We start from the raw sequence: 56,545 nt of genomic DNA, 5'->3' as shown, positions 1-56,545 counted from the left end.
AACCCGTCACCGCACGTGCCGATGCATCGGTGCAAACACCGGTCGAAGATCCGGGATTCGCTTCAAACCTCACTGAGCTGCCTGATGTGCAGGAGATTCCGGATGATCGTTTTCTTAGCGATTTCCCTGAGGAAGATGGGGTTGTCGAGTCTAACAACGACGCTCTGGACGACACGTTCCTTGACGGATTCATGGATGAATCAGGTGAGTTTGACTTGCTTGATCTCGAAGAAGTCCCGCTAAGTAAAGTCAATCAGGCCCAGGTGCTGATCGATGACGGGGACATTGAAGGCGCTCGTGAGCTGTTGTTGCAGGTGATTGAAGAGTCCGACGAAGAACATCAACAGACGGCTCGTGCCCTGTTGGCTGGTCTTTAGGCCCGCATCACATCCCCATCGCGACCGTCGTAAACTCCGATGGCTCCTACAGATTGCTCTGAACCTGCACTGTAGGAGTTGTCGGAGGTTACGACGGCGCCGTTGCGGTTTGCCTGATATACCGTCATCGCAGCCTTCGGCAGCTCCTACAGGTCCAATGTTTGTCGCGAGACAGCGTCATGTCAGGGACATTGAGCGACGCCCTGCGGGAAATCATCTGTTCTTATCCTGGAGACTCTTTTCATGTCTGCCGCAAAACCCGAAATAACCATTATCTACTGCACGCAATGCCAATGGTTGTTGCGGGCGGCATGGTTGGCTCAGGAGTTACTCAGTACGTTTTCCGATGATCTGGGCAAGGTCTCTCTGCAACCTGGCACTGGCGGCGTATTCGTCATCACGTGTGATGGCGTGCAACTCTGGGAGCGCAAGGCCGACGGCGGATTCCCCGAGGCGAAGGTGCTCAAGCAGCGCGTCCGCGACCAGATTGATCCACAGCGCGATCTGGGGCACAACGACAAGACCAGGCCTGATCAGTGAGTCGTCGCTGCCTGAGGTGCTTTTTTACCGTTCATCAGGCCTGAAACGATGATGGCGATGATGATCAGCGCGCCGCCCAGCAACATGCTCACGGTTGGGATTTCGGCGAACAGTAGCCAGGCGAATGTGATGCCGTAAACCGGTTCCATGGCGAATACCACCGCAGCGGTCCGGGCTTTTATCACGGCCAGACTCGCAACGAACAGGCTGTGAGCCAGGCCGGTGCAGAACACTCCGAGCAAGCCGATCCACAGCCAGTCCAGGGCTGGAACGGTACTTAACTCAGGCGCCGCCATCGGCAATAGACACAGCCCCACAATCAGGTTTTGATACAGCGCAGCTTGCACTGCAGGAACGTTTTTCGAACTGACGCGATTGACCAGCGATAACAGCGAAAATGTCAGCCCGGAAAATACCGCCCACAGCAGCCCGCTGGTGGCCTCGCTGGCCAGATTGAACTCGGGTGTCACCAGCACCAGTCCGATACTGACCAGTACCACTAGAACCACTTCATTGCTGCGGATTCGTTCGCGAAACAGCAGCCCTTCGAGTATCACGGTAAAAGCCGGAAAACTGGCAAAGCCCAGGGTTGCGACAGCCACACCGGCAACTTTGACGGCGATGAAAAAACTCACCCAGTGTGCTGCGAGCAGGATGCCTGCGAGTATCAGCCGTGCCCAATCGGCTCGTCGCAGGGTCTTCCACGGGGTATTGCTGGCAAAGCGGGCGAAGAAGGCCAGCGCTGCAACGGCGAATATTCCGCGACCGAACACAATGACTGAGGGCGATGCGCTGGCCAGCTTGCCGAAGACACCGGTAAGGCCAAACATCAGTGCGCCCATATGCAGGGCGCCGAGGGCGGAGCGGGGAGTCATGGTGTTCCTTACTGGGCAGCTCTTATCAAACATGAAATGGCTATCTGACACCGAGCACCGCGAGGCCCGGTGTATCAGGCAGAACGCTATCGCGGCCTCGCGGTGCTCGTGCGCTCCTACAGGTCGATCCTTGCAACGAGACAGCGTGGTGTCAGGGGGCACGAGGGCAGTCTACCAGCGTCCGCCCTGAAGCATTCAGTCCAACTCTTCTTGTGCATTGTCACGGCATTGCCACACTCCGGTCACATTCGATTAACCGGCACCGGGCACTCTCATGCAAACCCAGCAGGAGATGGTTCATGACCAGTGCTCAGCTTGCCAGACCCAGCCGTAAGCAACGCGTTCGCACCTTGTGGATTTCTGATGTGCATCTGGGCACGCGGGATTGCCAGGCCGAACACTTGTCACATTTCCTCAAGGGCTATCAGGCTGACAAGGTCTATCTGGTGGGGGATATCATTGATGGCTGGAAGCTGCGCAGTGGTATGTACTGGCCTCAGGCCCATACCAACGTGATACGCCGCCTGTTGACGATGAGTAAGCGCGGCACCGAGGTGATCTACGTCACCGGTAATCACGATGAGTTTCTACGCCGCTATTCGAAACTGATTCTGGGCAATATCCAGTTGGTGGATGAAGCCGAGCACGTCACAGCAGACGGACGCCGTCTGTTGGTCATCCACGGCGATCAGTTCGACGTGATCACACGCTACCACCGCTGGCTGGCCTTTCTCGGCGACTCGGCGTACGAATTCACTCTAACCCTCAACCGTTGGCTGAATCATTGGCGAGCCAGGTACGGCTACGGTTACTGGTCGTTATCGGCGTATCTCAAGCACAAGGTCAAGACGGCGGTCAGTTTCATCAGTGACTTTGAAGAAGCCATCGCCCATGAGTGCGTCAAGCGCGGGCTGGATGGTGTGGTGTGCGGTCATATCCACCATGCCGAGATGCGCATGGTCGGCGAAGTGGAATACCTCAACTGCGGTGACTGGGTGGAGTCCTGTACCGCATTGATTGAGCATCTGGATGGCACGATTGAGCTGTTTCGGCTCGCGGATGCTCATCTCAAGCACAAGGAACTGCTTGCCGAGGAAAAGCTTGAGGCCAGCGAGCCGGTAGTCTGAAACGCTGGCGGTTGATGTGCCGTCGGCTAAAACGGAACCTTGCCAGTCAGCATGTCGCGGTACATGACGAAATCGCCCAGCAAGCTATAGAACGGATGCTGGAAAGTAGCAGGGCGATTCTTTTCGAAGAAAAAATGACCGACCCAGGCGAAGCCATATCCTGCCACTGGTACTAGCCAGATCAGGCTCCAACTGCCGCTGCCAATCACAAAGGCCAGCAGAAAGATCACCAGACTGGTGCCGACGAAGTGCAGACGACGGCAAGCGCTGTTTCGGTGTTCTTGCAGGTAGTAAGGATAGAAATCGGCGAAGCGGGTAAACGATTTGGTGGTTTCCATGGCTGGAGTTCCTGATCGTTGGCGCTGTTGGTTTAATGTCAGCTGGCTTTTTGCGTCAACTGACATTAAACGCCATTACGATCACTGACGCCAGAATGCCGGAATGCACAGCACCAGCACCGTGATGATCTCAAGACGCCCCAGCAGCATGCCACCCGACAGAATCCATTTGGCGGCGTCGGGCAGCGTGGCGAAGTTACCGGCCGGGCCGATGGTTTCGCCCAGCCCTGGGCCTACGCCGGACACCGTGCTCGCTGCGCCGGTTAGCGCCGTCATCCAGTCCAGTCCGAGTAGCGACAGCAACAGGGCGATGCCGCAAATCGTGATGGTGAAAAAGAACGAGAACGTCAGGATGGACCGCACGATTTCGTCGTCCAGCCGGTGGCCGTTATAGGTCTGTTTGAGCACCGCACGCGGGTGGATCAACTGATTAAGGTTGGCCTTGAGCAGAATGTAGGCGACCTGAAAGCGAAAAATCTTCACTCCACCGGCAGTCGAGCCGGAACAGCCACCTATAAAGCCAAGATAGAAGAAGAACATCAGCGCGAAGTTGCCCCACAGGCTGTAATCGCCGAGGGCGAAACCGGTGGTGGTCACCACAGAGGTCACGTTCAGGGCCACATGACGTAGCGCGTCGTACCATGGCAGGTCGGTGGTCGCCCAGTACCATGCGCCGAGTACCAGCCAGGTAACCAGCAATAAGCCCAACAGCCCCCGAACCTGTTCATCCCTGATCAAAGCTCCACGGTTGCCGCGCAAGGTTGCGACATACAGGGTAAACGGCAGGCTACCCAGGATCATCACCACAATCGCGACCCAATGCACCGCAGGTTGCGGCCACTTGGCCAGAGACAGATCGGAGGTGGAAAAACCGCCTGTCGAGATGGCGGACATGGCGTGGTTAATTGCATCGAACAGGCTCATGCCGGCCGCCCAGAAAGCCAGACTGCCCAGCGCCGTAATGCTGACGTACGCCAGCACGATGAACTTGGCCACCATATGCGAGCGGGGCATGACTTTTTCGGAGCGGTCGGACGATTCGGTCTGGAACAGACGCATGCCACCGATACGCAGCAGGGGCAGAATGGCTACTGCCATACCGATAAAGCCGATCCCGCCCAGCCAGTGGAGCATCGAGCGCCAGATGAGGATACCTGGCGACATGGTATCCAGGCCGCTGAGCACTGTTGAACCCGTCGCGGTAATGCCAGACATGCTTTCGAAGAAGGAGTCGGTGTAGCTGATGTGCTGGGTCAATAGAAACGGCAGTGCGGCGAAGACGCACACAACGATCCAACTGGAGACTGTCAGCAGATACATGTCTCGCGGACGCAAATGCACGTGTTCAGGTCGACCGGGAATGATCAATGCCAGCCCGGCGATGAACGTCAGCAAGCTTGCCCACAGAAAGGAGCGCAGGTCTTCGAAGCGGTCGTAAATGACCAGCGTCACCATGGGCACGATCATGGCGATGGCCAAGGTGATCAGGAATATGCCGATAATGAAACCGATGATGCGAAGGGTCGGCAACGCCATGCAGTCACTCTGACTAGGTTCGGGGAAAGGCGCCATTCTACCTGCGGCCCACGGCAAGTAAACCGTGGCCTGTGCGTCGCAGCCTGTAAGTAATTGCCTCGCAGGTTCGTTATCCGTGTGCACAGGCTCTAGAATGATCCAACATTTCTCAAGGAGGTAGCCCATGGAGGCGCTCGACGTATTGCTCAATCGTGTCTCGGTCCCACGATTGATCGACCCGGCCCCGGATGCAGCCCAGCGTGAAATCCTGTTCAGTGCAGCCATGCGCGCCCCGGATCATGGACAGTTGCGCCCGTTCCGGTTTATCACGGTGGAAGGCGCAGCCCGTGAGCGCATGGGGGATTTACTCGCAGAGGCGTTGCAGGCCAGTGGATCGGAAGTGACACCGCAAGCCTTGGACAAAGCACGCCTCGGCCCGCTACGCGCGCCACTGGTTGTGGTTGTAGTTGCCCGTCTGCAGGATCACTACAAAGTGCCAAAAGCCGAGCAGTTGATTACCGCAGGGTGTGCGGCGCACAGTGTATTGCTGGCGTCTTATGCGCTGGGCGTTGGCGCGGTATGGCGCACCGGTGAGCTGTCTTATTCGCCGCTAGTCGCCAAAGGTTTTGGCCTGGCGGATGACGAGGAGGTGATCGCCTTTCTGTATCTGGGCACGCCACAGAACCCGCCACGTGTTGCTGCGAAAGTGGATGTGGTGGATTTTGTGAGTGAGTGGCAGGGCTGAGGGGCTGGAATGCTGAAGTTCTTCTGTAGGAGCTGCCGAAGGCTGCGAAGCGGAGTGTCAGAAAAATCGTTTTCGCAGCCTTCGGCAGCTCCTACAGCGGAATGTGTATTTGCCGCAAAATGGATTAGGCCACCGAACTCTTCGGCTCCGCCGGCAAATCAATAATCGCCAGAAACCCGCCCTCGGGATGATTGCCCAGAATCAATTCCCCGCCATGACGTTGAGCTGCACGGCGAGCAATTGCCAGGCCCAGGCCATGACCCGCTGCGGTCTGGCCGGGAGCGCGGTAAAACGGCTCGCCCAATTGCGTCAGGTGCTCAGCCGCCACGCCAGGGCCATGGTCACGCACGCTTAACTGCAGCCTGTCACCGACCCGCTTTGCCTGCACTTCGACGGTTTCACCGGGCGGATTGAAGCGCAACGCATTGCGCAGCAGGTTATCGGTTGCTCGCTCAATCATGTCGGGCCAGCCATGCAGATGCAGGTTCTGCTCGACGTGCACGGCAATTTGCTGGTCGCCACCGTCCAGATTTGCATCATTCCTGAGGCGCAGTAGCAGCGCGTTGAGATCAATGGGCTCAGCGCTGCTCAGTTGCGCATCAAGCCGCGCCAGCGCAAGGATCTCGCTGATCAGTGCCTCCAGTCGATCACATTCGCGGCTTAACCTCGGCCAGAGCTTTTCCCGTTCGGCCGGTTCCGCGCGTTCTGCCAGCGCCAGCGCAATACGCAAGCGCGCCAAGGGGGAGCGCAGCTCATGGGATACATCGCGCAGCAACTGACGCTGGCTGCCGATCAGGCTCTGCAGTCGCGCGCCCATACGGTTGAAGTCGGTTGCCAGCACGCCGAATTCATCCCGGCGGTTCGCCAGTTGCGCGAGACTGTTTTGTTGATAAGTGGTTTGCCCAAGATCATGCACCGCACCGCGCAGGCGGCTGAGGGGGCGAGTGATCGACAAAGTCACCAGCAAACTGAACAGGGTCAGCACCACCAGCGCAATTCCCAGCGCGCTGAGCGGCCACATCAAACTGTCGCGGTGCCACGCATCCAGCTCCGGGTGAGGGATACGGTAAATGAACAGGTAGGTTTCCCCGGTTTTTTCACTCGTGTACTCACTGGTCAGGCGACGCCACGGAAGCTGTCGGGGGTCATCGCCCTGACGAGCCTCAAGGGCGGCAGCGCGGGGCGAAAAGGTGCCGCGCACGACCGGGTCGCCATTGTCGTTGAGGACCTGAACGTCCATGTGATTCTTGCGTTTGAGGCTTTGCAGGTAATCCTGCGCGGCATCTGCGCCCTGGTTTTCGTATTGCTCGGTCCAGGTCTGCGGCAAATGACTCAGCAGCGGATGACGGCTGAGGATCCATGCGTCTTGATTAAGCATGTGGCCGAGCAGAATGGACAGGCCTGCAACCAGGGCAATGGCCAGCCAGAAGCTAGCCAGGATTCGCCAGAACAATGAACGCACGGGACAACCTCAAAATAGAGAAACCCGGCACGCTTGGGGAGTGCCGGGTTCAGGTGGACCAGTAGCTTACTGGGCTTTTTGCGCTTTTTGCGCCTTCCACGCTTCGAATTCAGCGCGTTCGGCCATCTTTGCTGCGCGCTCTTTCTTCATTTCGTCGAATTCCTTCTGCTGCTCAGGCTTGAGCAGCGCACGGATATCGCTGTCAGTCTTGGTGCGCTTGGCGTCCAGTTCGTCTTTCATGGCTTTCTGGTCCGCGGGTGACAGCTTGGCCAGATACTTTTCAGTGATGTCCTTGCGGTCGTGCATTCGCTCGCCCATCAGTTTGCCGATCTGTTGACGCTGTTCGCGGCTCAGGTCCAGCTTTTCGAAAGGACCGCGGTCATGGTGCATGCCAGCACGTGGACCTTCAGGACCTGGACCAAAACCAGGGCCATCTCCAGGAGCAGCCATTGCAACGGTAGGCAGTGCAGCAGCGAACATCAAAGCGATAAGAGTCTTGCGCATGGTGTATCTCCTTGTCTCGAATCCGGCTCGTTGCCGGTTGAGGCCAGTTTAGGGAGATCAAGGTCAAGAGCCGTCAGGCTACTGTAAAGCTTGGGTAAAGAGGGGGAGAGAGTGGGCTGACATATAGAATTTAACGTGGGGGAATTGTGGGAGCAGAGCTCTGCTCCCGCACAAGCACTGTTCCTGCTTGGATGCAGCGCCAAAGCGACTACACGCTGTAGTAATAACCGCGGCTACGCAGCGCAACGATGCGCGGGCGGCCGTCAGGGTGCGGGCCGATTTTCTTGCGCAGGTTGCTCACGTGCATGTCCAGGCTGCGATCGTAAAGGGTCAGCTTGCGGCCCAGTGCCAATTGCGCCAGTTCCTGCTTGTCCAGCGGTTCACCAGGCTGGCGCAACAGGGCTTCGAGCAATCGGCTTTCAGAGACGGTCAGAACCAGCTCCTGATCGTTGATGATTACCACGCCGCGCACCGGGCTGAAGCTCAGGTCGCCCAGTTCCAGCTGTGTCGATACGGCCGTCGGGTGGCTACGACGCAACACCGCACGAAGGCGGGCGGTCAGTTCGCGAGGGTCGCAGGGTTTGGCCAGGTAATCATCGGCACCCAGTTCCAGACCCAGAATCCGGTCCAGAGGCTCACCGCGTGCAGACAGCATCAATACCGGCAGGTCCGGATGATCGCTGCGCAACTGCTTGAGCAGTTCCAGACCGCTGCCGTCGGGGAGCATGACATCCAGAACGACCGCAGCAGGTGCGGATTCGGCAAGGGCGCGACGGGCACTGTTGCCGTCGTGACAGGCGCGGACCAGAAAGCCTTCCTGGCTCAGCCAGCTACTCAGGAGCTCGCAGAGCTCCTGGTCATCATCAATAAGTAACAGCTCGCTCATTTCTCACTCAATTTAGCCACTGTCGACGCTGCTTACGTCCACCGCGGGCAAAGATACCGCACAGGAGGGCTATCAGCGCAACACCCCCTCCGGTGACGAACCATTGTTGCTGTTCGGTCAGGATACGTTGCGGTTCGGCCGATTGTGCTTCTTTGAGCTGTAACTTGAGCCTTTGGTTCTCTTGGCGCAGGCGACTGAGTTGGGCGCTCTCGCGTGCGGCGTCAGCGTTCTGCACCTGCTTGAGGAGTTCTTCGCGCTGGCGCTCGCTTTCTTTCAGGCGTTGCTGAAGATCGCTGATCTGAGCAGCAGTGGTCGGCAGCGGCAACGCATAGGAGGTACCGGAACCACTCGTTTCCTCGGCCTGGACGGTAGTCGCACCCATTGCCAACACAACAACCAGTAGACATGCCCGCATCTGAACTCCTGTTTCAGCGTCCGTGTGTTCAACGGCCGCACTTTTAGACGGCAGTGTTCTTATAGAACGGTTTTTATAGAACATTCAGCAGGTTGTCGGCAGGGCGTTGAGAATGATTAGCGTCAGAGCGGGAGATTTTGTCATCGCTGCCTTGAGCGGCAGCGATTACAGGGTGTATCGCAAGAGTAAATTTAAGGCAGGACTTTCTTGAAAGGCTTCACAACGACGTTGGCGTAGACGCCCGCCTTGACGAACGGATCAGCTTCGGCCCAGGTCTTTGCTGCGCTCAGCGACTCGAACTCGGCCACGATCAGGCTGCCCGAGAACCCGGCGGCGCCAGGCTCATTGCTGTCTACGGCCGGATTAGGTCCGGCCAGGATCAAGCGCCCCTCGTCTTTGAGCGCATTGAGGCGGTCCAGATGAGCCGGGCGCACGCTCAGGCGTTTTTCCAGGGAATTTTCGACGTCTGTTGCAATGATTGCGTAGAGCATGTCAGTCCTCGGTTTTTGTTGGGGGCGGTGCGGAAGCAGGGTCATGCATGTGTTTGGCAAGGTATAGACCCTGAGCGATCAGGAATACCAGAGTCATGCCCAGGCTGCCGAATACTTTGAAATCGACCCAGAATTCCTGATAAGTGAAAGCCACATAAAGATTGGCCGCGCCGCAGAACAGGAAGAAGATGATCCAGGCAATGTTCAGCTTGGTCCAGATTGGTTTCGGCAAGCTCAGTGCGTGCCCCATGATGCGTTGAATCAGCGGGCGGTCGCCAATGAAATGGCTTCCGGCAAAGGCCAGCGCAAACAGCCAGTTCACCACGGGCGCTTTCCACTTGAGGAAAGTTTCGCTGTGAAAGGCCAGGGTCAGGCTACCGAACACCAGACAGGCAACCAGCGTCAGCCACTGGCTTTTTTCCAGTTTGCCCTGTTTGACGAACAGAATGCCGTAGACCACCACTGAACTGACGATCAGCATGGCGGTCGCACTGAAAATACCGCCCAGTGTGTAGCTGTTGCCCAGGAACTCGACGGCACGAGGTTCGATTTTGTAAACGATGAAAAACAGCAGCAGCGGGATGAAGTCGATGAATTGTTTCACAATGGCAGCCAGAAGCAGGATGTGGCGGCATAATAACAAACATCAATGACAGCGAAAGCGCCACCTATGAATGTTGACCTGCACTGCCACAGCACAGCCTCCGACGGCGCTCTTGCGCCCACGGCATTGGTTGCGCGTGCTTACGAGAATGGCGTGCGCGTCCTTTCCCTGACGGATCACGACACCCTCGAAGGTCTCGAAGAAGCCCGGACTGCGGCGCTTTCACTGGGTATGCAACTGGTTAACGGTGTCGAGCTTTCGTGCACCTGGGGTGGGGCAACCATCCATATTCTCGGGTACGGTTTTGCCATGGATGCACCCCCTCTGCTCGCTGCAATAGCCCGTTTGCACGATGGACGCTGGTTGCGCGCCGAAGAAATCAGTCGCAAATTGGCGATCAAAGGTATGCCTGGAGCGCTGGAAGGTGCTCGCGCCATTCAGCAAGAGCTGGGCGACAGTGGCAATGCTCCGGCTCGTCCGCATTTCGCAGACTTCATGGTGCGGGCAGGTTTCGTCAAGGATCGCGCTGAAGCTTTCCGTAAGTGGCTGGGAGCGGGCAAGCTGGGCGATGTGAAACAACATTGGCCTACGCTGGAAGAAACCGTCGGCACCTTGCGTGAATCGGGGGCCTGGGTCAGTCTTGCGCACCCCTCGCATTATGATTTCACCCGTAGCAAGCGTCGTAAGCTGGTCGCAGCTTTTCTTGAAGCGGGTGGCCATGCGATTGAAGTAGTCAATGGCCTGCAACCTGCAGAGCAGGTTGGAACCCTGGCCATTCTGGCGCGTGAATTTGGCCTGCTGGTAACCGCTGGCAGTGATTTCCATGCTCCTGGTGGCTGGTCCGAGATAGGCGTCTATCGTCCGGTGCCGGAAGACCTGCCGCCCCTTTGGTCCCGGTTCAAACATGATCAGTCTACTGCTGCCTTCTGAACAGGAAGATACCGTGAGTCAATTTTTCCAGGTCCACCCGGAGAACCCGCAACCGCGCCTGATCAAACAGGCCGTGGAAATTATTAAAGCGGGCGGTTTGGTGATCTACCCAACAGATTCCTCCTACGCCCTGGGCTGTCAGCTCGGTGATAAAAGCGCCATCGAGCGCATTCGCCGTCTGCGCCAGCTGGACGACAAGCACAACTTCACGTTGATGTGCTGCGACCTGTCTCAATTGGGGCTGTTCGCCAAGGTCGATACCGGTGCGTTTCGTGCACTCAAGGCCCACACGCCCGGGCCTTACACCTTTATTCTGAATGCCACGCGGGAAGTGCCACGGCTGATTTTGCATCCCAAGCGCCGGACAATCGGCTTGCGGGTGCCTAAGCATCCTATCGCCCAGGCTTTGCTTGAGGAATTGGGCGAGCCACTCATGAGCGTCAGTCTTATCCTGCCGGGGGAAAGCGTGCCGCTGAGTGACCCCTATGAGATGCGCCAGACCCTCGAGCGTCAGGTCGACCTGATCATTGATGGCGGCATGGGCGGGATTTCCGCCTCGACAGTGATCAACCTGACCGGCGATGAGCCTGAGGTCGTTCGTGTCGGTTGCGGCGATCCGTCACCATTTGGTGTTGAGGCTTGATGGCTACGGTAGAAACCGTTGACAGTCAGGCCGACGCTCAACAAGAACTGCCGTTCGCCATGGTCTACGGCCAGGCGGTTACGCAGATGCCAATGGATCTGTATATCCCGCCGGATGCGCTGGAAGTCTTTCTTGAGGCTTTTGAAGGCCCGTTGGACCTGTTGCTCTATCTGATCCGTAAGCAGAACATCGACATCCTCGACATCCCGGTGGCGGAGATCACCAAGCAGTACATGGGCTATGTCGAACTGATGAAAACGGTGCGTCTGGAACTTGCTGCAGAGTACCTGGTGATGGCCGCCATGCTGGCGGAAATCAAGTCGCGCATGCTGCTGCCGCGTTCCGCCGAAGCCGAAGAAGAGGAAGACGACCCTCGTGCCGAGCTGATCCGCCGGTTGCAGGAGTACGAGCGCTTCAAGGTGGCCGCCGAAGGTATCGACCAGTTGAGCCGTGTCGGGCGTGATGTAGTGGTTCCCAAGCTGGACGCTCCCGAAGCCCGGGCGCGCAAGTTGTTGCCGGAGGTCAGCCTTGAAGAGTTGTTGATGTCCATGGCGGAAGTGCTGCGCCGTGGCGACATGTTTGAAAGCCATCAGGTCAGCCGTGAGGCCTTGTCGACCCGTGAGCGCATGAGTGATGTGCTGGAGCGGCTGAAAGGCGGCGGATTTGTGCCATTTGCCGAACTCTTTACCGCCGAAGAGGGGCGCCTCGGCGTAGTCGTGACGTTCATGGCCGTGCTTGAGCTGGTCAAGGAGTCACTGGTGGAATTGGTACAGAACGAGCCCTTTGCGGTCATCCATGTGCGGGCGCGAGCCGAATAAGAGCTGAACAATGAATCTCAACGAACCTCGCGAGCTGGCTCCGCTGCTCGAAGCTTTCCTGTTGGCCTCGGGCAAGCCGCAATCGCTGGAGCGCCTTTACGAACTGTTCGAAGAAGGCGAGCGTCCTGAGCCGCCGGTCTTCAAGAAAGCGCTGCAGTTACTGGGTAAGTCCTGCGAAGGCAGGGCATTCGAGCTCAAGGAAGTGGCTTCCGGTTATCGCCTGCAGATTCGTGAAAAGTTTTCCCCTTGGGTCGGTCGTCTCTGGGAAGAGCGTCCGCAGCGCTATTCTCGGGCCATGCTTGAAACCATGGCATTGATCGCTTATCGCCAACCGATAACCCGGGGCGAAATCGAAGATGTGCGCGGTGTTGCGGTTAACAGCCATATCGTGAAAACCCTGCTGGAACGTGAGTGGATCAGGGTCGTGGGCTACCGTGAAGTGCCGGGCAAGCCTGCGATGTTTGCGACCACCAAAGTGTTTCTCGACCACTTCAACCTGAAGAACCTCGATGACTTGCCGCCACTGGCAGACCTGCGTGAACTGGAACCAGATCCGGTTCTGGATTTCGAAGACGCTCCGGTGCCTGCGCATCTGCAGGCGATGGCCGACGCGAGCATCGATCCGGACGCAGAGCCAGAACCGCCAAGAGACGAGACGAGCTTCCGCAGCCTGTTGGTCGAACTCGACTCGATGGAGCAGGGTCTGAAGATCGACTTCGATGATTTGCTGCCGGATGAGCCTGATGAAAAATCAGAGGACGGTAGCGATCCCTTGTAGGAGCTGCCGAAGGCTGCGAAGCAGTGGGTCAGACAAAGCGCTTTCGCAGCCTTCGGCAGCTCCTACAGGGCAAACAGCGTTAATTCAGGCGGCGCACCACTCATGAGCGACACTAAGAACCCCTGCATCAGCCTCTGCAAATTCGACGCCGACATCTGCATCGGCTGTGGCCGCAGCAAGAAAGAAATCAAGGCCTGGAAGAAGATGGACAAGGACGAGCGCCGCGATGTGCTGAAGGACGCCGCTGTTCGCATGAAAGGTTTCAAGGGTGCCGGTCGGCGGAAAAAGAAGTAAGCCGCAAATTTTCGACTAGCCTCTGATGCGCAATGCGTTATGTGAGCGTATGATTCGCGACCTTTTGGCGATTCTGCTCGTGATGAGTTTAGCGTCAGAAGTTTTCAGTATTACGCCTCGCGGCTATCCACAGCCCCAGGCAACAGGTTGCGCCGGTCCTCGGCGTCCCCTGAATCGACACACCGGGAGGTGCCCAGATGAGTGAACAAGACAAGCAGGACAGCCAGGAAATCGGACCCGCAGGTGAAAAACTGCAGAAGGTTCTGGCACGTATTGGCGTAGGTTCGCGTCGCGACGTTGAAGCCTGGATCAGCCAGGGCCGTATCAAGGTCAATGGCAAGGACGCGACCTTGGGTCAACGCGTTGATCTGCATGATGCGATCAGCGTTGATGGCCGCGTCATCAAGCGCGAAGAGGCCGCCGAAACGGTGCGCCGCGTGATCATGTACAACAAGCCGGACGGCGAAATCTGTACCCGTGACGACCCTGAAGGTCGCCCGACGGTGTTCGATCGCCTGCCGCGTCCAAAAGAAGGCCGTTGGGTCAATATCGGTCGTCTGGACATCAATACCACCGGCTTGCTGATGTTCACCACCGATGGTGAGCTGGCCAACCGTCTGATGCACCCGTCTTTCGAAATGGACCGTGAATACGCTGTGCGCGTCCGCGGTGAAGTCGATGACGACATGCTGCTGCGCCTGAAGAACGGGGTGATCCTCGAAGACGGTCCGGCACGTTTCACCGACATCCAGCAAGCGCCGGGTGGTGAAGGTTTCAACCACTGGTATCACTGCGTGGTGATGGAAGGCCGTAACCGCGAAGTGCGACGCCTGTGGGAATCCCAGGGCCTGGTGGTCAGCCGCCTGAAGCGCGTGCGTTACGGACCGGTGTTCCTCAACTCCGACCTGCCGATGGGCCGCTGGCGCGAAATGAGCCAGTACGAGGTGGATATCCTCAGCGCTGAAGTAGGCCTGACACCTGTGGCTCAGCCGCAGATGAACGCCAAGACCAAGGACAAGATGGAGCGCTTGCAGCGTCAATCCTCCCGTCCATTGGGCAAAAGCGAGCGTGTGCGCACCCTTCGCCCGGCCAAGGATGCTGCTCCGACTGGCGAGCGTGCTCCACGTCAGCCGCAAGTGACCGGCAGTGATCGTGATCGTGCCCAGCGTCCTGCTGCACCGCGCTCGGATTCCGGTCGTGGTCAGCGCAACGACCCTAACAAGTCGGCGCCACGCACGCCGCGCCCAGCCAATGGCCGCAGCGACACTCGCACAGATAACAGCCGTGGCACACCAGTGGCTGAGCGTCCGAGCGACATGAACAAACGTCCGGCCAAACCGTCGCCAAAGCGGCCAGGTATCAATCTGGTCGATGACGCGCCGTCCGGCAAGCGCCGTGGCCCCGCATCGGGCTCGGGCCAGCGCCCGGGTTTCGGTCGTCGCAAGCCGCAGTAAACGCTTGGCGACTGGCTTGAGCGAATGAAAAACGCCCATCGAAAGATGGGCGTTTTTTTTGGTCACTGATTTACCCCGCACAAGACCTTGTGACACTTGATCCCGACGCTTTTGCCCGGCTGAGCTAAGCCGTAAGGGTGTCTTCGACGTTATCGGGATGGGCGCTATGCGTACAGGGATGTTCGCGCTGGCCTTGGGGTTACTGGCGCTACGCTTTTTACCGGTTTTGCCACCATTGTGGCTGTTGCTCGTTATGCCGGTGCTGGCTTTGATGCTGTTGCCGTTCCGCACATACCCCATCGCTTTGTTTTTATTCGGTTTCAGTTGGGCGTGCCTCTCGGCGCAATGGGCGCTGGATGATCGCCTGTCGCCGAAGCTGGACGGTCAGACTGTCTGGTTGCAAGGCAAGGTCGTCGGTTTGCCTGCGTCAACTGAAGGTGTGGTGCGCTTTGAGCTGGAAGGGCTGCAATCCAGACGCTTCAGATTGCCGGAGCGCATGCGGGTAGCCTGGCATGGCGGTCCACAGGTGCGCAGTGGTGAACACTGGCGTCTGGCAGTCAAGCTCAAGCGCCCGGGCGGACTGGCCAACCCGCATGCCTTTGATTACGAAGCCTGGCTGCTCGCCCAGCGTATCGGTGCCACTGGAACTGTCTCTGATGGGCAATTGCTGAAGTCCGCTGCGTCCGGCTGGCGATACGCTATACGCCAGCGCTTGTTGGCGGTGGACGCGCAAGGGCGTGAAGGCGGTCTGGCTGCATTGGTCCTGGGTGATGGCTCGGGCTTGAGCACGGTTGACTGGCAGATCCTGCAGGACACCGGCACCGTGCATTTGCTGGTGATTTCCGGGCAGCATGTGGGCTTGTTGGCGGGTGTGATGTACGCGTTTATCGCCGGGCTGGCACGTTGGGGGCTGTGGCCGCGGGCCTTGCCGTGGTTGCCATGGGCGTGCGGGTTGGCGTTCAGTGCAGCGCTCGGTTATGGCTTGCTGGCAGGTTTTGAAGTGCCGGTGCGTCGGGCCTGCGTCATGGTGGGCATGGTCCTGCTCTGGCGTCTGCGCTTTCGTCATCTGGGGGCGGTCGGGCCGCTACTGGTGTCGCTGAATGTGGTGCTGGTGTTTGAGCCACTGGCCAGTTTGCAGCCGGGCTTCTGGCTGTCATTTATCGCCGTGGCGATTCTGATTCTGATATTCGGTGGGCGGCTGGGTGCCTGGAGCTGGCTGCAAAGCTGGACCCGCGCCCAGTGGTTGATCGCCATTGGTCTGTTACCTGTGTTGCTGGCTCTGAACCTGCCCATCAGTCTGAGTGGTCCGTTTGCCAATCTCGTCGCGGTGCCGTGGGTCAGCTTCCTGATCCTGCCGCCTGCGCTGCTCGGGACCTTGCTCCTGCCTGTTCCGTATTTGGGAGAAGGGTTGCTCTGGCTGGCAGGCGGCGCGCTGGAGTGGTTGTTCAGGTTTCTCGGCTGGGTTGCCGGGTGGTTGCCTGCCTGGGTGCCGAGCGCCATTCCGTTCTGGGCCTGGTTGCTGAGTCTGCTGGGAGGCGTGTTGTTGCTCTTGCCCGGTGGTGTGCCCCTGCGCGGGCTGGGTTGGCCACTGTTGTTGCTTTGCGTGTTCCCGCCTCTGAAAAGCGTGCCGCACGGGCAAGTAGAAGTTCTGCAACTGGACGTCGGCCAAGGGCTGGCGATTCTTTTGCGTACTCGACACCACGCACTGCTCTATGACGCGGGGCCACGTTTCGGTGAATTCGATATCGGCCAGCGCGTCGTGCTGCCCGCCATACGCAAGACCGGTGCACGCCAGCTTAATCTGATGTTGATCAGCCACGCCGACGCGGATCATGCCGGTGGCGCGCAGGCGGTCCATCAAGGCTTGCCGGTCAAGCGGGTGCTGGGCGGTGAGCTGGAAAGGCTGCCGCCGTTGCTAAACGCGCAACTGTGTACCAATGACGAGCGCTGGGAATGGGACGGTGTGGTGTTTTCGACCTGGCGCTGGAGTGATGCCAGAGAGGGGAATCAGGCCTCGTGTGTGCTGATGATCGATGCTCAAGGCGAGCGCTTGTTGTTGACCGGGGATATCGATGCCGAGGCCGAACAAGCGCTGATCGACAGTGGCCGCGATGTCCGCGCCGACTGGCTGCAAGCGCCGCACCACGGCAGTCGTACTTCTTCATCGAAAAGCTTTCTGCGTTCGGTTGCCCCTCGCGGCGTGTTGATTTCCCGAGGCCGCAATAATGCCTTCGGGCACCCGCATCCGTTGATTATGGCGCGCTATCACTGGTTCGGCATTCCCACCTGGGACAGCGCCGAACTGGGTGCGATCAGCCTGCACCTCGGGACCTTCGACAAGCCGCGGTCGCAGCGGGCAGAGAGGCGTTTCTGGCGTGACTGATACAAGGATATTGCTCGCAGGCTTCGGCGAGTCGCTGACCCTATGATAGAGTGGCGCCAATTTTTCGAGGGAGTCGTCACTGTGTGGGAACTGGTCAAATCTGGCGGCTGGATGATGCTGCCGATCATTCTGAGTTCCATTGCTGCGGTCGGCATTATCATCGAGCGCCTCTGGACCCTTCGTGCTAGCCGCATTACCCCGCCACACCTGGTAGGGCAAGTCTGGCAGTGGATTCAGGACAAAAAGCTCGACAAGGAAAAGCTCAAGCAACTGCGTGCCGATTCCCCGCTGGGCGAGATTCTTGCCGCAGGCCTGGCCAATTCACGGCATGGCCGCGAAATCATGAAAGAGTGCATTGAAGAGGCTGCGGCCCGGGTCATTCATGATCTGGAGCGTTATCTCAGTGCGCTGGGCTCCATCGCTGCCATGGCACCTCTGTTGGGATTGCTTGGTACGGTATTGGGTATGATCGACATTTTCGGGTCGTTCAATGCCACCGGCAATACAGCCAATGCCTCGGTTCTGGCAGGCGGTATCTCCAAAGCGCTGATCTGTACGGCGTCTGGCCTGATCGTCGCGATTCCTGCGATCTTCTTTCACCGTTACCTGCAAAGCCGGGTCGACGAATTGGTGGTCGGCATGGAACAGGAAGCCATCAAGCTTGTAGAGGTTGTGCAGGGTGATCGCGAAGTTGATCTGAACGATCCGAAAATCGACCTCAAGTCGCAGGCTCGGGGCGAGGGTCGTAAAAAGTGAAGTTTCGTCGTCGCAAGGTCAGGGAGAACATCGACATCAACCTTGTTTCGTTGATTGATGTGGTGTTCATCCTGCTGCTGTTCTTTATCGTGACCACGACCTTTACTCGCGAAACCCAATTGCGCGTTGACTTGCCGCAGGCGGTGACCGGCGCTCCGGAAACGGATGCCGATCTCAAGCATCTGGACATCACTATCAACGCTGACGGCGTCTTTTCGGTGAACAATCAATTGCTGCCGAAAAACGATCTGCAAACCCTGATCGATGCGCTTCAGCGTGAGTCTGCCGGTGATACCAGTCTGCCGCTGTCGATCAGTGCCGATGGTAAAACTCCGCATCAATCGGTGATCACTGCCATGGACGCTGCAGGCAAGCTGGGTTTCAGCCACCTGCGCATGACCACGGTCGAAGCCGCACCGGCTAACTAATGGCACTTTCTGACCGCTTGCTTGACGCCTGGTACAACGGCCATCCGGCGCTGATGCTGCTGCGTCCGCTGGAGAGCCTCTATCGGCGAGTCGTGCAGGGCAAGCGTGAGCGTTTTCTGGCGGGGCAGGGCGATATCTACAAGGCTCCTGTGCCGGTTATTGTCGTCGGTAATATCACCATTGGTGGCACCGGCAAGACACCGTTGATCCTGTGGATGATCGAACACTGCCGCCGAAAAGGCCTGCGCGTCGGGGTAGTCAGCCGTGGTTACGGCGCTAAACCTCCGAGTCTGCCGTGGCGTGTGACCGGCGAGCAGAGCGCCGCTCAGGCGGGCGATGAACCCTTGCTGATCGTACAGCGCAGCGGTGTGCCGTTGATGATTGACCCTGATCGCAGCCGTGCCGTGCAAGCGCTGCTCGACAGTGAGTCGCTGGATCTGATTCTTTCCGATGATGGCCTGCAGCATTACCGGCTGGCGCGAGACCTGGAATTAGTTCTGATCGATGCTGCTCGTGGGCTGGGTAATCGCCGTTGTCTACCTGCAGGCCCGCTGCGCGAACCTGTCGAGCGTCTCGAAAGTGTTGATGCGTTGCTCTACAACGGAGCCAGCGCTGATCGGGACGACGGCTATGCCTTTCAGTTGCAACCTTCGGCGCTGGTCAATCTGCGCAGCGGCGAGCGTCAGGCGCTGGAGTTCTTCCCGGCCGGGCAGGCGCTTCACGCCGTGGCCGGTATCGGTAATCCTCAGCGTTTCTTCAATACCCTCGAAGGGCTACACTGGCGACCGGTCACCCATGCGTTCGCCGACCATGCTGTTTTCAGTGCTCAAGCGCTGACCTTTTCTCCGGCGCTGCCTGTTGTCATGACCGAAAAGGATGCCGTGAAATGCCGGCCCTTCGCGGCGGATGACTGGTGGTACCTGGCTGTGGATGCGGTGCCATCCGATGCTTTTATCAGTTGGTTCGATTCGCAGTTGTTACGTCTTTTGCCATGATTCGCTCAGGATTTCTTATGGACACCAAATTACTCGACATCCTCGCTTGCCCGATCTGCAAGGGGCCGCTGAAGCTCAGCGCCGATAAAACCGAGCTGATCAGCAAAGGCGCAGGCCTGGCTTACCCGATTCGCGATGGCATCCCGGTGATGCTCGAAAGCGAAGCGCGCACGCTGAGCACTGACGAGCGTCTGGACAAATGACAGCAGCATTTACGGTCGTTATCCCGGCGCGTTACGGCTCCAGTCGTTTTCCGGGCAAACCGCTCAAAGAGATTGCTGGCAAGCCGATGATCCAGCATGTCTGGGAACAGGCACGCAAGAGCAGCGCGGCACGGGTTGTGGTCGCCACCGACGATGCGCGCATCGTTGAGGCCTGCAAGGCCTTTGGTGCTGAAGTGCTGCTGACGCGTGACGATCACAACTCCGGTACTGACCGGCTCGCCGAGGTCGCTACACAGTTGGGGCTGGAAGCCGACGCTATCGTGGTCAACGTGCAAGGCGACGAGCCCATGATCCCGCCTGCGGTGATCGATCAGGTGGCCGACAACCTTGCTGCCCACCCTGAAGCCCGTATGTCGACGCTGGCCGAGCCCATTGATGACGTGGCAGCGTTGTTCAACCCGAACGTGGTCAAGGTCGTGTCTGATATCAACGGCCTGGCCCTGACGTTCAGTCGCGCGCCATTGCCTTGGGCCCGGGACGCACTGGCCAGCGATCGCGAGCAATTGCCTGCGGGCGTGCCTTATCGTCGACATATCGGAATCTACGCTTATCGCGCAGGATTCCTGCATGACTTCGTGAGCTGGGGGCCATGCTGGCTGGAGAATACTGAAAGTCTGGAGCAGTTGCGTGCACTCTGGCATGGCATCCGGATTCATGTCGCTGATGCGCTGGAAGCACCACCCGCTGGCGTCGATACGCCAGAAGACCTTGAGCGCGTTCGTCGCTTGCTGGAGATTTGACGTTGCAACCGCAGTTCGCTGTTTCGCTCCGTCCGTTCAACACGTTCGGCGTTGATGTAAAAGCACAGATGTTTGCCGAAGCGCATAACGACGACGATGTGCGCGATGCGCTGGCTTACAGCGCGGAGCATGATCTGCCGCTGATGGTGATCGGCGGAGGCAGCAACTTACTGCTGACAGGTGATGTGCAGGCGTTGGTGTTGCGCATGGCCAGTCGCGGCATACGTATCCTGCGGGAAGATTGCCTGCAGGCAGTTGTCGAGGCTGAGGCGGGCGAACCGTGGCATCCGTTCGTGTTGTCATGCCTTGAGTTGGGGCTCGCCGGGCTGGAAAACCTGAGCCTGATTCCCGGTACCGTTGGCGCTGCGCCCATGCAGAACATCGGTGCCTACGGGGTGGAAATCAAAGACGTGTTTCACGGCCTGACAGCGCTTGACCGACAGACGGGCGAACTGCGTGATTTCTCTCTGGAGGAGTGTGCTTTCGGTTATCGCGACAGCCTGTTCAAGCATGAGATCGGCCGCTGGGTGATTTTACGGGTGCGCTTCCTTCTCACTCGTGATCCTCATTTGCACCTTGAATATGGTCCTGTGCGTCAGCGTCTGGAAGAGCAGGGTATCAAGCAGCCGACGCCGCGTGATGTCAGTGCGGCGATCTGTGCGATACGCAGTGAAAAGCTTCCGGACCCGGCAGTGCTAGGCAATGCCGGCAGCTTCTTCAAGAATCCTCTGGTATCTGCCGAGCTGGCCGAGCAGATCCGCCAAACGTATCCCGCGCTGGTGGGTTATCCACAGCCTGACGGTCAGGTGAAACTTGCCGCGGGCTGGCTCATTGAGCAGGCTGGCTGGAAGGGCTATCGCGAAGGCGATGCCGGTGTTCACCGGCTGCAATCATTGGTTCTGGTCAATTACGGGCAGGCGACGGGCTTGCAACTGCACGCTTTGGCGCAACGCATCCAGGCTGACATCGCCAAACGCTTTGGTGTTGCGCTGGAAATGGAACCCAATCTGTATTGAGTTGAATTAAAAAAGATTCTTGTAGGAGCGCACGAGCAACGCGAGGCCGCGATGGCGGTGTGTCAGGTAGACCGCCTCGCGTTGCTCGTGCGCTTCCACAGAATTAAGTGTTGTGTAGTCACCTATGCCCAGAAAGGGAGTAACCATGACCAACACTGTGTGCGCCATCGTCCTCGCTGCCGGAGAAGGTCGTCGGTTTCAAGCCATTGCCGGGCAGGGGCAGAGCAAGTTGCTTGCTTCATGCGTGGGGCGTGATGGTATAGAGCGTCCGGTACTGGAGCAGACGCTCGTCAACCTGCAAGGGGTTGTCGACAAGGTTCTGGTGATTACCCGGCCCGACTGTCCGCAAATCATAGCGCTTGCTCACCACTATGGTTGTGAGCTGGTCATGCTGTCTTCAGCGGGCATGGGCGACAGTATCGCCGCTGCCGTGGCTGCCGAACCGGATCATCGTGCCTGGCTGATCGTTCTGGGCGACATGCCTTTTATCCTGCCTCAGACCCTGCATCAGGTTGTTGCTTCGTTGGAAGACGGACGAATCTCTGTGCCAGCCTTGAAGACCGAGTTTGGCCATCCAGTAGGGTTCGGTCGCCAATACGGTCCTGCATTGAAGGGGTTGAGCGGTGATCAGGGCGCGCGACGGTTGTTTAAAGAGGGCTGCGTTCAGCAGATAGAGGTAGATGATCCGGGAGTCCTTTGGGATGTGGATGTACCGGATCGGTTGGTGTTTGTTCCTTGATAAGGCATTTACGTCCATCTGTACACTGATTTATGTCCGTAGCATCGCCATCGCGAGCAAGCTCACTCCTACAGTTGCAACCCGATCCATGTAGGAGTGAGCTTGCTCGCGATGGCGTCAATGTAGGCGAAGGTTGATTCCATCATTACTGCAGATTCCCAAGGCTCATAAAAAAGCCCCACCTGCTTTCACAGGTGGGGCTTTTTAATTCAGTCAAGGATCAGGCGAGGGGTTTAGGCTCGGTGCTCTCTTCCTTGGCTTCATGGTGCTGGACGGCTTCGTCAGTCGACTGCAGGTTCTGCTCGGCAACCGGAGCAGGTTCTACTGCTTCAATTGCGGGTTGAACTGCTTCGACTTCGGCTGCCACAGGAGCTGCAACGGTATTCGCTGCGGCTTCTTCAGCTTCCTTTTGCAGGCGCTCGGCTTCACGCTTGCGACGACGCACTTCACGTGGATCGTTAGGCGCGCGGCCGTTGGTGCTGACCGGCAGAGCTGGAGCTTCAGGGGCAACCGCCACTGCTGCTTCTGCGGTAGGCGGAGTCGCAACAACTTCAGGTGCGGCGTACGGAGCAGGTTCCTCGGCGACCACTGGCGCTGGAGTTGGCAGTTCAGCCGAGTGAGTGGCTGCAGCCTCCTCGCGAGCCGGTGCTACTTCCTCAACCTGCGTGGCTGGTGTTGTCGGCTCTGGCGTTGGCTTGAAAGGAACAACACGTTCTGCGTGTGGTGCTTCGAACAGCTCGGTCTGTGCAGCCAGAGCCGGGGCTTCAGCGATGACCTGAGGAGCCGCTTCGACAACCGCTGGCACTTCAGCAGACTGCACTTCAACGTCCGGAGCTTTTTCGGCTTTCGGTGCGTCTTGAGCAATTGGAGCCTCAACAGCAGGCGTTTCTACTGCCGGAGCTTCAGCCGGAGTTTCGAACGCTGGAGTCTGGATCGAAGGGGTTTCGATAACAGCCTGCGGTACGAAAGACGAGTCGGTAGAGTCCACGGTAGCAGTTGCGCGCTCGGCCTGGCGGTTGGCTTCGGCTTCGGCTGGTGCACTGATAACGCTGCTGGCAACGGCTGCGGTAGCGGCTGTAATAGCCAGGCCTGCTGCCTGATCGGAGTTGCCGGATTCGCTGCCTTCTTCTTCAGCGCTTTCGGAACCTTCGATCACGTTGCCGTTTGCGTCACGCTGACGCTCGCGACGGTTGCTGCGACGACGCTGACCACGGGAGCGGCGGCGAGGGCGATCGCCTTCTGCACCGTCCTGATGATCTTCAGTCGTCAGTTCTTCGTTCGGCAGCACTTCGTCTTCGCTGACCGCAGCTGCGGCCTGCTCAGCGCGAGGTGCACGTTCTTCACGCGGCGCACGTGGTTGGCGCTCTTCACGTGGAGCGCGCTCCTCGCGAGGTGCACGCTCTTCACGCGGAGCATCGGCTGCCGGAGCGGCATCCAGAGGTTCGCGCAGTTCACGTACACGCTCTTCACGCGGTTTGCGGTCTTCACGTGGCGCGCGTGGTGCACGAGGTGCGCGCTCTTCACGAGGTGCGCGGGCCGGGCGCTCTTCACGCGGTGCTGCATTATTTTCGTCGATGGCCTCACGTGGAGCACGCGGTGCACGTTCTTCACGAGGTGCGCGTTCCTCACGTGGAGCACGCTCTTCGCGTGGCGCACGTTCGGCGCGTTCTTCACGCGGCTTGCGCTCTTCGTCCCGACGGTTGTTGCGGCCACGGCTTTGTTGACGGCCGTTGCGGCGTTCTTCGTTGCGCGCAGGGCGTTCGGAGGCAGGCTTTTCAACCACAACCGGTGCGGCTGGCTCTTCCTTGGTGGCGAACAGGCTCACCAGAGACTTGACCAGACCTTTGAACAGGCTTGGCTCATGAGCGACTGGCGCTGGAGCAGCAGCGGCGGCCTCAACCGGAATCGGAGCGTTGGCGCGCGGTGGAGCAGTTTTGACTGCAGCTTCCTGACGAACCAGGGTTCGGGTGGCGGCAGCTGGCTGAACTTCTTCCACTTCAGCGGCGGCGGCAGCGATTTCATAGCTGGACTGCAGAGTGTGGGCTTCCGGGCTGTCATCACGCAGACGCTGAACTTCGAAATGCGGCGTTTCGAGGTGATCGTTCGGCAGGATGATGATGCGGGCGCGGGTGCGCAGTTCGATCTTGGTGATCGAGTTGCGTTTTTCGTTGAGCAGGAAAGCAGCAACCGGAATCGGCACTTGAGCGCGGACTTCGGCAGTGCGGTCTTTCAGGGCTTCTTCTTCGATCAGGCGCAGGATAGCCAGCGACAGCGATTCAACATCACGGATGATGCCGGTGCCGTTGCAGCGTGGGCAGACGATACCGCTGCTTTCGCCCAGCGATGGACGCAGGCGCTGACGGGACATTTCCAGCAGGCCAAAACGCGAGATGCGACCGACTTGAACGCGAGCGCGGTCAGCTTCGAGGCTTTCGCGGACTTTTTCTTCCACGGCGCGCTGGTTCTTGGCCGGCGTCATGTCAATGAAGTCGATGACGATCAGGCCGCCGATGTCACGCAGGCGCAGCTGACGGGCGATTTCTTCAGCCGCTTCCAGGTTGGTCTGCAGAGCGGTTTCTTCGATGTCGCTGCCTTTGGTGGCGCGCGCCGAGTTGATGTCGATGGACACCAGGGCTTCGGTTGGGTCGATAACGATGGAGCCGCCGGAAGGCAGTTCAACGACGCGCTGGAAAGCGGTCTCGATCTGGCTTTCGATCTGGAAACGGTTGAACAGCGGGACGCTGTCTTCGTACAGTTTGATCTTGCTGGCGTACTGCGGCATCACCTGACGGATGAAGGTCAGTGCTTCTTCCTGGGCTTCGATGCTGTCGATGAGCACTTCGCCGATGTCCTGGCGCAGGTAGTCGCGGATGGCGCGGATGATGACGTTGCTTTCCTGGTAGATCAGGAAAGGAGCGGCGCGGTCCAGCGAAGCTTCTTTGATGGCGGTCCAGAGTTGCAGCAGGTAGTCGAGGTCCCACTGCATTTCTTCGCTGCTGCGGCCCAGGCCGGCAGTACGAACGATCAGACCCATGTCGGCTGGAGCAATCAGGCCGTTCAGCGCTTCGCGCAGTTCGTTACGCTCTTCGCCTTCGATGCGACGGGAAATACCGCCTGCACGCGGGTTGTTCGGCATCAGGACCAGATAACGACCGGCCAGACTGATGAAGGTCGTCAGGGCTGCGCCTTTGTTGCCGCGCTCTTCTTTTTCGACCTGAACGATAACTTCCTGGCCTTCGGTCAGGACGTCCTTGATGTTGACGCGGCCTTCGGGGGCTTTCTTGAAGTACTCGCGGGAGATTTCTTTGAGAGGCAGGAAGCCGTGGCGCTCAGAGCCGAAATCGACAAAGGCAGCCTCAAGGCTGGGTTCGATGCGAGTGATCCGGCCTTTATAGATATTGGCCTTTTTCTGCTCGCGGGCACCGGACTCGATGTCCAGGTCATATAAGCGCTGGCCGTCTACCAGTGCAACGCGCAACTCTTCGGGTTGAGTTGCATTAATCAGCATTCTTTTCATGTAGTACCGTCGGTTTCCGGGCTGCCGGAAACGGCGTTCGGCACACACGACTTCTCACGGTCGGTGTCAGGGCACGTCAGGAGTGGTTGGACACTCCAGTGTCTAGCGAGATTACGGCCAACGGGGCCGGAGTCGCGACGACGTTTCCTGCTTGCTGTGGTGACAAAAGACACCCTTTCAGCAAAAGCTTTGTCAGGAGGAGGAATCGACCATCGGTAGCGGACGAGATGAAGCGTCTAAAACAAGCCTTGTGCTACACAGTCCGATGGTTGTGCGTCTCCACCCTACACGTATCCCTGATAATTCGGGTGCTGCCGTGCGCAGAATCCGCAACGGGTTGGCATTTACCGCGGCCTTCCAGAGGGAGGGTCGCGCATCATGGCTTAAGGCGTTTGTTTCCGAAACATTCGCTCGGAGCGTCTGTAAACGACTGCACTTTGTGAACTGGCCGTGATTTTTTAGCTCTGAAGGCGAGTGATAACTCTGCGATCTGGCGTCTATCAGGCCTCATGTCACCTGCGCTTGTTACGTTTGCAGCCAATCCGTTGTCACCGAAAGCCCCGTAGGACGGCCTCGCGTCCTCGTGAATTGCGTAGGGCAGGGCCGGTCATAAACCGTTTGTCCGCTGTCCAGGCCGCTTTTGGCGGCGTTCGCGACTATAGCAGCAATCATTAAGTGCTTCAAATCCATAAAAAATTGTTATGATTTGCGCCATGACGAATATCACCCCTCCAACCCCCGGCGTCCAGCTGGTAGAGGTTGCGCCGGAATATGCCGGTCAACGTATCGATAACTTTCTTGTCACTTTCCTCAAAGGCGTGCCCAAGACCTTGATCTACCGCATCTTGCGCAAAGGCGAAGTGCGGGTGAACAAGGGGCGGATCAAGCCCGAGTACAAGTTGCAGGCAGGCGACATCATCCGGGTTCCGCCGGTGCGCGTGCCTGAGCGGGATGAACCTGTGCCTGTTGCTCAGGGGCTTCTGCAGCGCCTTGAAGCGGCGATTGTCTACGAGGACAAGGCGCTGATCGTGCTTAACAAGCCCGCAGGTATTGCAGTACATGGCGGCAGCGGCCTGAACTTCGGTGTTATCGAGGCGTTCCGGCAGATGCGTCCGGATGCCAAGGAGCTGGAGCTGGTGCACCGCCTGGATCGCGACACTTCCGGGCTGCTGATGATTGCCAAGAAGCGCAGCATGTTGCGCCACCTGCACGAGGCCTTGCGCGGCGACGGCGTCGACAAGCGCTACATGGCGTTGGTGCGCGGTCGTTGGGATACCGCCCAGAAGCGCGTCAGTGCTCCGTTGCTCAAAAGTAATCTGCGTTCCGGCGAGCGCATGGTCGAGGTCAATGATGAAGGCAAGGAGGCACTGACGATTTTCAAAGTGCTGCGCCGCTTCGGTGACTTCGCCACTATGGTCGAGGCCAAGCCGGTGACCGGCCGTACTCACCAGATTCGCGTGCACACGCTGCATGCGGGGCACGCAATTGCAGGTGATACCAAATACGGCGACGAAGACTTCAGTCGCGAGATTCGTGACCTGGGCGGCAAGCGCTTGTTCTTGCATGCTTACATGCTGACCGTGCCACTGCAGGATGGTGGCGAGCTTAAATTGCAGGCACCCGTGGATGAGATGTGGGCCAAGACCGTGGAGCGTTTGAGTGCGACCTGATTTTGAATCATCGAAGTACGATTTGTTGATTTTCGACTGGGACGGCACGCTGGCCGACTCCATTGGTCGTATCGTCGCCGCCATGCGCGCCGCAGCTGTAGAAAGCGGCAGGCCGGAGCGTGATGAGCTGGCCATCAAAGGCATTATCGGTCTGGGGCTGCCCGAAGCGATTCGAACGCTTTATCCGGATATCACGGCCAATGACCTGATCGACTTCCGTCAGCATTACGCCGACAGCTATATGGCCATGGATAACGACGTCGCTTCGCCTTTGTTCGAGGCAGTGCGCGAATCCATTGAAGGCTGGCGCGCCGAGGGTTACAAGATGGCCGTAGCGACGGGCAAGGCGCGTCGCGGCCTTGATCGCGTACTCAAGGCGCATGACTGGCTCGATTATTTCGACATCACCCGCGCTGCGGATGAAACCGCCAGCAAGCCTGATCCGCTAATGCTCAATGAAATCCTGCAGCATTGCGGGGTTGAGCCGGGGCGGGCGTTGATGGTGGGTGATTCTTCTTTCGATCTGTTGATGGCGCGTAATGCAGGTATGGATTCAGTGGCTGTCGGCTACGGCGCGCAGTCACTGGATTCGTTGCGTACTTACGAGCCGCGTCTGGCTATCGAGCATTTTTGCGAGTTGCGCACCTGGCTGGGTGATCGCAGTCGTCAGTCTTCATTGTTGGGGTCGTAAATAAATGTCGGACGAATGGAAAGCACCGGTTTCGCAGGACAAGGATGAGCTCGCAGACAGCAAGGCTGATGCGAAGAGCTGGAAGTTGCTGGAAAAAACCTTGTTGGCAGGCATCCAGGAGCAGCGTCGCTCGCGTCGCTGGGGGATTTTCTTCAAGTGCCTGACCTTCCTTTATCTGATCACGGCATTATTCCTGTTCACGCCGTTGGGCGATTTCGAGAAGAGTGCTTCTGGCAGTGCGCATCACACCGCGCTGATCCAGATCGAAGGTATGATCGCCGACAAGGAGCCTGCCAGCGCCGATAACATCGTTGGCAGCCTGCGTGCGGCGTTCGAAGACCCGAAAACCAAAGGCGTGATCCTGCGCATCAACAGCCCGGGCGGTAGCCCTGTGCAGTCGGGCTACGTTGCCGATGAGATTCGTCGCTTGCGTGCCGAAAAGCCGGAGATCAAGGTCTACGCCGTGATCACCGACCTTGGAGCTTCGGGCGCCTATTACATTGCCAGCGCCGCTGACCAGATCTACGCCGACAAGGCCAGTCTGGTGGGATCCATCGGCGTCACCGCGGCAGGCTTCGGCTTTGTCGGTGCAATGGAAAAGCTGGGTGTGGATCGTCGAACCTACACGTCGGGCGAGCACAAGTCGTTCCTCGATCCGTTTCAGCCGCAGAAAGAAGACGAAACCGCCTTCTGGCAGAGCGTGCTGGACACGACTCATCGTCAGTTCATCGCCAGCGTGAAACAGGGTCGCGGCGACCGTCTGAAGGATAAAGATCATCCTGAACTGTTCTCCGGGCTGGTCTGGACGGGCGAACAAGCCCTGCCGCTGGGCCTGATCGACGGCCTGGGCAGCTCCAGCTACGTCGCACGTGAAGTAATCGGCGAAAAAGAAATGGTCGACTTCACCGTTCAGGAATCCCCGTTTGATCGCTTCTCGAAAAAACTGGGCGCCAGCGTAGCTGACCAAATCGCAATGTGGGCCGGCTTCAAAGGGCCGACGCTTCGCTGATTGCGAGGCGTAGCCGACAAAACCCGACCATTGGTCGGGTTTTTTATTGGGTCGTAGGTCGTGTCGGCTATCTGCAACACCTCAAACTCAAGCAAGCAGGTCGGCTATCAGGTCGCCACGCTTTTGATTTTGATCTGACGCGCCCCGTTAAACCACGCTGGCCGAACGCAGATTCTGAGCCGTGGGTAGCCCGGCAGGACGCCGGGTTAGCCGCATTGGGCCATGGATGGCCCGTTGCGGCGGCCCACGGTTCAGGATCTGTGTTCGGGTATGCCGAGCGACAGCGAGGCGCCAAGTGGTGGGGCAAGAGCCTTTTGGTTACTTTTGGGCCCCAACAGTGACGCGCCGTAAGGGCGCAACCAATATCAGCCACGCCCGCGGTAAAGGATATGTACACAGCAATCACTAGGCGCGCGAGATTCGACGCCTGATCAAGGCACCTGCACACCTTCCTTTATAAGCATATCCACCAACCGAATCAGCGGCAGACCGACCAAACTCGTAGCATCACTCCCCTCAGTACTCCGAAACAGACTGACACCCAACCCCTCAGCCTTGAAACTACCCGCGCAGTCATACGGCTGCTCCGCGTGCAAATAACGCTCGATACTGGCCTGGTCCAGAGTGCGCATATGAACCGTGAACGGCACATGATCAACCTGACACCGCCCTGTCGAACTATTAAAAAGCGCCAGACCAGTCAGGAAGGTCACGCTAGACCCACTGGCATTGCTCAACTGATCTCGCGCACGTTCGAACGTATGAGGCTTGCCAAGAATCTCGCCATCCAGCACAGCGACCTGGTCAGAGCCAATGATCAAATATCCGGGATACTCGATTGCAAGCGCGCGGGCTTTCTCTTCAGCGAGGCGGCGGACCAGCTCCACTGCGCCCTCGTCAGGTCGGTGGCTTTCATCGATATCAGGCGAAGCGCAGACGAACGGCAGGCGCAGTCTGGCGAGCAATTCCCGGCGATAAGGTGAGCTGGAAGCGAGGAGTAAAGGCAACATGCGGTTCTCCGGAAAGTGAAAACTGATTCTAATCAGTCTTGTGCAGGATTATTGGCCTGAATTTCCTTTGACATGCCTTGGGGTCGTCCCTAGAATGCTGCGCCTATGTTGAATGACCCGATTCCACCTCACGTTGACCCGCGCAAATTGGCTGATCGTGGCACTACCCTTCAAGGTGAAGTGCTGCTGGCTGATTTGGAGAGACTCTGCGACCCGCTTTCCGACACCGTCGGTACGGTGCAGGCCAAATTCATTTTTGAGCGTGACGAACGTCGCTCCGTGGTTATCCACAGTGTGATCGACGTCGAAGTCAAAATGGTTTGCCAGCGTTGTCTTGAGCTGGTCACCCTGCCGATCCACAGCGAGTGCAGTTACGCCGTGGTGAAGGAGGGTGCGAATACCCAGTCGTTACCGAAAGGTTATGACGTGCTGGAACTGGGCGAAGATCCATTGGATCTGCTGGCATTGATCGAGGAGGAGCTTTTGCTCGCCTTGCCCATTGTGCCTGCTCATCATCCGGAAGAATGCCAGCAGCCGGCGGGTCTCGATGAGCCCGAACCGAGCGTGGACGAGGTAACGCGGTCCAACCCGTTCAGTGTATTGGCGCAGTTAAAGCGTGACCCAAACGTTTAGGAGTTAATCAATTATGGCTGTTCAGCAGAACAAAAAATCCCGCTCTGCCCGTGACATGCGTCGTTCGCACGACGCTCTTGAGGCAAGCACTCTGTCGGTAGAAAAGACCACTGGTGAAATTCACCTGCGTCACCACGTTTCGCCGGAAGGTGTTTATCGTGGTCGTAAAGTGATCGACAAGGGCGCTGACGAGTAATTTCTTGTCCGCTCCGATCATCGCGATCGACGCAATGGGCGGGGACTTCGGTCCCCGCAACATTGTTCAGGCTAGCCTCGCGTGCCTGACTGCTACGCCCTCGCTTCATCTGATCCTTGTGGGTCAAGCCCCCCTTATTGAAGAACTGATCTCCCGCCATTCAGGTGTGGATCGCTCACGTCTGCGCGTTGTGAACGCCAGCGAAGTGATTGCCATGGACGAGCGGCCTTCTCAGGCATTGCGTGGCAAGCCTGACTCTTCGATGCGTGTGGCGCTTGATATGGTGGCGAGTGGTCAGGCTCAAGCCTGCGTCAGTGCCGGTAACACGGGAGCCTTGATGGCGCTCTCGCGTTTTGTGCTGAAAACCCTCCCGGGGATTGATCGGCCAGCCATGGTTGCAGCCATTCCAACCCAGCGCGGTTACTGCCAGTTGCTGGATTTGGGGGCGAACGTCGATTGCAGTGCCGAAAATCTCTATCAGTTTGCAGTGATGGGATCGGTGGCGGCTGAGGCGCTGGGTGTGGTGCGGCCAAAGGTCGCGCTGCTCAACGTCGGGACCGAGGACATCAAGGGCAATCAGCAGGTCAAACTGGCGGCGAGCCTTTTGCAGGCTGCTCCGGGCTTGAACTACACAGGCTTTGTCGAAGGTGACGGATTGTATCGCGGTGAGGCAGATGTCGTCGTTTGTGACGGCTTTGTCGGCAATATCGTGCTGAAGTCCAGCGAAGGGTTGGCGAGCATGATCTCTGCGCGAATTGAAACCTTGTTCAGGCAAAATGTGTTGTCCAGGGCGGTTGGCGCACTGGCGATGCCCTTGCTAAAGCGTTTACAGGCAGATCTGGCGCCTGCCCGGCACAACGGTGCGAGTTTTCTTGGGTTGCAAGGCATTGTGGTAAAGAGTCACGGCTCTGCCAGTATGCAAGGCTTTCAAAGTGCGATTCAGCGGGCGCTGATCGAGATTCAGGAAAACCTGCCGCAACGCTTGCATGGGCGCCTTGGAGAGTTGTTATAGGCTTTCTCTGGCGACGTTTGCGGTTCATCTCCGCTAGAATGTGACGCTGCTGACTGACCGGTCATCAAAATCGGCAAGTGGCTGTAATTAGAATTTCTCGCGCTCGGCCAAGGCCGGGCGTTTATTTCGACGACAATAATCAGGGGCTTGTTTAATGTCTGCATCCCTCGCATTCGTCTTTCCGGGTCAAGGATCGCAATCGCTCGGCATGCTTGCCGATCAGGGCGCACAGCATCCTTTGATCCTCGATACTTTCGCGCAGGCATCCGATGCCTTGGGTTATGACCTCTGGGCGCTGACTCAGGAAGGTCCGGTGGAGTCGCTCAATCAGACCGACAAGACCCAGCCGGCCATTCTTACCGCTTCTGTTGCCCTGTGGCATGTATGGCTGGCTGAGGGCGGCGCTGTTCCTGCTTTTGTTGCCGGTCACAGTCTGGGTGAGTACAGCGCGCTGGTTGCGGCACAGAGTCTGAGCCTGGCTGACGCAGTCAAGCTGGTAGAGCGTCGGGGGCAGTTGATGCAGGAAGCCGTTCCGGCCGGTCAGGGCGGCATGGCTGCCATTCTTGGCCTGGATGATGCCGATGTTATCGCTGCCTGCGCCGAAGCGGCTCAGGGCGAAGTGGTCAGCGCGGTCAATTTCAACTCGCCGGGCCAGGTCGTCATCGCCGGTTCCGCCGAAGCGGTGAAGCGTGCCATGGAGCTGTGCAAGGCGCGTGGCGCAAAACGTGCCCTGCCATTGCCGGTCAGCGTTCCGTCGCACTGTGAGTTGATGCGTCCTGCGGCCGAGCGTTTTGCTGAATCGATCGAAGCGATCGAGTGGCAGGCGCCGCAAATTCCATTGGTGCAGAACGTCAGCGCCAGTGTCGTGACTGATCTGGCCACGTTGAAAACCGATTTGCTGCAACAGTTGTACAAGCCGGTCCGTTGGGTCGAGTCGATCCAGGCTTTGGCTGCAAATGGCGCTACCCAGTTGATTGAGTGTGGCCCGGGCAAAGTCCTGGCTGGTCTGAACAAGCGTTGCGCCGAAGGCGTGACGACCTACAACCTGGATACCCCAGACGCCTACGCCGCCGCCCGTGCGGCACTGGCCTGATTAGGAGAGCTTGCATGAGCCTGCAAGGTAAAGTTGCACTGGTGACCGGTGCCAGTCGTGGTATCGGTCAAGCCATTGCCCTGGAATTGGGTCGTAATGGCGCCGTTGTTGTCGGGACCGCGACTTCCGAGTCCGGTGCCGAGCGCATCAGCGCGACGTTCAAGGAAAACGGCATCGAAGGCTTTGGCCTTATGCTGGATGTCTGCAACGCCGAATCCGTGGATTCCGTGCTGTCGCAGATTCAGGAGCGCGTGGGTGCGCCACTGATTCTGGTCAACAATGCCGGCATCACCCGTGACAACCTGATGATGCGCATGAAAGACGACGAGTGGAATGATGTCGTCAACACCAACCTGAACAGCCTTTTCCGTCTGTCCAAGGGCGTTTTGCGCGGCATGACCAAGGCGCGTTGGGGTCGAATCATCAGTATTGGTTCTGTTGTGGGTGCCATGGGCAACGCAGGCCAAGTAAACTATGCCGCCGCAAAAGCGGGTCTGGAAGGTTTCAGTCGCGCCCTGGCGCGTGAAGTGGGTTCGCGTGCGGTAACCGTGAACTCGGTAACTCCCGGCTTTATCGACACCGATATGACCCGTGAGCTACCCCAGGCGCAACGAGATTCCCTGACGGCACAGATTCCTCTGGGTCGCCTGGGGCAGGCAGAAGAGATTGCGCATGTTGTCGCTTTTCTTGCCTCGGAAGGTGCAGGCTACGTTACCGGGGCTACAATCCCCGTTAACGGCGGCATGTATATGTGATCGCCCGTTTCAAAAAAATGTAATACGGGCTGTCTAAAATCCGTTATAAAGCTGAAATCTTTTAATGGGCAGAGGGTGATGGGCGTATCGGAAATTGCGTTTAGCTTGAAATACGCAAATCCTCTTCTATACACTTACCCATCGGCCAGCTGCCTGAATTTGTCCACTAGGAGTTAAAACACGGTATGAGCACCATCGAAGAGCGCGTCAAGAAAATCGTTGCCGAGCAACTTGGCGTCAAACAAGAGGAAGTGGTTAACACTGCTTCCTTCGTTGAAGACCTGGGTGCCGACTCCCTTGACACCGTTGAGCTGGTAATGGCTCTGGAAGAGGAATTCGAGACCGAAATCCCTGACGAAGAAGCCGAGAAGATCACCACTGTTCAAGCTGCTATCGATTACGTTACTGCCCACCAGGCGTAACATTTAGTAATCGTTGCTGGGTCATGGGAAAAACCGCACTGCCTTACCGGCGTGCGGTTTTTTCTTTAAAACGATGTCCTGTGTAGTCAATGAGAGAAAAGGAGAGTCCTGTGTCGCGTAGACGCGTCGTGGTCACCGGTATGGGTATGCTGTCGCCATTGGGTACGGATGTGCCGAGCAGTTGGCAGGGTATTCTGGCTGGTCGCAGTGGCATTAACCTTATCGAACACACAGACCTTTCGGCTTACACGACCCGCTTTGGCGGTTCGATCAAGGGCTTCAACGTCGAAGAGTATCTGGCGCCCAAAGAGGCTCGCAGGCTCGATCTATTCATCCAGTACGGTCTCGCTGCCAGCTTTCAGGCTGTGCGTAATTCCGGCCTGGAAGTCACCGATGCAAACCGTGAGCGCATTGGCGTTGCCATGGGTTCTGGAATCGGAGGCCTGACCAATATCGAAAACAACAGCCGTTCTCTGCATGAGCAGGGGCCTGGGCGTATTTCGCCGTTTTTCGTACCTGGTTCGATTATCAACATGATTTCCGGTTTCCTGTCGATCCATCTGGGCGCACAGGGGCCTAACTATGCCATTGCAACGGCTTGCACCACCGGCACGCATTGCATTGGCATGGCTGCACGCAATATTGCCTACGGCGAAGCCGATGTGATGATCGCTGGCGGTGCCGAAATGGCAGCCTGTGGGCTGGGTATGGGCGGCTTTGGTGCTTCCCGGGCGCTGTCGACCCGCAATGACGATCCGACCCGCGCCAGTCGTCCCTGGGACAAAGGCCGTGATGGTTTTGTACTGTCTGACGGTTCCGGTGCCCTTGTTCTTGAAGAACTGGAGCATGCCAAGGCACGTGGCGCGACGATTTATGCCGAGCTGATCGGCTTTGGTATGAGCGGCGACGCTTACCACATGACTTCGCCGCCAGACGATGGCGCCGGTGCTGCGCGCTGCATTCGTAATGCGCTGAAGGATGCTCAGGTCAACACTGATCAGGTTCAGTACATCAATGCCCACGGCACCTCGACCATGGCGGGCGACCTTGCTGAAGCCAATGCAATCAAGAGTGTATTTGGCGACCACGCTTACAAGCTGGCGGTCAGTTCCACCAAATCCATGACCGGTCACCTATTGGGTGCGGCCGGTGCCGTTGAAGCTATTTTCAGCGTGCTGGCCATTAACGGTCAGGTGGCGCCACCGACCATCAACCTGGATGAGCCAGGTGAAGGTTGCGATCTGGACTTCGTGCCACATGAGGCGCGCAACATGCCAATCGACGTGGTGATCTCCAACTCCTTCGGTTTTGGCGGAACCAACGGCTCACTGGTGTTCCGCCGGTTCGCCGAGTGATGTCAGGCTGGATAGATGGACGTCCGGCCGACACGCTTTCTGTCAGGAATAGAGGCCTTGCTTACGGTGATGGTCTGTTTGAGACCGTCGCTGTAAGGGCAGGGCGGCCATCGCTACTGGATCAGCACCTGCAGCGCTTGCAACGAGGCTGTGATCGTCTCCGCATTACGGCTGATCATTTTCTGATTCGTGACGAGCTGCTGGCTTTTGCCGCGCAGCTCGGCGATGGCGTCATGAAACTGATTCTTTCCCGTGGCGACAGTCAGCGCGGCTATGCCCCTGATCCACATTCCCGGCCGCTAAGAATTCTTCAGGGCGGTCCACTGCCTGCCTATCCTGCCGCTCATGCAGAGCTGGGTGTTCGTCTGTTTCCTTGCGTCACTCGTCTGGCCGAACAGCCTTTGTTGGCGGGCTTGAAGCATTTGAATCGTCTTGAGCAGGTGCTTGCCCGCTCGGAATGGCAGAGCCCCGAGTTTGCCGAGGGGCTGATGCGTGATACCTCCGGGCGCGTTATTGAAGGGGTTTACAGCAATCTGTTCATTGTCCGTGATGGCCTGTTGATAACGGCTGATCTGAGTCGCGCCGGTGTAGCCGGAGTGATGCGTGCTGCCCTGCTGGAGCAGGCGCCGGCGCTCGGGATACAGGTCGATGTTCGTGACCTGCAGATGGCTGATCTGGAACACGCTGACGAAGTATTTGTCTGTAACAGTGTCTATGGCATCTGGCCGGTACATGGCTTCGAACAGCTGAGCTGGCCGGTTGGGCCGCTCACCCGTAAACTGCAGCGCACAGCTGTTGCCCTTCTGGATATCGCTTAGTGATTCGAAAATTTTTGCTGTTGCTGGAAACGGGTCTGGTCCTGGCTGGTCTTGGGCTGGGTTTTGCCTATTGGCAGCAGAACGAGGCGTTGCATCAGCCCTTGAACGTTACCCAGGAACAGATGCTCGACGTTCCTGCCGGTTCTACGCCAGGCGGTCTGCTCAACCGTTTGCAAGCCGACGGTGTGATCAAGGATGCTTTCTGGCTGCGACTTTACTGGCGCTTTAACCTGTCGGATGAGGCTTTGCACAGCGGCGAATACCGCATGACGCCGGGTATGGATGCGCAATCCTTGCTCGCGCTGTGGCAGCGTGGCGAAGTCGTACAATACAGCCTGACCCTGGTCGAAGGCTGGAATTTCCGGCAAGTGCGTGCAGCGCTGGGTAAGCAGGCCAAGCTTGAGCAAACATTGGGAAATCTGACGGACTCGGAGTTGATGGCCAAAATCGGTCACCCGGACGTCTTTCCCGAAGGTCGGTTCTTCCCTGACACGTACCGCTACGTGCGTGGCATGACCGACGCCGAGATCCTCAAACAAGCTTACAAGCGCCTCGATGAGGTGCTGAATGACGAGTGGGCGAAGCGTGCAGCAGATGTGCCTTATGCCGACCCTTATCAAGCGCTGATCATGGCGTCGCTGGTTGAAAAGGAAACCGGCGTTCCGCAGGAGCGCGGGCAGATTGCCGGGGTATTCGTTCGCCGGTTGGCTCTCGGGATGTTGCTGCAGACCGACCCGACCGTGATCTACGGTCTCGGTGAGCGCTATAACGGCAAGCTCACCCGTGCTCACTTGAAAGAGCCTACGCCTTACAACACTTATGTCATTACCGGCTTGCCGCCCACGCCTATCTCATTGGTAGGGCGTGAAGCGATTCACGCGGCGCTCAATCCTGTGGCAGGCAGCAGTCTTTACTTCGTCGCCAGAGGCGATGGCAGTCACGTGTTTTCCAACGACCTGGATGCGCACAACGCTGCGGTTCGTGAGTTTCAGCTCAAGCGTCGTGCCGACTACCGATCAAGCCCGGCTCCCGTCGCGCCCCCTGTTGTACCGGCCACACCCGCTGAGCCAGTCCCGCCGGTCGAGCCTGACCCTGCAACGACAGACGCCTCCAAATCTGAAGAAAGCGCTGCCCCGAGCGAGCAAAAATCACAATGAATCTTACTGAGTACAGCCTGTGACCGGCCTGTTTATCACCCTTGAAGGTCCGGAAGGTGCGGGTAAAAGCACCAACCGTGAATACCTTGCCGCGCAACTGCGCGCTGAAGGCATTGATGTGCTGCTGACGCGCGAGCCGGGCGGCACCCCGCTGGCCGAACGCATTCGCGAGCTGTTGCTGGCGCCCAGCGACGAAGCGATGCATGCCGACACCGAGCTGCTGCTGGTGTTTGCAGCCCGCGCACAGCATCTGGCCGAAGTGATTCGCCCCGCGCTGGCGCGTGGTGCCATCGTGCTATGCGACCGTTTCACAGATGCCACTTACGCCTATCAAGGCGGTGGCCGTGGTTTGTCCCACGAGCGTATCGCTACGCTGGAAAGTTTTGTGCAGGGCGCTTTGCGGCCGGACCTGACCCTGGTATTCGATTTGCCCGTGGAAGTGGGTCTTGCGCGTGCTACGGCGCGGGGACGACTGGACCGGTTCGAGCAGGAAGGTCGGACCTTTTTTGACGCGGTGCGCAGCACTTATCTGAATCGTGCCAAGGCTGAACCTGCTCGTTATCGTTTGGTGGACGCCGCGCAATCGCTGCCTCAAGTGCAACGATCCCTCGATGCATTGCTGCCCGAGCTGTTGAGTCTGTACCGTGGCTGAAGCCTACCCTTGGCAAGAGCAGTTGTGGCAACAGTTGGCCGGTCGCGCTCAACACGCCCACGCTTATCTGCTGCATGGGCCGATCGGCATTGGCAAGCGAGCGTTGGCCGAGCGGCTGATGGCTAGTCTGCTGTGCCAGCGACCGGAAGGTCTGGAAGCGTGCGGTCAGTGCAAGTCTTGCCTGCTGCTCGCGGCGGGCAGTCACCCCGATAACTACGTGCTGGAGCCGGAAGAGGCGGACAAGGCGATCAAGGTCGATCAGGTTCGCGATCTGGTGAGTTTTGTGGTGCAGACCGCGCAAATGGGTGGCCGCAAAGTCGTGTTGATCGAGCCGGTCGAGTCGATGAACATCAATGCCGCCAATGCCTTGCTCAAAAGTCTTGAGGAGCCGTCAGGCAATACCGTGTTGCTGCTGGTCAGCCATCAGCCGAGCAGGTTGTTGCCGACGGTTAAAAGTCGTTGCGTGCAACAGGCTTGCCCGTTACCCAGTGAAGAAATGAGCCTGGTCTGGCTGGCAAAGGCATTGCCCGAATGCAGCGAGAGCGAGCGTGTTGAGTTGCTCACGCTGGCGGCGGGGTCGCCGCTTGCCGCCGTCAGCCTTCAGGCTCAGGGTGTGCGCGAGCAACGAGCTCAGGTCGTGGATGGCGTGAAAAAACTGCTCAAGCAGCAACAATCACCGACGCAGCTTGCGGAAGGCTGGAAAGACATCCCTCTGTTGCTTTTGTTTGACTGGTTCTGTGATTGGTCGCACCTGATCCTGCGTTATCAATTGACTGAAGATGAGCAAGGGTTGGGATTGGAGGATATGCGCAAAGTAGTGCAGTATCTGGCCCAGAAGTCCGCGCAGGGCAGGGTGCTTGAAATTCAGGACTGGATCCTCGTTCAGCGCCAGAAAGTCATGTCCAAGGCCAATTTGAACCGGGTGCTGTTGCTTGAAGCGTTGCTGGTTCAGTGGGCTGGATTGACTGGCCAGCGCTAGATGTTGCCCGGCTGTCTTTATTCCGATACCAAGGAGTTGTCATGAGCTTGCCGCTGAATTCAGGTCCACGAAATGGCATTTTGTCTCTGACTATCAAGGACAAGGCCGTTCTTTACGCCGCTTATATGCCGTTCATCAAGAATGGTGGATTGTTCATCCCGACCAGCAAAAGCTACAAGCTGGGGGATGAGGTGTTCATGTTGCTGAATCTGATGGATGAGCCGGAGAAAATTCCGGTGGCCGGCAAGGTGACATGGATCACTCCCAAGGGCGCTCAGGGTAACCGCGCCGCTGGAGTGGGTGTGCAGTTCAATGACGGTGACAATACCGCGCGTACCATGATCGAAACCTATCTGGCCGGTGCTTTGAAGTCCGACCGTCCTACCCACACGATGTAGATGTTTATTTCATGCTTGTAGATTCCCATTGCCACCTTGACCGCCTCGACCTCGCCGAACATTCCGGTTCACTGGATGCTGCCCTTGAGGCTGCCCGGGGGCGTGGTGTCGGGCATTTTCTGTGCATTGGCGTCAGCGCCGACAATGCGGGTGCGGTCAAGGCGCTCGCCGAGCGCTATGAAGATGTCGATTGTTCGGTGGGTATTCATCCGCTGGACCTGACGCCAGGTGAAACGCCAGCCCTGGACTGGTTGCTCAAGGAGCTGGATCACCCGCGAGTCGTCGCCATCGGCGAAACCGGGCTGGATTATCATTACGAGCCTGAGGCAGCAGAACTTCAGCAGGCGTCTTTCCGGTTGCACCTTCAAGCGGCGAACATCACCGGCAAACCCGTCATTGTTCATACTCGCGGCGCACGTGCCGATACGTTGAACCTGTTGCGTGAAGCCGCTCTGCCCCAAGGCGGTGTGTTGCACTGTTTTACCGAAGACTGGGAGATGGCCAAGGCCGCGCTCGACCTGGGTTTCTACATTTCTCTTTCGGGCATCGTCACTTTTCGCAATGCGGATGCGCTACGTGATGTGGCGCGTCAGGTGCCTGCAGATCGGTTACTGGTTGAAACGGACTCACCGTATCTCGCGCCAATTCCTTATCGCGGCAAACCAAACCTGCCGCAGTACGTTCGAGAAGTCGCCGAGTTTCTGGCGATGCTGCGCGGCGAGTCCTATGAGCAGTTTGCTGAAATGACAACGGCTAACTTTGCTCGCCTGTTTCCGCTGGCCCATCTCAAGGGTTGATAGATTACAGGCAAAAAAAACCCGGGTTCTGGGGGGTGAATCCGGGTTAAGACCATTAGGAGTAAAACAAAGGTGCGCTATCCATCGGCACCTTTATCGGCGCGCCACTTGGGGGAGATGTCGCGCCAACGAACTAAGTATTGGTCAGGATCGCAAGGCGTCCAGTCGCTTCTGTACGTTTTTTAAACAGATTTGGAATAGCGCCAGGGTTCTTGAGTCCGTTTTGCATTCACCTTATCGTCCGATGCGCCCAGACCAAGCTCAGCTCCCGCATGAGATCAGACCTTTGTGGGAGCCGAGCTTGGTCTGGGCCGCATCCGGACGATAAGATCGACTCCGCTCTTTGCTCAGAGTGAAACTCAAGATTGTCTGACAGTCTTCGTCCGAAACTGGCTTTCCACGCATTTAGCGAACCCTGGTTGGATGATCCGTGCAATTTCGCGCAAGTTAGGCATAATACCGAGCTTCGATTTTGAGCCGTGCAGACCTTCTCAATATGCAAAAAGAACCTCGTAAGGTCCGTGAGTTTCGCCGCCGTGAGCAGGAAATTCTCGACACCGCGCTTAAGTTGTTCCTCGACGAGGGCGAAGACAGCGTTACTGTCGAGATGATTGCGGATGCCGTGGGCATTGGTAAAGGCACCATCTACAAACACTTCAAATCCAAGGCTGAAATCTATCTGCGCCTGATGCTCGACTATGAGCGGGATTTGAACGAGTTGCTGCATTCGGCGGATCTGGAAAAAGACAAAGAGTCGCTGTCGCGCGCCTACTTCGAGTTCCGCATGCGCGACCCGCAGCGTTATCGTCTGTTTGATCGCCTCGAAGAGAAGGTTGTCAAAGGCAATCAGGTACCTGAGCTGGTTGAGGAACTGCACAAGATCCGTGCCTCCAACTTCGAGCACCTGACACTGTTGATCAAAGGGCGGATCAACGAAGGCAAACTCGAAGACGTACCTCCCTATTTTCACTATTGCGCCGCCTGGGCTCTGGTGCATGGCGCTGTTGCGCTGTATCACTCGCCGTTCTGGAGCAATGTGCTGGAAGATCAGGAGGGCTTTTTCCAGTTCCTGATGGATATCGGGGTGCGCATGGGTAACAAGCGCAAGCGCGATAGTGACGTGCCTGTTGATCCGAAAGCGGACCCTGCAGGCCAGTAATCAGCGTCGACACAGCCTCAATCGAGTGAAAAGATCAGGCGCTTTTTATCTTCAAGCCCGCATTATTCAGCTTTCGGGTGCTGTCTGGCTCGGAAGCTGCATCCGACGACCATTCGCCGGTTTTCCGTCACCGGCATCTGGGAGGGGAATAATGCGTAGCCTGGTTCTGTTACTGGCGCTGTTGGCGTTGAGTGGTTGCATGAAAGTCAGTGATCTGGCTCAAGGCGCCAAGGATCAACTGAGTGATGCCGGGGTTCTCGATCATGGCGAAACCCGCCGTATCGGCAACTGGCGTATACAGGCCGATTCATTCATCTACATCGCCCAAGGCGCGTTCGTGCCGCCTAACTCCAGCCCCAGTCCCAAACAGAATGTTGTGGCGGAAGAAGCCTTTAATGGCTTCGTTGAATACTTTCCCATGGTCCGTCGCGCCCGTGCACCGCTTGGGCTGGACGAGGCAATGACCGAGGCTCGTGGTTTCGGTGCCCACTACTTGCTCTACACTCGTTTTGCCAAGGCTGACGATCGTATCGGCAATACCGATGAATGGTCTGACCAGGAAGCGCTGGATCGACTGGGTATTGATAATGGTGTGATCCAGATCATGCTGATCGAAACCAGCACTCGCTACCTGATTGATACGGCGCGTATCCGTATCCGTGGCGGATTGCTGACGTTCTACGACAATAAACCAGAAGATTTGCTCGGCCCGCCGCTTGAGGAATACGCTCGTAGCCTGTTGGGTCTGAGCCGCTAAGGAGCAAGCAATGACCGGTCCGGGCAAGGCCAATGATCTGTTGGCGCAGATCCCCACGAGCAAAGGGCTGCCGCCTGTTCATCTGTGGAATCCGGATTTCTGCGGCGATATCGATATGCGTATCGCCCGGGACGGCACCTGGTATTACCTGGGGACGCCGATTGGTCGCAAACCGATGGTCCGGTTGTTTTCCACCATCATGCGCCGGGACGGTGATGATTATTTCCTGATTACTCCGGTAGAAAAGGTCCGTATCCGTGTCGACGATGCGCCTTTTGTGGCGATCAGTCTGACCGTTGAAGGGGAGGGCGAGCATCAGAGCCTGCGTTTCTCTACCAATGTTGACGATGAGACCGAAGCGGGGCCTGAGCATCCGCTACGGGTGCTGATTGATCCACAGACCGAGGAACCCGCACCTTATGTTCACGTGCGGGCCAATCTGGAGGCCTTGATCCATCGCAATGTGTTCTACCAGTTGGTAGAGCTGGCGGTCCCCCGTGACATCGACGGTCAGCGCTGGCTGGGTGTCTGGAGTCGCGGGGAGTTCTTTCCCATAGGCCTTGAGCCATGAATCGATAAGTAGCCCTGTCAATTGCCTGCTTTGTACTCGGCGGTTAAAGTGCCGCTCCCCGTTTTACCTGAGGTTTTTGCATGAATCAGTCCTTTGATATTGCCGTCATCGGCGCCACCGGTACTGTCGGCGAAACCATCGTCCAGATTCTCGAAGAGCGTGACTTCCCTGTTGCGCAATTGCATTTGCTGGCCAGCATTGAGTCGGCCGGTCACTCCGTGCCTTTCAGGGGCAAAAATGTGCGGGTGCGTGAGGTCGATGAGTTCGATTTCAGCAAGGCGCAGGTGGCTTTCTTTGCTGCCGGTCCGGCAGTGACCCGCAGCTATGCTGCACGTGCAACGGCGGCCGGGTGCTCGGTTGTCGATCTGTCTGGCGGGTTGTCCCCGGACGAAGCGCCAAATGTTATTCCCGAAATCAATGGCGCACTGATCGAGTCATACGGTAAGCCGTTTCAAGTAGGCAGCCCAAGTCCGTCCGGGGCAGCGCTGGCGCTGACATTGACGCCGTTGCTGGCTGTTCTGGATATCCAGCGGGTCAACGTCACCGCGTGTCTGGCGGTGTCCAGTCAGGGCCGTGAAGGCGTTGCTGAGTTGGCGCGCCAGACCACCGAGTTGCTCAATGTCCGCCCGCTGGAGCCGCGCTTTTTTGATCGGCAAATGGCCTTTAATCTGCTGGCTCAAGTGGGCGCTCCGGATGCTGAGGGGCATGTGCCGCTGGAAAAGCGTTTGGTCGCGGAGTTGCGAGAGTTGCTGGCTCTGCCTTTACTGAAGGTTTCCGCTGCGAGCGTGCAGGCGCCGGTGTTCTTTGGCGACAGCTTCACGGTTTCGCTGGAAACGGCGGCACCTGTCGACCTTGTAGCCGTCAACAAGGCGTTGGATTCGGCGGCCGGGATTGAGCTGGTTGAAGTGGGCGATTACCCGACTGCAGTCGGTGATGCTGTAGGGCAGGACGTTGTTTATGTAGGACGCGTTCGGAGCGGAATCGACGATCCTTGTCAGTTAAATCTGTGGGTCACGTCGGATAATGTACGCAAAGGTGCCGCTCTCAACGCTGTGCAGGTCGCTGAATTGTTGATAAAAGACTATGTGTAAAAGATACTTGGCTTCAATTTGAAGAATCATTCTAGCCAGGCGTGTCCTCCAAGCACCTGAGATGAGTACTTTTTACCTCTCGGATGCCGAGGAATTTTTTAACAAGGGATGGGCTATGGTTCAGGTTCGCAAACTGGTTTTAGCAATTGCTGCGGCTTCGGCGCTGTCATCTGGAATGGCGCATGCGCTGGGGCTTGGGGAATTGTCGGTCAAGTCGACCCTGAACCAGCCGCTGGTAGCTGAAATCGAATTGACGGAAGCGCAGGGCCTGAATGCCTCGCAAGTCGTGCCAAGTCTGGCGACGACCGCCGATTTCGCTCAGGCCGGGGTTACCCGTCAGGCGTTTCTCAGCGATCTCACGTTTACGCCGGTGATCAATGCCAGTGGCAAGAGTGTTTTGCGTATCACCTCCAGCAGGCCGGTACGTGAACCCTTCGTAAAATTCCTCGTTCAGGTGCTCTGGCCAAATGGTCGGCTGCTGCGCGAGTACAGCTTGCTGCTTGATCCGCCTAAATATTCTCCGGAAGCGGCGGCTGCAGCGGCTGCTTCGGCACCGGCTGCCACTCCCCAGACGCAGTTGCCTTCGACGGCGCCGACTGCCGAGCAGCCTGCGGCTCCGGCACCCACACCTGAAACTCAGGCGCCAAGTGCTCCGGCACCTGCTGCGGAAGCCAATGCCAAGCCTGCTCTATACACCACCAGCAATAACGACACGCTGTGGGAAATTGCCGAGAAAAATCGCAACGGCGGTACCGTGCAGCAGACGATGCTGGCCATTCAGGCGCTGAATCCTGATGCGTTCATCGGCGGCAATATCAACCGCCTGAAGAAAGGTCAGGTATTGCGACTGCCGACGCCATCGCAGTCGACCACTATGCCTCAGCCTCAAGCGATCACTGAAGTCGCTGCGCAGAATCAGGCGTGGCGTCAGGGGCGCAGAACCTCAACCGGCGCTCGCCAGGTAGATGCAACCCGGCGAGATCGTGCCGGAGCGGCACCCTCCCGCGTTGAAGCAGGCGATAACCTGAGCCTCGTTTCAGCAGGATCGAACGCTGCGGGTAAAGGCTCGGCAACTGAAAAAGAATTAAGCAACAAGCTGGCCGTGGCTCAGGAAAACCTGGACACCGCACGTCGTGATAACGCGGAACTCAAAAGCCGCATGAACGACCTGCAAAGTCAGCTCGACAAAATGCAGCGTCTGATCCAGCTGAAAAGCGATCAACTCGCTAAAATGCAGGCTGCCGGAGGTGTTGTTCCTCCCGCAACTCCAGCTGCGACTCCTGCTGATTCGGCCATGCCGGCAGCCGTAGTGGCCCCTCCAGGCAGCCCTGAAGCCGCCGCCAAACCACCAGGTGAAATCGCGCCAGAAGATGCGCTGCCAGCGGGGGCCGCTCAGGTCACCGCGCCCGGCGCAGACCAGCCGTTGGCCGTTGAACCGGTGGTTGAGCCAGAATCCGACGCGGATAACGCATTCAAACAGTTGCTCAGCAATCCGGTAGTGCTTGGCATCATCGGTGGCGCTGTGGTGCTGTTCCTGCTTCTGCTGATGTTGTTCCTGGCTCGCCGTCGTAACGCCAAGGCCGAAGCCGAGAAGCACAAGCGTATGGCGCGTGCACTGGCTGAAGAGTCGGATTTCGTTTCCGATATGGATATGGAGTTGCCGCAAGCCAGCTTCGAAGGTCTGGGTGTTGCTTCGCCTAACGTGGCAATGGCGCCGCCGGGCCCTGCTGGTGGTTCAAAAGAGCGTCCTGCCGATCCGTTGGTTCAGGCTGAAATTCATATCGCTTACGGCCGTATGAATCAGGCAGTTGAATTGCTGGAAGAGGCGGTAAAGGAAGATCCGGCTCGCGATGATATCCGTCTGAAACTGATGGAAATCTACGCAGAGCAAGGCAACACCAAAGCCTTTGCGGTGCATGAGCGCAAAGTGGTGGCACGGGGAAAGCATCAAGCTGAGGTCGAGCAGCTAAAGAGTCGTTACCCGACCATGGTTACCGCAGCTGTTGTGGCTGCGGCGGCAACAGCCACTGCGGCTGCAGTGGCTGCTGAGCTGGATGCGAAATACGTTGAAGAGCTGCTGCTTGATGAAGATGGGCCGCAGCCTCCGGTTCTGGAAGTGCAACCAGAACCTGTGTTTGAACCGGAGCCACAGCCAGAGCTGGAACCAGAACCGGTCGCTGTTGCTCCAGCTGAGGAAGCCGTTGTTCCGCCTGTCGATGACTTCGAGCATGATTTCGATCTGAGTCTCGATGATCTGGAGCAAGCCTCACCCGAGCACGTGGTTGATCTGAGCGCGCCGGCTGATGTAGCTGATTTTGAGCTGGATGCACCGACGGTAGCCGCTGAAGAAGAGCCGAGCTTTGAATCGCTGTTGAAGCAGCAGACTGAAGCGCCTGTTGCCAGTGCGTCTGATGATCTGGCTGATTTCGATCTGGATCTGGCCGAGGACGAGCCTGCGCTGACCACGGAAGATGACTTCCTGCTCAGTCTGGACAGTGAGCCTCTGGATCTGGGAGAAGCGACTCCTGTTGTGGAGCCTGAGCCAGAGCACGATCTGGACTTGCCGGATGATTTCGATTTGTCGCTGTCGGACGAAATTGAATCCGATCCTGCTGCTCAGGCGTTTGCTTCCGAGATCGACGACGTAAACGCCGAGCTGGAGCGTTTGTCGCAGAATCTTGAGCATCCGCCTATGGCCGAGCCTTTCGAATCGCCAAGCTTCACGGCTGATGACATGGCTGCGATGGATGACGAGCCGGAGTTCGATTTCCTGGCAGGCACCGATGAAGCCGCTACCAAACTCGATCTGGCGCGCGCCTACATCGAGATGGGCGATAGCGACGGCGCTCGCGACATCCTTGATGAGGTTGTCTCCGAAGGTGATGACGGTCAGAAGACCGAGGCGCGTGACATGCTCTCTCGTCTTGCCTGATCTGACCCAGCTGTACTGCAACGGCCGCTAATGCGGCCGTTTGCATTTATGGCGTCGGGCACGTGGCGTCTTTTTTCGACGGCCCTATAATGGCCGCCATTTTGCAATCCGACAGGCTTTTACCTCTTGGCGAACATAGATAACCCGGCTGCCGAAATGGCTGCCGAAGGCTTTTCCCGAATAGCGCTCGGCGTCGAGTACAAGGGCTCGCGCTATTCGGGATGGCAGCGTCAGGCCTCTGGAGTGCTGACCGTTCAGGAAACCCTCGAAGACGCCTTGTCGAAAGTCGCCGACTCGCCGGTGTCTTTGATGTGCGCCGGTCGAACCGACGCCGGTGTGCATGCCTGTGGGCAGGTCGTGCATTTCGATACCCAGGCTCAGCGCTCAATGAAGGCCTGGGTGATGGGCGCGAATATCAACTTGCCCCATGACATCAGTGTCAGTTGGGCCAAGGTGATGCCCGCTGATTTCCATGCCCGCTTCAAGGCCATCGCACGACGCTATCGCTACGTCATCTACAACGATCAGATTCGCCCGGCGCATCTGAATCAGGAAATCACCTGGAACCATCGTCCGCTGGACGTCGAGCGTATGGCCCAGGCGGCGCAGTACCTGGTGGGGACTCATGATTTCAGTGCCTTTCGTGCCGGGCAGTGTCAGGCCAAGTCGCCGATCAAACAGTTGCATCATCTGCGGGTCACGCAGCACGGCAAGATGATCGTCATCGATGTGCGTGCCAATGCGTTTCTGCACCACATGGTGCGTAACATTGCTGGCGTGCTGATGACTATCGGGGCGGGGGAGCGTCCGGTTGAATGGGCCAGTGAAGTGCTGGAGAGCAAGGTTCGTCGCACCGGAGGGGTTACGGCTCATCCGTTCGGGCTGTATCTGGTGCAGGTTGAGTACCGCGACGAGTTCCCATTGCCCGAGCGCTATATCGGGCCGCACTTTCTCACAGGCTTCTCGGAACTTGACGGCTGACGCCTGTAACAGCATTTGTTAACATCCGGCCTTTCCCGAAAGGCTTGAGGTTTTCTTTACATGTCAGCCGTTCGCAGCAAGATCTGCGGGATTACCCGCATAGAAGATGCATTGGCTGCCGTTGAGGCGGGTGCCGATGCCATCGGCTTTGTGTTTTACGCTAAAAGCCCTAGAGCGGTCAGTGTTCAGCAGGCGCGGGCAATCATTGCAGCGTTGCCGCCGTTTATCAGCACGGTCGGCCTGTTCGTCAATGCCAGTCGTTGTGAACTCAACGAAACCCTGGATGCAGTGCCGCTGGACATGTTGCAGTTCCATGGTGATGAGACGCCCGAGCAGTGCGACGGCTATCATCGTCCGTTCATCAAGGCGTTGCGGGTGCAGGCTGGTGACGACATCGCTGCCAGTTGCCGTTTGTACTCAAGGGCCAGCGGTATCCTGCTTGACACGTTCGTCGCGGGTGTTCCGGGTGGTACTGGCGAAACTTTCGACTGGGCGCTGATCCCGAGCGGTCTGGAAAAGCCGATTATTCTGGCCGGTGGCCTGACCTCGGCCAACGTGGCTCAGGCTATTACCCAGGTCCGGCCGTACGCGGTGGACGTCAGTGGCGGGGTGGAGAAGAGCCGCGGCATCAAGGATCATGACAAGATTCGCGCGTTCATGAGCGCGGTGCACGGCTGCTGATGGCGGTTCGATGTGACGGGTTTTCGTCGGCCACCGTCCATAACCCTGTCTGTACGACAGGCAGACATCCCGGATATGCGGGCAGTTTTTTACGGGTGAGGTTCGAATGGTCTCGCCACGGTTGTTGAATCACGATTGAAGCTGTGCACCAGGCTGGGCACGCCATGTGACAGCCTCAGGCAAGCAGCTTCAAGTCATTTACGAATTAGTTAAAGGGCATGCGCAGGGTGCTGAATCACCCGGCGTTCGAGCCACCGGTACTGGAGAAATAAAGCATGAGCAACTGGTTGGTAGACAAACTGATCCCTTCGATCATGCGTTCCGAGGTCAAGAAAAGCTCGGTTCCTGAAGGCCTCTGGCATAAATGCCCATCCTGCGAAGCGGTGCTTTATCGTCCAGAGCTGGAAAAGACCCTGGACGTTTGCCCCAAGTGCAACCACCACATGCGTATCGGCGCTCGTGCTCGTCTGGATATCTTTCTGGATGAAGAGGGCCGTTCCGAGATCGGCGCTGAACTGGAGCCGGTTGACCGTCTCAAGTTCCGCGACAGCAAGAAGTATAAGGATCGCCTGGTTGGTGCACAGAAGCAGACCGGCGAAAAAGACGCGCTGATTTCCATGAGCGGCTCGCTGCTGGGTATGCCGGTTGTGGTGTCTGCCTTCGAATTCTCCTTCATGGGTGGTTCGATGGGCGCCATTGTCGGCGAGCGTTTTGTTCAGGCTGCCAACTATGCGCTGGAAAAACGCTGCCCGATGATCTGCTTCGCCGCTTCCGGCGGTGCGCGCATGCAGGAAGCGCTGATCTCGCTGATGCAGATGGCCAAGACCTCGGCCGTACTGGCCCGTCTTCGTGAAGAAGGCCTGCCGTTCATTTCCGTGCTCACCGATCCGGTTTACGGTGGTGTTTCCGCGAGTCTGGCCATGCTGGGTGACGTTATCGTCGCCGAGCCAAAGGCACTGATCGGTTTCGCCGGGCCTCGTGTTATCGAACAGACCGTTCGTGAAAAACTGCCAGAAGGTTTCCAGCGCAGCGAGTTCCTGCTGGAGCACGGTGCAATCGACATGATCATTCATCGTCAGGAACTGCGTCAGCGTCTGGGCAACTTGCTGGCACAGATGATGAACCTGCCGACGCCGAAGTTCGTCGCTCCGGTTCTGGAACCTGTAATCGTTCCTCCGGCGCCAGCCAACGTATGACGCCAGGATCCCTGGGCGACTGGCTCGCCTATCTTGAGCAGTTGCATCCATCTGCCATTGATATGGGGTTGGACAGGTCGCGTCAGGTTGCGCAGCAATTAGGCCTGACCCGGCCGGCGCCCAGGGTGATTACGGTAACAGGCACCAACGGCAAGGGTTCGACCTGTGCCTTTTTGGCTTCTTTGCTCCGTGCTCAGGGCCTTAAAGTCGGTGTCTACAGCTCTCCGCATTTGCTGCGCTACAACGAGCGTGTACAGGTGCAGGCCGTTGAGGCGACTGATCTTGAACTTTGCGATGCGTTCGCGGCTGTAGAGGCTGCCCGTGGCGATGTCACGCTGACCTATTTCGAAATGGGTACGCTGGCAGCCTTCTGGTTGTTCGAGCAGGCAGCGCTTGATGTGGCAGTGCTTGAGGTCGGCCTCGGTGGTCGTCTCGATGCCGTCAACCTCATTGATGCCGATCTTGCGGTTGTGACCAGTATCGGTGTTGATCATGCGGACTGGCTGGGTGATACCCGCGAGTCTGTTGCGTTCGAGAAAGCCGGTATCTTTCGTGACGGTTGTCCGGTGCTGTGCGGCGATCTCGATCCTCCCGCGCCGCTGCTTGATCAGGCTCGAAAACTCAGTTGTCCACTGATGCTGCGTGGACGTGAGTTCGATCTTTCGATCAATGAACACAGCTGGAGCTGGACGGGGCGCGACGGGCAGGGGCAACCGGTGGCGTTGCGCGACCTGCCGCTGCTCGACCTGCCCATGGAAAACGCCGCACTGGCTTTGCAGGCTTATCTACTGCTGGATCTCGCGTGGCAGCCTGAGCAGGTGAGTGCTGCGTTGCTTGATACGCGGATTATAGGGCGCCTGGATCGTCGCTCTTTCAGCTGGCACGGCAAGCGCCTGAACCTGCTGATGGATGTGGGGCATAACCCTCACGCCGCACACTTCCTGGCGCAACGTATGGCTCAACGTCCGGTGGCGGGCAAGCGTCTGGCGGTATTTGGTCTGCTGGCTGATAAAGAGCTGGAAGGTGTCGTTGCGGAGCTGGCTTCCAGCATCAATGATTGGGCGGTTGCGCCGCTTCCGACTTCGCGCAGCCGGTCTGCGGCCGATTTGCAGGTGGCACTACAGAACCTTGGCGCGCACGTGACGTCCTATCAGAGTGTCGCGTTAGCACTGGAAGCCCAATGCGCGCACGCCACAGCCGATGACGAGATTTTGCTGTTCGGGTCTTTTTACTGTGTTGCCGAGGCCCTGGAATGGTTGACCCGGCACGCCATAGAGGAAGCTGCAAATGGCTCTGCTGGATAACGTATTCAAACAGCGTATGGTCGGCGCGCTGGTGCTGATCGCCGTGGCGGTGATCTTCCTGCCGATGCTGTTCACGCGTCAGGACGAAACGCGTCATGTTCAGGTCGATGCGCCTGCTGCGCCGCAAGCGCCCGTGACGCCTCAAGTGCAGGTTCAGCCGGTTCCGGTTCCCGAGCCGCAGGTTCCAACTCAGGAACCTGTCCCTGGCGATGATGAAATAGCGGCGCAAACCCAGGCACCCTCGATGCCGATCGCTCCCGCTCCGCCCGAGGTAAAGCCTGCGACCCCCGCTGCAGCCAAACCGGCTACCAAGCCAGCGACCCCGCCAACTCCGACGCCAGCGCCAGCATCTCCGCCAGCACAAGCGGCTGCCAAACCAGCCACGCCGTCAGGTGTCGACGCGAACGGTCTGTCGGTAAGCTGGTCTGTGCAGTTGGCGAGCATGTCCAATCGGGCTAACGCCGACAATCTGCAGAAAACCCTGCGTACCCAGGGCTATAACGCCTATATCCGTACTGCGGGCGGCGTGAACCGGGTGTTTGTGGGGCCATTGATCGAGCGTGCAGAAGCTGATCGCCTGCGCGATCAACTCGACAAACAGCAGAAGCTCAAGGGCATTGTGGTGCGCTTTCAGCCTGAGCAGGGTTGATGCTTTTCAGATGATTGTATGCCGCCCAGACTGTGTGAAACGTAGCGAGCGACGGCAAGACAAGGCGCAACGAGCGGAGCGAGTAACAGCCGCAGGCTGGCCCGGAGGGTGAGCGGAGCGAATCAAGTAGGCGAAAAACGGCCGGGGTCGCGTCCGACTCTAGTGTTCTAAATGAGCATTTTTCGCCTGCTTTTAACGCAGTATTGCGCGCGTAGCGACGAAGTTGCCCAGCCTGCAGTAGTTTTCACAGCCTGGGCCGGAAATGTCGCTTACCGGCAGGTGAGCGCTCTGCTAAAATGCGCCGCCTTATCTGTTTGCAGGCTCAAACGTGCCCTTTACCCCGGTCGACTGGGCGATCCTCGCGATCGTCGCTATCTCCGCTCTGATCAGTCTCAAGCGCGGCTTCGTCAAGGAAGCCCTGTCGCTGGTGACCTGGATCATTGCAGGTGTTGTCGCCTGGATGTTTGGCGCGGGATTATCAGGTTATTTGGTCAATTACATCGAAACGCCGTCGTTTCGGGTTATTGCGGCCTGTACTATTCTATTTGTCGCCACCTTGCTGGTCGGCGCAATGATCAACTTTCTTATTGGGGAACTGATTCGTGTCACCGGGCTTTCCGGGACCGATCGCTTTCTCGGCATGGTCTTTGGCGCAGCGCGCGGAGGCTTGCTTGTAGTAGTGGCTGTCGGGCTGTTGAGCCTGGGGCCGGTACAACAGGATCAATGGTGGCAGCAATCGAGGTTGGTGCCGCAATTTCTCATGGTCGCTGACTGGTCGAAAAACCTGATTCTCGGGATGTCCAGCAAGTGGCTCGCCAGCGGAGTCAGCGTACCTGCTGAACTGCCGTTCAAGGAACACCTCCTGCCGCCTACAATGCCGCAGGAAGTGCTCGGTAAATCCAGTTCCACTAAGTAGGGGTTGTGTCGCATGTGTGGCATCGTCGGTATCGTCGGTAAGTCGAACGTCAATCAGGCGCTGTATGACGCGCTCACCGTCCTCCAACACCGCGGCCAGGACGCTGCCGGTATCGTAACCAGCCATGATGGCCGGTTATTCCTGCGCAAGGACAACGGCCTCGTTCGTGATGTGTTCCACCAACGCCATATGCAGCGTCTGGTTGGCCACATGGGTATTGGTCATGTGCGCTATCCAACTGCGGGCAGCTCGACTTCGGCCGAAGCCCAGCCGTTTTATGTCAACTCGCCGTATGGCATTACGTTGGCGCACAACGGTAACCTGACCAACGTTGAGCAACTGGCCAAAGAGATTTACGAATCTGACCTGCGCCACGTCAACACCAATTCCGATTCGGAAGTGCTGCTCAACGTTTTTGCCCATGAACTGGCCGTGCGCGGCAAATTGCAGCCGACCGAAGAAGACATTTTCGCGGCAGTCACCGATGTGCATAAGCGCTGCCGTGGCGGTTACGCCGTGGTCGCGATGATCACCGGTTACGGTATCGTCGGTTTCCGGGACCCGGACGCTATTCGTCCGATCGTCTTCGGTCAGCGTCACACCGACGAAGGCGTTGAGTACATGATCGCCTCCGAAAGCGTCTCGCTGGACGTACTGGGTTTCACCCTGATTCGCGACCTGGCACCAGGCGAAGCGGTTTACATCACCGAAGATGGCAAGCTGCACACCCGTCAGTGCGCGACCAATCCAAAGTACGCACCGTGCATCTTCGAACACGTCTACCTGGCGCGTCCGGACTCGATCATCGATGGCATCTCGGTTTACAAGGCGCGTCTGCGCATGGGCGAGAAGCTGGCTGACAAGATCATGCGCGAGCGTCCGGATCACGACATCGACGTGGTTATTCCGATTCCGGACACCAGCCGTACGGCGGCGCTGGAGTTGGCGAATCACCTGGGCGTCAAGTTCCGCGAAGGTTTCGTCAAGAACCGCTACATCGGCCGTACGTTCATCATGCCTGGCCAGGCGGCGCGTAAAAAATCCGTGCGTCAGAAGCTCAACGCCATCGAACTGGAGTTCCGCGGCAAGAACGTCATGCTGGTGGACGATTCCATCGTGCGCGGCACCACTTGCAAGCAGATCATCCAGATGGCCCGTGAAGCCGGTGCCAAGAACGTTTACTTCTGCTCTGCTGCGCCGGCCGTTCGTTACCCGAACGTCTACGGTATCGACATGCCAAGCGCTCACGAACTGATTGCCCACAACCGCACCACGCAGGACGTTGCCGATCTGATCGGTGCCGACTGGTTGATCTATCAGGATCTGAATGACCTGATCGAAGCGGTCAGCGGTAGCAAGAAGATCAAAATCGATAACTTCGATTGCTCGGTCTTCGACGGCAAGTACGTGACCGGTGATATCGACGAGCATTACCTGAACAAGATCGAGCAGGCGCGTAACGACGCCTCCAAGGTCAAGACTCAGGCGGTGAGTGCGATCATCGATCTGTACAACAACTAATTATCAGGGAGAGGGCGCATGACTCAGGAATGGGATGCCGGTCGGCTGGACAGCGACCTTGAAGGCGTAGGTTTCGACACGCTTGCCGTGCGTGCCGGTCAACACCGCACGCCGGAAGGCGAGCATAGCGATCCGCTGTTCTTCACCTCAAGTTATGTGTTCCGTTCAGCCGCCGATGCGGCTGCGCGTTTCGCAGGCGAAGTGCCGGGCAACGTTTACTCGCGCTACACCAACCCGACGGTGCGCTCTTTTGAAGAGCGTATCGCCGCGCTGGAAGGCGCCGAGCAGGCCGTTGCCGCTTCAAGCGGCATGGCCGCGATCATGGCTGTTGTCATGAGCTTTTGCAGCGCTGGCGATCACGTGCTGGTTTCCCGGAGCGTATTCGGCTCGACCATCAGTCTGTTCGAGAAGTACTTCAAGCGTTTTGGCGTTGAAGTGGATTACGTGCCGCTGGCCGAACTGGCTGGCTGGGATGCCGCTATCAAACCCAACACCAAGATGCTGTTTGTTGAATCGCCATCCAATCCTCTTGCGGAACTGGTCGATATCGCCGCTCTGGCAGAAATCGCTCACGCCAAAGGCACCCTGCTGGTAGTCGATAACTGCTTCTGCACACCAGCGCTTCAGCAGCCGCTGGCGCTGGGTGCTGACATGGTGGTGCATTCCGCCACCAAGTTCATTGACGGCCAGGGCCGTTCCATGGGCGGTGTGGTTGCCGGTCGCAGCGAACAGATGAAAGAAGTTGTCGGCTTCCTGCGCACTGCCGGGCCGACGCTGAGCCCGTTCAACGCCTGGATCTTCCTGAAGGGCCTTGAAACCCTGAACCTGCGCATGCGCGCTCACTGTGCCAGTGCTCTTGAGCTGGCACAGTGGCTGGAGCAGCAAGACGGCATCGAGAAGGTGCATTACGCCGGTCTCGAAAGCCATCCGCAACATGCTCTCGCAAAGCGGCAGCAGAAGGCTTTCGGCGCGGTTTTGAGCTTCGAGGTCAAGGGTGGCAAAGAAGGCGCATGGCGCTTCATCGACGCCACCCGGTTGATTTCGATCACCGCTAACCTGGGCGACAGCAAAACCACCATCACGCATCCGAGCACCACGTCCCATGGTCGTCTGGCGCCTCAGGAGCGTGCAGCTGCGGGTATTCGCGACAGTCTGATCCGGGTTGCTGTAGGTCTGGAAGATGTTGCTGACCTGAAAGCGGATCTGGCGCGTGGTCTGGCAGCACTGTGAATGATTGGGTAATGGAAGCCGCCAGCACCAGTAACGGGCGGGTGGCTTTGGTGACGGGTGCAGCTCGCGGGATTGGTCTGGGTATTGCTGCCTGGCTGATTACCGAGGGCTGGCAAGTTGTCCTGGTGGATGTCGATCGTGCGCGTGGCGCTGTGGTTGCCGAGACGCTGGGCGACAACGCCATCTTCATCGCCATGGATGTTGCCAGCGAGGAGCAGGTGGCGGCGGGGGTGGCCGAGGTCATTGGTCAGTTCGGTCGCCTCGATGCACTGGTCTGCAATGCGGCGATCGCCGATCCTCACAACACCACGCTTGAAAGCCTTAGCCTGGCGCACTGGAATCGGGTGTTGGGGATCAATCTCAGCGGCCCGATGCTATTGGCCAAGCACTGCGCTCCGTATTTGCGTGCCCATGCGGGCAGCATCATCAACCTGACGTCAACCCGTGCTCGCCAATCAGAAGCCGATACCGAGGCTTATGCGGCGAGTAAAGGCGGTCTGTTGGCGTTGACGCACTCACTGGCCATCAGTCTCGGGCCAGAGATCCGCGTCAATGCCGTCAGCCCGGGCTGGATCGACGCACGGGACCCTTCCGTGCGGCGCGCCGAGCCGCTCTCGGAGGCTGATCATGCGCAGCACCCGGCGGGCAGGGTAGGGACAGTTGATGATGTGGCTGCAATGGTCGCGTGGCTGCTGTCGCGCAATGCCGGGTTCGTCACGGGGCAAGAGTTCGTCGTGGACGGTGGCATGAGCAAGAAGATGATTTATGTTGAGTAGCGGCAAGCTGTAAGCGACAAGCCGCAAGAGAAAGCAAAAGCGAGCCCACGGGTTCGCTTTTTTGTTTTTGGCTTGGCGCTTGAGGCTTGGCGCTTGAGGCTTGTCGCTAGAATCTGTTTTTTAGCTTATTTTAAAAAAACTTCAAGCAGGGTATTGACTTAGGTTCGTTAGGTGCGTAAATTTCGCGGCCTCAACGAAGCAAAGGGTGATTAGCTCAGCTGGGAGAGCAGCTGCCTTACAAGCAGCGGGTCGGCGGTTCGATCCCGTCATCACCCACCACTTCGTGAGTTTCAAAGTTGAAAACATAGCTACACCGGACGTAAGTCCACCGACAAGCAGCGGTAGTTCAGTCGGTTAGAATACCGGCCTGTCACGCCGGGGGTCGCGGGTTCGAGTCCCGTCCGCTGCGCCATATTTTACGGATCAGATCAGTCTGGTCTGCGATTGAAAAGCTTTAAGGCTTCTCAGTCAGGGTTACAACGAAGCAGGTTCTCGAAAACCTGCTTCAACGATTCAAACGGACGCAAGTCCGAGCGATAC

Annotated in this window: 59 protein-coding genes and 2 tRNA genes (1 of these 61 only partly in view); 50 read left to right on the top strand and 11 right to left on the bottom strand. The window is 58.0% G+C overall.

Annotation, left to right across the window (positions count from 1 at the left end):
- Together AUC61_RS19195 and AUC61_RS19190 are read left to right on the top strand one after the other, a co-directional pair.
- On the top strand, positions 1-377 hold the end of the coding sequence (locus AUC61_RS19195; RefSeq protein ID WP_243247740.1) for a motility hub landmark protein FimV. The gene continues 1,777 nt to the left of window position 1, outside the view; the window shows 377 of its 2,154 coding nt (coding positions 1,778-2,154); the start codon falls outside the window, past its left edge; the stop codon is at positions 375-377.
- A 243-nt stretch (positions 378-620) separates the two neighbouring features.
- The gene (locus AUC61_RS19190; RefSeq protein WP_243247739.1) at positions 621-917 is read left to right on the top strand and encodes an Rdx family protein; all 297 of its coding nucleotides are present in this window, start codon (positions 621-623) and stop codon (positions 915-917) included.
- Here AUC61_RS19190 and AUC61_RS19185 read toward each other — a convergent pair.
- Positions 911-1,792: a DMT family transporter gene (locus AUC61_RS19185; RefSeq protein WP_243247738.1), complete on the bottom strand. Its 882-nt coding sequence runs from the start codon at positions 1,790-1,792 to the stop codon at positions 911-913. The genes AUC61_RS19190 and AUC61_RS19185 overlap by 7 nt on opposite strands.
- A 299-nt stretch (positions 1,793-2,091) precedes the next feature.
- Here AUC61_RS19185 and AUC61_RS19180 point away from each other — a divergent pair, with 299 nt between their 5' ends.
- Complete coding sequence (locus tag AUC61_RS19180) at positions 2,092-2,919, top strand: UDP-2,3-diacylglucosamine diphosphatase (RefSeq protein WP_243247737.1); 828 nt, start codon at positions 2,092-2,094, stop codon at positions 2,917-2,919.
- A 26-nt stretch (positions 2,920-2,945) separates the two neighbouring features.
- Here AUC61_RS19180 and AUC61_RS19175 read toward each other — a convergent pair whose 3' ends face one another.
- Positions 2,946-3,257, bottom strand: coding sequence for an Mpo1-like protein (locus AUC61_RS19175; protein WP_243247736.1), 312 nt, complete (start codon positions 3,255-3,257; stop codon positions 2,946-2,948).
- Positions 3,258-3,338: 81 nt separating this feature from the next.
- Complete coding sequence (locus AUC61_RS19170; RefSeq protein WP_243247735.1) at positions 3,339-4,793, bottom strand: TrkH family potassium uptake protein; 1,455 nt, start codon at positions 4,791-4,793, stop codon at positions 3,339-3,341.
- Between the two features lie 163 nt (positions 4,794-4,956).
- Between AUC61_RS19170 and AUC61_RS19165 the strand changes: the two genes are divergently transcribed.
- A complete protein-coding gene (locus tag AUC61_RS19165) occupies positions 4,957-5,517 on the top strand; it encodes a nitroreductase family protein (RefSeq protein ID WP_243247734.1) in 561 nt (186 codons plus the stop codon).
- 124 nt (positions 5,518-5,641) lie between these two features.
- Here AUC61_RS19165 and AUC61_RS19160 read toward each other — a convergent pair whose 3' ends face one another.
- From AUC61_RS19160 to AUC61_RS19135, 6 genes are all read right to left on the bottom strand, one after another.
- Positions 5,642-6,979, bottom strand: a complete 1,338-nt coding sequence (locus tag AUC61_RS19160) for a sensor histidine kinase (protein WP_243247733.1) — start codon at positions 6,977-6,979, stop codon at positions 5,642-5,644.
- A 66-nt stretch (positions 6,980-7,045) separates the two neighbouring features.
- A complete protein-coding gene (locus tag AUC61_RS19155) occupies positions 7,046-7,483 on the bottom strand; it encodes an LTXXQ domain protein (RefSeq protein WP_243247732.1) in 438 nt (145 codons plus the stop codon).
- Between the two features lie 208 nt (positions 7,484-7,691).
- On the bottom strand, positions 7,692-8,369 hold the full coding sequence (locus AUC61_RS19150) for a response regulator transcription factor (protein WP_087265474.1): 678 nt from the start codon (positions 8,367-8,369) through the stop codon (positions 7,692-7,694).
- A 7-nt stretch (positions 8,370-8,376) separates the two neighbouring features.
- Positions 8,377-8,784: an SH3 domain-containing protein gene (locus AUC61_RS19145; protein ID WP_243247731.1), complete on the bottom strand. Its 408-nt coding sequence runs from the start codon at positions 8,782-8,784 to the stop codon at positions 8,377-8,379.
- A 191-nt stretch (positions 8,785-8,975) separates the two neighbouring features.
- Positions 8,976-9,275, bottom strand: coding sequence for a YciI family protein (locus AUC61_RS19140; RefSeq protein ID WP_243247730.1), 300 nt, complete (start codon positions 9,273-9,275; stop codon positions 8,976-8,978).
- Position 9,276: 1 nt separating this feature from the next.
- On the bottom strand, positions 9,277-9,879 hold the full coding sequence (locus tag AUC61_RS19135; RefSeq protein WP_243247729.1) for a septation protein A: 603 nt from the start codon (positions 9,877-9,879) through the stop codon (positions 9,277-9,279).
- Between the two features lie 66 nt (positions 9,880-9,945).
- Between AUC61_RS19135 and AUC61_RS19130 the strand changes: the two genes are divergently transcribed.
- From AUC61_RS19130 to AUC61_RS19065, 14 genes are all read left to right on the top strand, one after another.
- On the top strand, positions 9,946-10,809 hold the full coding sequence (locus AUC61_RS19130; RefSeq protein ID WP_243247728.1) for a PHP domain-containing protein: 864 nt from the start codon (positions 9,946-9,948) through the stop codon (positions 10,807-10,809).
- A gap of 13 nt (positions 10,810-10,822) precedes the next feature.
- On the top strand, positions 10,823-11,452 hold the full coding sequence (locus tag AUC61_RS19125) for an L-threonylcarbamoyladenylate synthase (protein WP_243247727.1): 630 nt from the start codon (positions 10,823-10,825) through the stop codon (positions 11,450-11,452).
- A gap of 119 nt (positions 11,453-11,571) precedes the next feature.
- Positions 11,572-12,270, top strand: a complete 699-nt coding sequence (locus tag AUC61_RS19120; RefSeq protein WP_205505018.1) for a segregation and condensation protein A — start codon at positions 11,572-11,574, stop codon at positions 12,268-12,270.
- A 10-nt stretch (positions 12,271-12,280) separates the two neighbouring features.
- Positions 12,281-13,048, top strand: a complete 768-nt coding sequence (gene scpB / locus AUC61_RS19115) for an SMC-Scp complex subunit ScpB (RefSeq protein ID WP_243247726.1) — start codon at positions 12,281-12,283, stop codon at positions 13,046-13,048.
- 102 nt (positions 13,049-13,150) lie between these two features.
- Positions 13,151-13,342: a DUF1289 domain-containing protein gene (locus AUC61_RS19110; protein WP_243247725.1), complete on the top strand. Its 192-nt coding sequence runs from the start codon at positions 13,151-13,153 to the stop codon at positions 13,340-13,342.
- 197 nt (positions 13,343-13,539) lie between these two features.
- A complete protein-coding gene (rluB, locus tag AUC61_RS19105) occupies positions 13,540-14,796 on the top strand; it encodes a 23S rRNA pseudouridine(2605) synthase RluB (RefSeq protein WP_243247724.1) in 1,257 nt (418 codons plus the stop codon).
- Between the two features lie 166 nt (positions 14,797-14,962).
- Entirely contained in the window at positions 14,963-17,179 is a 2,217-nt protein-coding gene (locus AUC61_RS19100) for a DNA internalization-related competence protein ComEC/Rec2 (protein ID WP_243247723.1), read from the top strand.
- 81 nt (positions 17,180-17,260) lie between these two features.
- On the top strand, positions 17,261-17,935 hold the full coding sequence (locus AUC61_RS19095) for a MotA/TolQ/ExbB proton channel family protein (protein ID WP_027898764.1): 675 nt from the start codon (positions 17,261-17,263) through the stop codon (positions 17,933-17,935).
- Complete coding sequence (locus AUC61_RS19090; RefSeq protein ID WP_122664951.1) at positions 17,932-18,363, top strand: ExbD/TolR family protein; 432 nt, start codon at positions 17,932-17,934, stop codon at positions 18,361-18,363. The genes AUC61_RS19095 and AUC61_RS19090 overlap by 4 nt, the downstream gene beginning before the upstream one ends.
- A complete protein-coding gene (gene lpxK, locus AUC61_RS19085; protein WP_243247722.1) occupies positions 18,363-19,358 on the top strand; it encodes a tetraacyldisaccharide 4'-kinase in 996 nt (331 codons plus the stop codon). The genes AUC61_RS19090 and lpxK overlap by 1 nt, the downstream gene beginning before the upstream one ends.
- Before the next feature lie 17 nt (positions 19,359-19,375).
- Positions 19,376-19,561: a Trm112 family protein gene (locus AUC61_RS19080; protein WP_007931663.1), complete on the top strand. Its 186-nt coding sequence runs from the start codon at positions 19,376-19,378 to the stop codon at positions 19,559-19,561.
- Positions 19,558-20,322, top strand: a complete 765-nt coding sequence (gene kdsB / locus AUC61_RS19075) for a 3-deoxy-manno-octulosonate cytidylyltransferase (protein WP_243247721.1) — start codon at positions 19,558-19,560, stop codon at positions 20,320-20,322. Before AUC61_RS19080 ends, kdsB begins: the two co-directional genes overlap by 4 nt.
- The gene (gene murB, locus AUC61_RS19070) at positions 20,319-21,338 is read left to right on the top strand and encodes a UDP-N-acetylmuramate dehydrogenase (protein ID WP_243247720.1); all 1,020 of its coding nucleotides are present in this window, start codon (positions 20,319-20,321) and stop codon (positions 21,336-21,338) included. The genes kdsB and murB overlap by 4 nt, the downstream gene beginning before the upstream one ends.
- Before the next feature lie 145 nt (positions 21,339-21,483).
- Positions 21,484-22,077 carry a nucleotidyltransferase family protein gene (locus AUC61_RS19065; protein ID WP_243247719.1) on the top strand — a complete coding sequence of 198 codons (594 nt, stop codon included), beginning with the start codon at positions 21,484-21,486 and terminating at the stop codon, positions 22,075-22,077.
- A 220-nt stretch (positions 22,078-22,297) separates the two neighbouring features.
- Here the strand turns inward: AUC61_RS19065 and rne are convergent, their stop codons facing one another.
- A complete protein-coding gene (gene rne / locus AUC61_RS19060; protein WP_479692269.1) occupies positions 22,298-25,594 on the bottom strand; it encodes a ribonuclease E in 3,297 nt (1,098 codons plus the stop codon).
- A gap of 713 nt (positions 25,595-26,307) precedes the next feature.
- Here rne and rluC point away from each other — a divergent pair.
- From rluC to AUC61_RS19045, 3 genes are read left to right on the top strand one after another with little or no spacing between them, the layout of a single operon-like run.
- Positions 26,308-27,264 (top strand): 23S rRNA pseudouridine(955/2504/2580) synthase RluC, encoded by a 957-nt coding sequence (gene rluC, locus AUC61_RS19055; protein ID WP_027901075.1) that lies wholly within the window; start codon positions 26,308-26,310, stop codon positions 27,262-27,264.
- The gene (locus AUC61_RS19050) at positions 27,254-27,955 is read left to right on the top strand and encodes an HAD-IA family hydrolase (RefSeq protein ID WP_243247717.1); all 702 of its coding nucleotides are present in this window, start codon (positions 27,254-27,256) and stop codon (positions 27,953-27,955) included. The genes rluC and AUC61_RS19050 overlap by 11 nt, the downstream gene beginning before the upstream one ends.
- Positions 27,956-27,959: 4 nt before the next feature.
- Positions 27,960-28,964: a S49 family peptidase gene (locus tag AUC61_RS19045; protein ID WP_122664944.1), complete on the top strand. Its 1,005-nt coding sequence runs from the start codon at positions 27,960-27,962 to the stop codon at positions 28,962-28,964.
- A 431-nt stretch (positions 28,965-29,395) separates the two neighbouring features.
- Here AUC61_RS19045 and AUC61_RS19040 read toward each other — a convergent pair whose 3' ends face one another.
- Positions 29,396-29,974, bottom strand: coding sequence for a Maf family protein (locus AUC61_RS19040; RefSeq protein ID WP_243247716.1), 579 nt, complete (start codon positions 29,972-29,974; stop codon positions 29,396-29,398).
- A gap of 105 nt (positions 29,975-30,079) precedes the next feature.
- On the opposite strand from AUC61_RS19040, the gene AUC61_RS19035 reads away from it, so the two are divergent.
- From AUC61_RS19035 to AUC61_RS18895, 29 genes are all read left to right on the top strand, one after another.
- Complete coding sequence (locus AUC61_RS19035; protein ID WP_243247715.1) at positions 30,080-30,607, top strand: YceD family protein; 528 nt, start codon at positions 30,080-30,082, stop codon at positions 30,605-30,607.
- A 13-nt stretch (positions 30,608-30,620) separates the two neighbouring features.
- Positions 30,621-30,803 (top strand): 50S ribosomal protein L32, encoded by a 183-nt coding sequence (rpmF, locus tag AUC61_RS19030; protein ID WP_002552688.1) that lies wholly within the window; start codon positions 30,621-30,623, stop codon positions 30,801-30,803.
- Positions 30,804-30,807: 4 nt separating this feature from the next.
- A complete protein-coding gene (plsX, locus tag AUC61_RS19025; protein ID WP_243247714.1) occupies positions 30,808-31,815 on the top strand; it encodes a phosphate acyltransferase PlsX in 1,008 nt (335 codons plus the stop codon).
- 154 nt (positions 31,816-31,969) lie between these two features.
- Positions 31,970-32,908: an ACP S-malonyltransferase gene (gene fabD, locus AUC61_RS19020; protein WP_243247713.1), complete on the top strand. Its 939-nt coding sequence runs from the start codon at positions 31,970-31,972 to the stop codon at positions 32,906-32,908.
- A 14-nt stretch (positions 32,909-32,922) separates the two neighbouring features.
- Entirely contained in the window at positions 32,923-33,663 is a 741-nt protein-coding gene (gene fabG / locus AUC61_RS19015) for a 3-oxoacyl-ACP reductase FabG (protein WP_122664939.1), read from the top strand.
- A 185-nt stretch (positions 33,664-33,848) separates the two neighbouring features.
- On the top strand, positions 33,849-34,085 hold the full coding sequence (gene acpP / locus AUC61_RS19010; RefSeq protein WP_007253394.1) for an acyl carrier protein: 237 nt from the start codon (positions 33,849-33,851) through the stop codon (positions 34,083-34,085).
- Positions 34,086-34,195: 110 nt separating this feature from the next.
- A complete protein-coding gene (fabF, locus tag AUC61_RS19005; protein WP_122664938.1) occupies positions 34,196-35,440 on the top strand; it encodes a beta-ketoacyl-ACP synthase II in 1,245 nt (414 codons plus the stop codon).
- Entirely contained in the window at positions 35,440-36,258 is an 819-nt protein-coding gene (gene pabC, locus AUC61_RS19000; RefSeq protein ID WP_243247712.1) for an aminodeoxychorismate lyase, read from the top strand. Before fabF ends, pabC begins: the two co-directional genes overlap by 1 nt.
- The gene (gene mltG, locus AUC61_RS18995; RefSeq protein WP_243247711.1) at positions 36,258-37,415 is read left to right on the top strand and encodes an endolytic transglycosylase MltG; all 1,158 of its coding nucleotides are present in this window, start codon (positions 36,258-36,260) and stop codon (positions 37,413-37,415) included. Before pabC ends, mltG begins: the two co-directional genes overlap by 1 nt.
- 19 nt (positions 37,416-37,434) lie before the next feature.
- Positions 37,435-38,067 carry a dTMP kinase gene (tmk, locus tag AUC61_RS18990; RefSeq protein ID WP_243247710.1) on the top strand — a complete coding sequence of 211 codons (633 nt, stop codon included), beginning with the start codon at positions 37,435-37,437 and terminating at the stop codon, positions 38,065-38,067.
- On the top strand, positions 38,060-39,046 hold the full coding sequence (locus tag AUC61_RS18985; RefSeq protein ID WP_243247709.1) for a DNA polymerase III subunit delta': 987 nt from the start codon (positions 38,060-38,062) through the stop codon (positions 39,044-39,046). The genes tmk and AUC61_RS18985 overlap by 8 nt, the downstream gene beginning before the upstream one ends.
- Before the next feature lie 41 nt (positions 39,047-39,087).
- The gene (locus AUC61_RS18980) at positions 39,088-39,444 is read left to right on the top strand and encodes a PilZ domain-containing protein (protein WP_243247708.1); all 357 of its coding nucleotides are present in this window, start codon (positions 39,088-39,090) and stop codon (positions 39,442-39,444) included.
- Between the two features lie 11 nt (positions 39,445-39,455).
- Positions 39,456-40,241, top strand: a complete 786-nt coding sequence (locus AUC61_RS18975; protein WP_243247707.1) for a TatD family hydrolase — start codon at positions 39,456-39,458, stop codon at positions 40,239-40,241.
- A gap of 496 nt (positions 40,242-40,737) precedes the next feature.
- Positions 40,738-41,400 (top strand): TetR/AcrR family transcriptional regulator, encoded by a 663-nt coding sequence (locus tag AUC61_RS18970; protein ID WP_243247706.1) that lies wholly within the window; start codon positions 40,738-40,740, stop codon positions 41,398-41,400.
- A 151-nt stretch (positions 41,401-41,551) separates the two neighbouring features.
- Positions 41,552-42,157, top strand: a complete 606-nt coding sequence (locus AUC61_RS18965) for a DUF4823 domain-containing protein (RefSeq protein ID WP_122664931.1) — start codon at positions 41,552-41,554, stop codon at positions 42,155-42,157.
- Between the two features lie 10 nt (positions 42,158-42,167).
- Entirely contained in the window at positions 42,168-42,728 is a 561-nt protein-coding gene (locus AUC61_RS18960) for a DUF1285 domain-containing protein (RefSeq protein WP_243247705.1), read from the top strand.
- Between the two features lie 80 nt (positions 42,729-42,808).
- A complete protein-coding gene (locus AUC61_RS18955) occupies positions 42,809-43,819 on the top strand; it encodes an aspartate-semialdehyde dehydrogenase (protein ID WP_243247704.1) in 1,011 nt (336 codons plus the stop codon).
- Positions 43,820-43,934: 115 nt separating this feature from the next.
- The gene (locus AUC61_RS18950; protein ID WP_243247703.1) at positions 43,935-46,751 is read left to right on the top strand and encodes a motility hub landmark protein FimV; all 2,817 of its coding nucleotides are present in this window, start codon (positions 43,935-43,937) and stop codon (positions 46,749-46,751) included.
- Positions 46,752-46,907: 156 nt separating this feature from the next.
- Positions 46,908-47,732: a tRNA pseudouridine(38-40) synthase TruA gene (gene truA / locus AUC61_RS18945; protein WP_243247761.1), complete on the top strand. Its 825-nt coding sequence runs from the start codon at positions 46,908-46,910 to the stop codon at positions 47,730-47,732.
- A gap of 60 nt (positions 47,733-47,792) precedes the next feature.
- Positions 47,793-48,413 (top strand): phosphoribosylanthranilate isomerase, encoded by a 621-nt coding sequence (locus AUC61_RS18940; RefSeq protein WP_243247702.1) that lies wholly within the window; start codon positions 47,793-47,795, stop codon positions 48,411-48,413.
- A gap of 275 nt (positions 48,414-48,688) precedes the next feature.
- Positions 48,689-49,609 carry an acetyl-CoA carboxylase, carboxyltransferase subunit beta gene (gene accD / locus AUC61_RS18935; protein WP_243247701.1) on the top strand — a complete coding sequence of 307 codons (921 nt, stop codon included), beginning with the start codon at positions 48,689-48,691 and terminating at the stop codon, positions 49,607-49,609.
- Positions 49,606-50,913 carry a bifunctional tetrahydrofolate synthase/dihydrofolate synthase gene (gene folC / locus AUC61_RS18930; protein WP_243247700.1) on the top strand — a complete coding sequence of 436 codons (1,308 nt, stop codon included), beginning with the start codon at positions 49,606-49,608 and terminating at the stop codon, positions 50,911-50,913. Before accD ends, folC begins: the two co-directional genes overlap by 4 nt.
- Positions 50,897-51,562 carry an SPOR domain-containing protein gene (locus AUC61_RS18925; RefSeq protein ID WP_243247699.1) on the top strand — a complete coding sequence of 222 codons (666 nt, stop codon included), beginning with the start codon at positions 50,897-50,899 and terminating at the stop codon, positions 51,560-51,562. The genes folC and AUC61_RS18925 overlap by 17 nt, the downstream gene beginning before the upstream one ends.
- A gap of 328 nt (positions 51,563-51,890) precedes the next feature.
- Positions 51,891-52,478: a CvpA family protein gene (locus tag AUC61_RS18920; RefSeq protein WP_243247698.1), complete on the top strand. Its 588-nt coding sequence runs from the start codon at positions 51,891-51,893 to the stop codon at positions 52,476-52,478.
- Positions 52,479-52,490: 12 nt separating this feature from the next.
- Complete coding sequence (gene purF, locus AUC61_RS18915) at positions 52,491-53,999, top strand: amidophosphoribosyltransferase (RefSeq protein WP_111755670.1); 1,509 nt, start codon at positions 52,491-52,493, stop codon at positions 53,997-53,999.
- 18 nt (positions 54,000-54,017) lie between these two features.
- Positions 54,018-55,229, top strand: a complete 1,212-nt coding sequence (locus AUC61_RS18910) for an O-succinylhomoserine sulfhydrylase (RefSeq protein WP_243247697.1) — start codon at positions 54,018-54,020, stop codon at positions 55,227-55,229.
- A gap of 11 nt (positions 55,230-55,240) precedes the next feature.
- The gene (locus AUC61_RS18905) at positions 55,241-56,005 is read left to right on the top strand and encodes an SDR family oxidoreductase (protein ID WP_243247696.1); all 765 of its coding nucleotides are present in this window, start codon (positions 55,241-55,243) and stop codon (positions 56,003-56,005) included.
- A gap of 203 nt (positions 56,006-56,208) precedes the next feature.
- Positions 56,209-56,284: transfer RNA gene (locus AUC61_RS18900), tRNA-Val, on the top strand.
- A 56-nt stretch (positions 56,285-56,340) separates the two neighbouring features.
- Positions 56,341-56,417 (top strand) — tRNA-Asp (locus AUC61_RS18895).
- Positions 56,418-56,545: the final 128 nt, after the last annotated feature.

It is taken from the genome of Pseudomonas maioricensis, from assembly GCF_022790535.1.
Classification (GTDB): Bacteria; Pseudomonadota; Gammaproteobacteria; order Pseudomonadales; family Pseudomonadaceae; genus Aquipseudomonas; species Aquipseudomonas maioricensis.
The sequence above is the reverse complement of the archived record's forward strand: the minus strand, read 5'-3'. Positions and strand labels throughout refer to the sequence as shown.

Coding starts and splice junctions, on each gene's coding strand:
- AUC61_RS19190 (WP_243247739.1), top strand. CDS start 621: ATGTCTGCCGCAAAACCCGAAATAACCATTATCTACTGCACGCAATGC.
- AUC61_RS19185 (WP_243247738.1), bottom strand. CDS start 1,792: ATGACTCCCCGCTCCGCCCTCGGCGCCCTGCATATGGGCGCACTGATG.
- AUC61_RS19180 (WP_243247737.1), top strand. CDS start 2,092: ATGACCAGTGCTCAGCTTGCCAGACCCAGCCGTAAGCAACGCGTTCGC.
- AUC61_RS19175 (WP_243247736.1), bottom strand. CDS start 3,257: ATGGAAACCACCAAATCGTTTACCCGCTTCGCCGATTTCTATCCTTAC.
- AUC61_RS19170 (WP_243247735.1), bottom strand. CDS start 4,793: ATGGCGTTGCCGACCCTTCGCATCATCGGTTTCATTATCGGCATATTC.
- AUC61_RS19165 (WP_243247734.1), top strand. CDS start 4,957: ATGGAGGCGCTCGACGTATTGCTCAATCGTGTCTCGGTCCCACGATTG.
- AUC61_RS19155 (WP_243247732.1), bottom strand. CDS start 7,483: ATGCGCAAGACTCTTATCGCTTTGATGTTCGCTGCTGCACTGCCTACC.
- AUC61_RS19150 (WP_087265474.1), bottom strand. CDS start 8,369: ATGAGCGAGCTGTTACTTATTGATGATGACCAGGAGCTCTGCGAGCTC.
- AUC61_RS19145 (WP_243247731.1), bottom strand. CDS start 8,784: ATGCGGGCATGTCTACTGGTTGTTGTGTTGGCAATGGGTGCGACTACC.
- AUC61_RS19140 (WP_243247730.1), bottom strand. CDS start 9,275: ATGCTCTACGCAATCATTGCAACAGACGTCGAAAATTCCCTGGAAAAA.
- AUC61_RS19130 (WP_243247728.1), top strand. CDS start 9,946: ATGAATGTTGACCTGCACTGCCACAGCACAGCCTCCGACGGCGCTCTT.
- scpB (WP_243247726.1), top strand. CDS start 12,281: ATGAATCTCAACGAACCTCGCGAGCTGGCTCCGCTGCTCGAAGCTTTC.
- AUC61_RS19110 (WP_243247725.1), top strand. CDS start 13,151: ATGAGCGACACTAAGAACCCCTGCATCAGCCTCTGCAAATTCGACGCC.
- rluB (WP_243247724.1), top strand. CDS start 13,540: ATGAGTGAACAAGACAAGCAGGACAGCCAGGAAATCGGACCCGCAGGT.
- AUC61_RS19100 (WP_243247723.1), top strand. CDS start 14,963: ATGCGTACAGGGATGTTCGCGCTGGCCTTGGGGTTACTGGCGCTACGC.
- lpxK (WP_243247722.1), top strand. CDS start 18,363: ATGGCACTTTCTGACCGCTTGCTTGACGCCTGGTACAACGGCCATCCG.
- AUC61_RS19080 (WP_007931663.1), top strand. CDS start 19,376: ATGGACACCAAATTACTCGACATCCTCGCTTGCCCGATCTGCAAGGGG.
- kdsB (WP_243247721.1), top strand. CDS start 19,558: ATGACAGCAGCATTTACGGTCGTTATCCCGGCGCGTTACGGCTCCAGT.
- AUC61_RS19065 (WP_243247719.1), top strand. CDS start 21,484: ATGACCAACACTGTGTGCGCCATCGTCCTCGCTGCCGGAGAAGGTCGT.
- rne (WP_479692269.1), bottom strand. CDS start 25,594: ATGAAAAGAATGCTGATTAATGCAACTCAACCCGAAGAGTTGCGCGTT.
- rluC (WP_027901075.1), top strand. CDS start 26,308: ATGACGAATATCACCCCTCCAACCCCCGGCGTCCAGCTGGTAGAGGTT.
- AUC61_RS19045 (WP_122664944.1), top strand. CDS start 27,960: ATGTCGGACGAATGGAAAGCACCGGTTTCGCAGGACAAGGATGAGCTC.
- AUC61_RS19040 (WP_243247716.1), bottom strand. CDS start 29,974: ATGTTGCCTTTACTCCTCGCTTCCAGCTCACCTTATCGCCGGGAATTG.
- AUC61_RS19035 (WP_243247715.1), top strand. CDS start 30,080: ATGTTGAATGACCCGATTCCACCTCACGTTGACCCGCGCAAATTGGCT.
- rpmF (WP_002552688.1), top strand. CDS start 30,621: ATGGCTGTTCAGCAGAACAAAAAATCCCGCTCTGCCCGTGACATGCGT.
- fabD (WP_243247713.1), top strand. CDS start 31,970: ATGTCTGCATCCCTCGCATTCGTCTTTCCGGGTCAAGGATCGCAATCG.
- fabG (WP_122664939.1), top strand. CDS start 32,923: ATGAGCCTGCAAGGTAAAGTTGCACTGGTGACCGGTGCCAGTCGTGGT.
- acpP (WP_007253394.1), top strand. CDS start 33,849: ATGAGCACCATCGAAGAGCGCGTCAAGAAAATCGTTGCCGAGCAACTT.
- pabC (WP_243247712.1), top strand. CDS start 35,440: ATGTCAGGCTGGATAGATGGACGTCCGGCCGACACGCTTTCTGTCAGG.
- AUC61_RS18980 (WP_243247708.1), top strand. CDS start 39,088: ATGAGCTTGCCGCTGAATTCAGGTCCACGAAATGGCATTTTGTCTCTG.
- AUC61_RS18975 (WP_243247707.1), top strand. CDS start 39,456: ATGCTTGTAGATTCCCATTGCCACCTTGACCGCCTCGACCTCGCCGAA.
- AUC61_RS18970 (WP_243247706.1), top strand. CDS start 40,738: ATGCAAAAAGAACCTCGTAAGGTCCGTGAGTTTCGCCGCCGTGAGCAG.
- AUC61_RS18965 (WP_122664931.1), top strand. CDS start 41,552: ATGCGTAGCCTGGTTCTGTTACTGGCGCTGTTGGCGTTGAGTGGTTGC.
- AUC61_RS18960 (WP_243247705.1), top strand. CDS start 42,168: ATGACCGGTCCGGGCAAGGCCAATGATCTGTTGGCGCAGATCCCCACG.
- AUC61_RS18955 (WP_243247704.1), top strand. CDS start 42,809: ATGAATCAGTCCTTTGATATTGCCGTCATCGGCGCCACCGGTACTGTC.
- AUC61_RS18950 (WP_243247703.1), top strand. CDS start 43,935: ATGGTTCAGGTTCGCAAACTGGTTTTAGCAATTGCTGCGGCTTCGGCG.
- truA (WP_243247761.1), top strand. CDS start 46,908: ATGGCTGCCGAAGGCTTTTCCCGAATAGCGCTCGGCGTCGAGTACAAG.
- AUC61_RS18940 (WP_243247702.1), top strand. CDS start 47,793: ATGTCAGCCGTTCGCAGCAAGATCTGCGGGATTACCCGCATAGAAGAT.
- accD (WP_243247701.1), top strand. CDS start 48,689: ATGAGCAACTGGTTGGTAGACAAACTGATCCCTTCGATCATGCGTTCC.
- folC (WP_243247700.1), top strand. CDS start 49,606: ATGACGCCAGGATCCCTGGGCGACTGGCTCGCCTATCTTGAGCAGTTG.
- AUC61_RS18925 (WP_243247699.1), top strand. CDS start 50,897: ATGGCTCTGCTGGATAACGTATTCAAACAGCGTATGGTCGGCGCGCTG.
- purF (WP_111755670.1), top strand. CDS start 52,491: ATGTGTGGCATCGTCGGTATCGTCGGTAAGTCGAACGTCAATCAGGCG.
- AUC61_RS18910 (WP_243247697.1), top strand. CDS start 54,018: ATGACTCAGGAATGGGATGCCGGTCGGCTGGACAGCGACCTTGAAGGC.
- AUC61_RS18905 (WP_243247696.1), top strand. CDS start 55,241: ATGGAAGCCGCCAGCACCAGTAACGGGCGGGTGGCTTTGGTGACGGGT.